Below are 56,867 nucleotides of genomic sequence, written 5' to 3' on the forward strand. Positions count from 1 at the left end.
TACTGGACCGTGGTCTACAGCCGCTGGCTGATTCCAGAGAACTTCGCCAAGGGCCCGGCCCAGTTCTTCAACCGCGTGCCGGAAGCCGTGCGGGAAACCCTGCGTCAGCAGGTGCTGGAGCGGGTGACCAACAATGTGCGCGCCGCCGGTCCCGGGCGTCATTCGGATGCGGAGATCGCGGATCTCTGCGACCGCTCCCTATCCGCCCTGTCCCTGCTGCTGGGCGACCAGCCTTATTTCATGGGGGAGCGGGCCACAGCGGTGGACGCCATGGCGCTGGGCGTGCTGGCCAGCCTGTTGACGCCCTACTTCGATACGGAGGTGCGCCGCCGTGTGCTGAAATATCCCAACCTGCTGGCCTACACCGACCGCCTGATGGCGGAATTCTATCCTGATTTCGCCTGGGAACCGGCGGTCGCGGCGGCGGCGTAAGGGAACCGCCGCCAGCTTCGCCTGTTGGGGCCCTGCCTCCATAACCCCAAGGAAGCAGGGCACCCATGCTGGTTCAGCCGGTGGATTATTTCCTGGCCGCCTGGTTCGTCCTGGCGCTGGCGTCGGCCGTGTATGTCGGTATCGACCAATATCGCCGCAACCCGGAACCGCCGGTGATGAAGTGGGGCTTCATCCTCATCACCCTGTATCTCGGACCCCTCGGCCTTTTGCTGTACGTGCTGGTCGACAAGGAACCCCGGCCTGGCGCGCATGAGGACTTTATTCGGCCCCTGTGGAAACAGGGGGCCGGTTCCACCATCCACTGCGTGGCGGGGGACGCCACCGGCATCGTACTGGCGGCCGTGGTGACGGCGGCGTTCGGCCTGCCCATGTGGCTGGACCTGATCGTGGAATATCTGTCCGGCTTCGCCATGGGGCTGTTCATCTTCCAGTCGCTGTTCATGCGGTCGGCCATGGGCGGCGGCTATTGGCAGAACGTGCGTGGCAGCTTCCTGCCTGAATTCATCAGCATGAACTTCATGATGGCCGGCATGGCACCGGTCATGTGCTTCCTGATGATGGGGCGCGACATGCGCGCCATGGAACCGGCGGAACTGCTCTTCTGGGGCACCATGGCGTTGGGCGTCGGCGCGGGGTTCGTCACGGCCTATCCCGCCAATGTCTGGATGGTGGCCCGGGGGATGAAGCATGGGCTGATGACCCAGCGGGAAGGAAGCCACCATCATCATGAGATGAAATCAGATGCCACCGCTTCCCAGGTGGCGGCGCTGGGTGGTGTGTCGCTGCTGGCGCTGGTCATCGGCATGGTGGCGCCGGCCAACTGGCTGAACCTCGACGTGTCGGCGCGCGATGTGGGTGGGACCATAATGCCGCCCGGCATGGTCATGGACCGCGACACGCCGGCCGAAGCGATGCGCGACATGGCCGCCGTGGATCCGCGCCGGGTGACGGTGGCTTTTGGTATCGACACCATGGGCGACCGTGAGTTGCCCTACCGGCTGGAGGACGGGGTGAAGGTCTTCGACCTGCGCGCGTCCGTCATCCGCTGGACCATCCTTCCCGGCGTCACCGTTGACGCCTATGCCTATAACGGCCAGGTCCCCGGGCCGCGCATCCATATCCGGCAGGGTGACCGGGTGCGCATCAACGTCACCAACGCCCTGCCGGAACCCACCACCGTCCATTGGCACGGCCTGACGGTTCCCAACGCCATGGATGGGCCAGCCTGGGTGACGCAGCCGCCCATCCCGCCCGGCGGGCGGTTCAGCTACGAATTCACGGCTGGCCAGCACGGCACCTACTTCTACCACCCGCACGCCAACCCCGACCGCACGCAGGCCCTGGGGCTGTACGGCGCGCTGATCATCGACCCCGCCGACCCCAAGGACGAGGTGCCGGCCGACCATGACTATGTGATCCAGCTGCAGGAATGGTTGCGACGCGACGGGCTGACCTTCCCCGCCATGCCCATGGACGGGGGCCACCCCAACTATTTCACCATCAACGGCCGATCCTACCCCGCCACGGAAACGGTGCATATGAAGGTGGGCGAAACGCTGAAGGTGCGTTTCATCGGCACCAACACCGGCTTCATCCACCCCATGCACATCCACGGCGGGCCCTTCCTTGTGGTGGGCCGCGACGGCCAGACCCTGCCCCCGGCAGCCCGGTATGAGGCGGACACCGTGAATGTGGGGCCCGGTCAGCGCTACGACGTCATCTGGACGGCGCGCCTGCCGGGGAAATGGCTGATCCACTGCCATATTCCCCACCACACCACCAACAACAACACCGAATCGCGGGGTGGTGGCGGGTTGATGGTGGTGATCGACGTTCAGCCTTGAGGGCTGGCTTTCTGAGCCCGCGCGGCGGAAACGGGCGCCCCTTGGGGGGAATGGGGCGCCCGCCGTTCGCCTATCCCTCGCGGAACACCAGTTCCAGAAGGATGGCGCCGCCGCCCGCGCTGGGGGGCGTGCGGATGAACAGGCGCCGTTCCCCCAGGTCGGGAAGGTCCATGGTGGAATAGGGGATGGCCAGGCCCTCCAGCTTGGCCCGCATGGCCCAGTAGGCCTCCCCATTTTGGTTATCTCCGGTGTCGTCCATGCGGAAGGCGACGTGGTCCAGCATCTCCCCCGCCCGGCCTACCGCGGCGCCCGATCCCGGGATCAGGTGCACGATGGGGGCGTCCCCGGCGTATAGCCAGTACCCAGGGAAGTCGAAGGGCGGGCGATAGCCAGGCCTCAGATCCAGCACCCTCTCCAGGAAGGACCGGGTGCCTTCCAGGTCGGCGGTGCGCAGGGTGGCGTGATCGAGATGCATGACCGCCCCCGCCTCAGATCGTTTCGGTTTCGCGCACGGTCAACGGGCTGCCGGCGGCGAAGCGCGCGATCTCATCCTTGCGCAGGAAGGCCACGCCGGGGTGGCTGTTGGCATAGGTCAGGAACTTGTCCCACACCCGCACCATCTGCGGCGTGCCGCTGATGCGGTCGTGCGCGCTGATGGACATCATGCGGCGGCGCTGGCCCGCCTCTTCATACAGCTGGTCGAAGTCCAGGGTGACCTGTTCCAGGAACTGGGCGGGGGTGTAGTTGCGGCCCTCGATCAGGACGATGTCGTTGTTGCGCAGGGTGTAAGGCACGACCACGAAGTCATGGCCGTTCACCTGCTCGATGAAGGGCTCATCCCGGCTGACGTCATCGATGTGATAGAGATAGCCCAGCTCCTGCAACAGCGGCAGGGTATGGGGCCCACGGCGCAGCCAGTTGGCGTTGTAGCCCACGGGCGTCTGGCCGGTGACCTCCGCCACCATGGTGCGGGCGTCGGTCAGGAACTGCCGCTCCTCCTCCCGGCTCATGGCGTATTCGGAACTCCAGCGCGGGCCGTGGCCGGCGGCCTCATGGCCGCGCTTCACGATCTCGCGTGCCAGGTCCGGGTTCTTGCGCACCGCCTCGCCGATCATGTGCGAGGTGACCTTGACGCCGTGCTTGTCCCACAGGTCCAGCATGCGGGGCACGCCCTCGCGATAGCCGTAGGCGAACCAGGTATTGGCGACGGGGTCGCTGGGCACGCTGTCGGGGAAGTCCACCTTGGGGAAGGGGCTGTCGGTGCCCTTCAGTGGCTGGCCGCCGGCTTCGAACTGCATGGAGACGCTGATGACCAGGCGGGTGTCGCCGGGCCAGAAGCCGGCCCCCGGGAATTTAGGGGGCGCCGGCTTGGTGGCCGGGGCCTTGGTCTCGGCGGCGCCGGCGGTGGTGCCGCCCATCGCGATACCGGCGGCCAGCAGGCCGGCACCGGCGCCGGCATGGGTCAGGAAGCCGCGGCGGCTGGCGAAGATGTCTGTGGTCATGGCCGATTGCTCCTCTTACTGGGCCACCGCGCCCAACTGGCGCAGCAGGGTCAGGTTGTCTTCGATGTGCCAGTTCTCGGCGATACGGCCGTCCTGGACGCGGTAGAGGTCGGTGGCGATGAAATCCACCGTCTGGCCCTTGCCCTGCACCTCACCGAAATGGCCGGTGAAATGGCCTTGGAAACGGAAGTGCACGGTCACCCGGTCACCGGCCACCACCAGCTGTTCGGCGCTGGCGGTCAGGTCGGGGATGGCGGCCCGCACGAAGGCGGAGGCGGCCAGCGGCCCCGGCACGCCCTGGGCGCGGCCCGGCGGCAGGGTACGGTCGGTGAAGTCCGGCGCCAAGGCGGCGCGGGCCATGGCCTCGTCGCCGGTGGACCAGAAGGTGGCGTAGCGGCGGGCCGCCAGGATCTCCGCGTCGGCCTGCGCCTTGGGCAGGCTGGCGTCGACGGTCAGGTGCTTGGGCTGGACCAGGGTGTCGGCGGCGAAGGCCACCGGGGCGGTTGCGGACAGCGCCAGGGCCAGGACGGTGCCGCGGACCAGGGAGGGGGACATTTGCGTGCTCCATCAGGGGGTGAATTCGATGACCTGACGGTACGCGCTTTGAATGTTCGCAAGAATTGACCTTACTCTCCAAGGTCTGTTGTGTTATATGCAAGAATATGGCCGACACCTTTTCCGATATGGCGACCTTCGTCCGTGTGGTTGAGGCGGGCAGCCTGTCCGCCGCGGCCCGCGACCTGGGGCAGTCGCTGGCCGTCATCAGCCGCCGCCTCAGCGGGCTGGAGGAACGGCTGGGCGTGCGCCTGCTGAACCGCACCACCCGCACCCTGGCCCTGACGGAGGAGGGGGCGGCCTACCACGCCCGTTGCGTCCGCATCCTGGCGGAGGTGGAGGAGGCGGAGATGGAGGCGACCAAGGGCCGCCACACCGCCAGCGGCCTGCTGCGCCTGACCTCCACCGTGGCCTTTAGCCGCCACCTGGCCCCGCTGCTGCAGGAATTCCAGGCGCTGCACCCCCGCCTGCAGGTCCACCTGCATGCCGCCGACACGCTGTTCAACATCATCGACACCGGTTTCGACCTCGCCATCCGTTTCGGCGCGCTGGCGGACAGCAGCCTGATCGCCCGGCAGCTGGCGCCCAACCGACGGGTCATCTGTGGCGCCCCGTCCTATCTCGACCGCCGGGGCCGGCCGCAGGGGGTGGAGGATCTGCTGGGCCATGACTGCCTGCTGTTCGGCGACCCGCCACCCGACCAATGGACCTTCGCCGACGGGCGCAGCGTCCGCGTGCGCGGCCCTCTCAGCAGCAATGACGGCGAACGGGCCCATGCCTGGGCACGGGGCGGGGCCGGCCTGGTGCTGAAATCCATCTGGGACGTGCATGAGGATATCGCCGCCGGCCGGCTGGAGGTGGTGCTGCCCCATCTGCCGCTGCCGGCCGCCCCACTGCACGCCGTCTATCCCCATAGCCGCCACGCCGCGGCCAAGGTGCGGTTGTGCGTGGATTTCCTGGCCGACCGGCTGCGGCGGATGACTCCGACGGCGGCATGAGTACGCTGTAAGGCCGAAGGACGGGGCCGGGCGGCCTTGATAAGGTCGCCCGGCCCCGTCCCATTTCACGGCTTGCGAGAAGACCCGTATGACCCCGTCCGCGCCCAGCCGTCCTCCCCGTCTCATCGGCTCGTTCGGCTTGCAGGGCAGCGGTTCCACCTGGGTCTACAACGTGATCCACGCGGCGCTGGAGACGACGGGCGTCCGCATCGCCCGCTTCTTCGCCAACGACCTGACACACGAGAACATCCTTCAGATTCGGGACGCCGACGTCGTCCTCGTGAAGGCGCACGAGCCGTCGGCGGCCCTGCTGGCCACCTGCCTGTTCGCGGGCGCGCCGGTCATCGTCACCGTCCGCGATCCGCGCGATGCCGTCGTCTCCCTCATGGAACGGTTCGGCCATTCCTTTCAGGAGGCGGCGGACGAGGTGCGCAACAGCGCCCGCTATCTGATGCGCCTGGTGGCCGACTGCCCGGCGTGGGTGCTGCGCTATGAAGACGACTTCATGGAGACGCCGGCCACCGTGTCCAAGATCGCCACCCATGTCGGCGTGGAAATCAGCGGCCAGGATGCCGATGCGATCTTCCAGGCTCACGCCAAGGACGAGGTGGCGCGGCGGATCGGCCGCTTCATCCAGGAAGGCCGCATGGGCGACGACAACCCGCGCCTGCAGTTCGACGCGGCGTCCCACTGGCATCCCAACCATGTCGGCGACGGTCAGGTGGGCAAATACGCCAGGAAGCTGACCGCCGACCAGGTCATGGCCGTCGAGATCGCCGGCCGGGACTTCATGGAACGGTTCGGCTACGCCCCCCTGACCAGCGGCTTGCCCTCCGGCTATGCCATCGACTTCGGCCCGTCGGGGTGCGTGAACCGCAGTGTGGCGCATGGCTTCTTTCGTCCGGAAATCTCAGGCGGTGCAGGGGTCATGTGGGCGCGCACGGCGACGGCTACCGTCGATTATCCCCTGGCCGGCGCCGCCACCTGGGCGCTGGGCACGGTCGACCTGGCCCTGGCCCCCGCCTTCCGGCATGGGACCGATGAGGCCGAGGTGGCCGTCGAGATCCGCGGGCGGACGATCGCGATGTTGCGGTCGGATTCGGCGGGCGAGGACGGGGTGCGGTTGAGCTTCGCGCTGGAGCGGAATGAGATACCGGCCGACGGGAATCTGGAGCTGGTGTTCCGCACCAGGGGTGCCGTGAGCGCCGCCGCGCTGGGCCTGTCCCATGATGACCGCAGGCTGGCTGTCGGCGTCCGCCGCTTGGCCATGGAATACGGCGCCTAGCTGTACTCAACCAGGCTGGCGGACAGCGTGGTGGACGCAAGTAGGATTTCGGCGGCGGCGACCACCTCGGCGGGGCTGACCCCGTTTATGCAATGCGCGGTGTGCCGTGACACGCAGCCCTGGGCGCAGGCCGGGTCGGCGGGGGTGGCGGGGCGCACGATGCGGTGCGGCACGCCCACAGGCCCGAAGCGGCGGGGCGCGTTCTCATGATTGTCCGGCGCCGTCAGCGGATGGCAGGAGATTTCGACCACCGGCACGGCCACGGCCGCTGCCATGTGCATCAGGCCGGAATCGTTGCCGATGTACAGGGCCGCGCGCTCCAGCACAGCGGCTGATTCGCGCAGGTCCAGCCGGCCCGCCAGGTTGTGCGCACGGCTGCCCAGGGCCTGCGCAATGGCGGCGGCGTCGCTGGCCACGTCCGTGCCACCCAGCAGCGCGAACATCAGGTCGTGGCGCCCCGCCAGCGTCCGCGCTGCCGTGACCACCTGATCCACCGGCCAGCGCCGGCGGCCGGTGGAGGCGCCCAGGCCCAGCGCCACCAGGATCCGGCCGGCCACGGGCGGCACCGTCGTCCAGGCCGTGGCGCGGTCAACTTCGTCCAGGTGGATGTCGCAGCGCGGCTCCGATGATGTCGGGATCGCCCCGCCGCCGCTGACCGCCCGCATCAGCGCGCCCATCACCTCGACCTCATGGCAGGGGGCGGGAATGGTCACCACATCCGTCATCATGGCGGTGAAGGCGGCGTTGAAACGGGTGAGGTCGGGCATGCGGGGGCTGGTCAGGCCATAGCGGCGCGGTACCCCGGCCAGCACCGCGATATGGTTGGCCAGGTAATAGTCGGGCATCAGGCGGGGGATGATGGTGGCGTCCACCCCCTGCAGGAAGGCGACGGCCTGGTCGATGGTGGCCTCCAGCCAGGCCGTGGCTTCGTCGGGGGCGAGCCAGGGCAGCCGCACCGGCACCAGCAGCGTGCGGTCGATGCGCGGGTCGCGGGTCACCAGGTCGCGCACGCGGGCCCCCGCCATCAACCCGATCTCGCCGCCGAACCAGGGCCGCAGGGTGCGCAGGAAGGATGTCAGCAGGACGCTGTCGCCGATCGAGTCCAGCTTCAGGATGGCCAGCCTGCCTTGCGGCGGCAGGGGACGGGCCCGCTGGTCGGGAGGGATGAAGGGGGCGAGGGCGGCAGCCAGGCGGTTGGTGAGGCGTGACAGGGCGGCGTCGATGGCGCGCTTGGCCGCACGCATCCGATCTTCACCGTCGTCGGGTGCCTCATCCAGGACAGCGAAGGCGTCCGTCTGGGCGTCGCCGGCCAGCGCCAGCAGATCACGCGCGGCCGTCCGGCCCCGGTGCTGGTCGGCGCCGCTGGCCTGGGCCAGCGAGGGCAGGACCAAGCCGCCCGCTGTCAGATTGGCGACAGGCAGACCGGCCGTGACGGCGCGTAGCACGGCATGGTGGCCAATCCAGCGGTCCAGCGGAACGGGGGCGCTGCCGATGCAGGCGGACAGGGCGCCCACGGGCAGCAGCACGGGGCCGAAATAATGCTCCGGCCGGTCCAGCCGGTCGGCCCGGTCCAGCCGGTACAGCGGGCCGATCACGGGCAACAGGCGGACGATCCCGACCACGGCCGACACCGGCGGCAGGGCGGCGGGCAGGGCGATCAGGCCATCGTCACCGCACAGCAGCAGGGCCGGTACCGCCATGTCCTGGGCCAGGGCCGCCAGACCGGCGGCGTCGACGGTGTCCCCCTCCAGGACGCGGCACCGCTCGTCCGGAATAACCAGCGCGTGGCCGGGCGCCCGCAGGACGGTGATCGGCACGCCGGCTGGAAGGCGGCGCAGCAGGTGATGCACGACGCGCGAGCCCAGGCGGCCAACGCGCAACACGACGCCGTAAGAATGCGTCAACCCCCATTCCCCCATGGACCAACTGCCCGTCAGTCCGGAGGCGGCTAGCCCCCGGCCGGATCCGTTCGCGGACCGCTGAATTGATACGAGGGGGAGCGTATTTACCCGGTGGTAGAGTCGCAATAATTAGTGCGACAAAATGCGCGCTTTACGTTTACTAAATTGGTAATAGGCATACAACTCTGCAATAAATATAGCAGATATTATATAATCTTTGAGCATATCAAATTAGTAATAATATTAGCAATTTTACAACTGTTTTTGACTTTGTAGGGCCATTAATCGGTGATCCTGGCACGGTTTCCCAAAGGTGGTGAGATGGTGAAACAAAACGACGGCTTTCTTGGGGAATCCACGGCGGGCCAAAAGATCATGGCCAGCCCTGAGCCCATCAAGCCGATGCGGTGGGCCCTTCACCGGGACCGGCGTGGGCAGGGGCTGGAAAGGATTTTAGGAAATGGTAAGGGCCAGGCGGCGGCCTCGCGCTATTCGCGAAGACTTTAACCGAGACAACAGCCAATTCGTTTGGGATAAGTGGCCGGAAAACTCAACGGCCTGATCCGGCTATTCGTCCGTTACTTGAGACGAATGGCGCGCCCGGAAGGACTCGAACCTCCAACCCCCAGATTCGTAGTCTGGTGCTCTATCCAATTGAGCTACGGGCGCTTTTTCGTCTCACCGGTGTCGGCCGGTGAGGTGGGTGCTTGTAGAGGATGATCGGGGGGGACGCAACAGCTTTTTTGGGTCCCATTGCATTTTCTTTTCGATGAGCTTCCCCACCCCGCGAGCGGAGCGGGACGCCGGTGCGTCGCGATGCATTGTCCAGACGGCGGGGATGGGCTATCTACCCAATCCTCCACCTTTGTGAACATTTTTGACCGTTTCGCGGAGCGCCGCCCCCATGTCGTCCCATCACGCCGATACCGCCAAGAACTTCCCCGTCACCTGGGAAGAACTGCACCGTCATGCCAAGGCGCTGGCCTGGCGCATCAGCGACAAGGGGCCGTGGAAGGGCATCGTCGCCATCACCCGCGGCGGCCTGGTGCCGGCCGCCATCCTGGCGCGCGAGCTGAACATCCGCCTGATCGACACCATCTGCATCAGCAGCTACGACCACCAGAACCAACGCACCGCCCAGAACCTGAAGGCGCCGGTGGCGGTGGAGGGTGAGGGCGAGGGCTGGCTGATCGTCGACGATCTGGTCGACACCGGCAAGACCGCCGCCATCGTGCGCAACATGATGCCCAAGGCGCATTTCGCCACCATCTACGCCAAGCCCGCCGGCCGCCCGCTGGTCGACACCTTCATCACCGAGGTGTCGCAGGACACCTGGATCCATTTCCCCTGGGACCTGAACCCCATCGCCTACATGCAGATCCGCAACGACTGATCGCGTGTGGTCTCCGGCCAGACGAACGGCCCCGCCGGGTACGCCCAGCGGGGCCGTTCGCGTTTCGAGGGAAGCGTGCACCACCCAGTTTGCCTTTTTCTAGGACGCGACCGCGCCCGCCGGAGGGAGCAGCGCAGGGCGCAGCGAGGACAGCCGAGTGCCGGATGGCCCGCTGGCGCCTGAAGCGAACCAAAAACCCCGCGCCCGCAAGGGAAGCTACTTACTCTCCGGCGCCACCACGTCGCTCAGGTGCGGCGTGTCCGGGTCGGCGATGATGGCGCGCAGGGCCGAGCGGTCCTGCGGCAGCTTGCCCAGCGGCACGTCCATCAGGGTGTCGGCGCGGGTGCTGATGGGCACGGGCTTGCCGTAGATAGCATTCAGCCGCTCATACTCCGCGCGGTGGAAGGCGTCGTCCTCCTCATAGCTGGGGTAGGCGCGCGGGGTGATGATGATGTCTTCCTGCCGCGTCGCCGTCTCGGCCGCGCGGCGCGGGCCCGGCGCCGGCACGGTCACCGTCTGGGTGGTGGCGGTGGGCTGGGCGGTGGTGGTCTGCTGCGCCCCGGCGGGGGCGGCAAGCAAGGCGCCGGACAGCAGCGCAGCGGTCACGGTTGGGAGGTGGACAAGGCGGGTCGGCATGGCATCGGTCTCCTCTGATGCCGGCCTCGCGTAAGGCCGGACGGTGAAGGAATCCGCGACCGCGAAGGAAGGGCCGCCCGGGACCCGGGGCGGGTCGCGGGAGGGCGGCGGCGGGTAAGCCACTTGAGACCGATAATATAGGGAAGCCCGGGACTTATTCCCAGACGGCCAGGGCGCTTATTCCCAACCGCCTAGCAGGGGGCGCATGCGCTTGCTGTCCACGTTGCGGATCTTCTGCCGGCCGTGAACATGGGTGGGTGCGGGCTCGACCGGGCCGCCGGCGCGCACCGGCCGCTCGGCGAAACGGCCCAGCGAGATCATGCGGTCGTACATGACGATGGCGGCGGCCACGGCCACGTTGACGCAGAACTTGATGGGGATCTTGATGACATGGTCGCAGCGCGCCTGCATGGCCGGCGACAAACTGCCGCGCTCCGGCCCCAGGACATAGGCCGCCCGCAGGGGATGGCGGAAGCTGGGCAGGTCCACGGCGTCGTCCGTCAGTTCCACACCCACCAGGGTGCAGCCTTCCGGCAGGGTCATGGCCGAGACGCTGGGGTAGGTGTAGAGCGGGACATGGTCCTGGCCGCCCGAGGTGTCGACCCGGTTCATCTCGTCCAGGTCCAGGGCGGCGTTCACGGTGAACACAAAGCTCGCCCCGAACGCATGGCCGGAGCGCATGATGGTCCCGATGTTGCCCGACTTGCTGATCCCCTCGGCGCCCAGGGCGAAATATCCACGCATGCCGCGCACCTTGCACAAGGCAAGCCGCTTGGGCAAGGTTCCAGCCCCCCGGGAAACAGGATTGCAGTCATGCCCCGGCCGGGGGAGAACGCGGGCATCAACGAACCCCAAGGGCGGAGCGCCTGGTCATGCACGACCACGACGACCATGATCATCACCACGGCGACGGCTGCTGCGGCGGCCACGGCCATCAGCCCGCCGCCCAAGGCGCCCAAGGCCAGGCCACCGTGCGCCAGGTGGACATCCCCGACCGCTCCGATGCGCCCATCCTGGTGGAGGTGACGCGCGGGTCCATGGTGGAATCGCGCCATCGTGGCCGGGTGGTGGTGGTCGATGCCGGCGCCCGCGTGGTGGCCCACTGGGGCGACGTGGATGGGTTGGTTTATCCCCGCTCCTCCAACAAGGCCTTGCAGGCCATCCCCTTGATCGAAAGCGGGGCGGCCGACGCCTATGCCGTAACGGATGAGGAACTGGCGCTCGCCTGCGCCTCCCATCAGGGGGAGGCCATGCACACCGAACGCGTAGCCGTCTGGCTGGACCGGCTGGGCCTGTCGGTGGACGACCTGGAATGCGGCGCCCACTTGCCGACGCATGAGCCGACGGCGGCCGCCCTGCTGGCGGCGGGACAGAAGCCGACTGCCCTGCACAACAACTGCTCCGGCAAACACACCGGCTTCCTGGCCGTGGCCAAGCATAAAGGAGAGAAGCTGGCGGGCTATGTCCGGTACCAGCACCCGGTGCAGCAGCGCATTTTGGGCGTCATCGAGCAGGTGACCGGCCATGATCTCAGCCGCGCGCCCTGGGGCGTCGACGGCTGCTCCATCCCCACCATCGGCCTGCCCCTGGGCGCCCTGGCTCTGGGCATGGCCCGGCTGGCCGACCCCGACAGCCTGCCCGATCGGCGGGCGGAGGCGGTGATGCGCCTGCGCCGCGCCTGGGGCAAGCATCCCGAGCTGGTGGGCGGCACCGGCAACTTCGACACCGAGGTCATGCGCGCCGCCAACTCGGCCGTGCTGCTGAAGTCGGGGGCGGAGGGCGTGTGCTGCGCCGTGCTGCCGGAACACGGGCTGGGCATCGCCCTGAAGATCGAGGACGGGGCGCCCCGCGCCGCCGGGCCCGCAATGGCGGCGGTGCTGAAGCGCCTGGGCGTGCTGCCCGATACGGTGTGGGACGGCGTCGCCACCTTGGCCGTCGCCCCGGTCACCAGCCGTAAGGGCGAGACCGTCGGCGAAATCCGCCCCACCGCCGTGGCGGCGGGCTGACCCCTTCCTGATGGATGCACAAATGAAAACCGCCGCCGAGGTAGCCCCCGGCGGCGGTTCCCGTTTCGGGCTGACCCGCCCTTGTATTAGTGGATCGACTCGCCGTGGAGCGCGATGTCCAGGCCGTCGCGCTCGATGTCCTCATCGACGCGCAGGCCGATCACCAGGTCGATGATCTTCAGCAGGATGAAGGTGATGACGGCGCACCAGACGACGGTGAAGGCCACACCTTCCAGCTGGGTCAGCACCTGGCCGACATTGCCCTCGATCAGGCCCAGCTTGGTGTCCGGCGCGTCCTTCAGCGTGGCGGCGAAGGCGCCCTCGCTGTTGGCGATGGACATCTTGGCGAACACGCCGGTCAGGATGGCGCCCACGATGCCGCCGATGCCGTGCACGCCGAAGGCGTCCAGGCTGTCGTCATAGCCCAGGGCGCGCTTCATGGACGTGGCGGTGAAGAAGCAGATGACGCCGGCGGCGATGCCGATGGCGAAGGCACCGACGGTGTCGACGAAGCCGGCGGCCGGGGTGATGGCCACCAGACCGGCGACGGCGCCCGAGATGATGCCCAGGACCGAGGGCTTGCCCTTCAGGGCCCATTCCACGAACACCCAGGCCAGCGCCGCGGCGCCCGTGGCCACCTGGGTCACGGTCATGGCCATGCCGGCGCGCGGGCCGGCGGTAAGGGCCGAACCGGCGTTGAAGCCGAACCAGCCCACCCACAGCAGTGAGGCGCCGATGAGGCTCAGCACCAGGTTGTGCGGGCTGAAGTCGGCGTTGGGATAACCCTTGCGCTTGCCGATGACCAGGCAGGCCACCAGGCCGGCGATGCCGGCGTTGATGTGCACGACGGTGCCGCCGGCGAAGTCCAGCACGCCCAGCTTGGCCATGAAACCGTTGGGATGCCAGACGGTATGGGCCACGGGGGCGTAGACCAGCAGCGACCACAGCGTGATGAAGATCAGCATCGCCGAGAACTTCATGCGGTCGGCGAAGGCGCCGGTGATCAGCGCCGGCGTGATGATCGCGAAGGTCATCTGGTACATCATGAACACCGGCTCCGGGATCGTCGGGGCCAGGCTGTGGGTGCCGGTCGGGTCCATGCCCGCCAGCAGCACGCGGCTGAAGCCGCCGATGAATTCCTTGGCGTCGGCGGCGTCACTGGCGGCGGTGAAGGACAGGCTGTAGCCCACCAGCGCCCAGATGACCGTGACCAGGCAGGTGATGGTGAAGCTCTGCATCACCATGGCCAGCACGTTGAACTTGCGCACCATGCCGCCGTAGAACAGCGCCAGGCCGGGAATGGTCATCATCAGCACCAGGGCCGTGGACATCAGCATCCACGCCGTGTCGCCGCCGCTGATGGTGGGGGCCGCCGTGGCCGCGGCGGGCGCCGCGGCATCCTGCGCCATGGCCAGCGCGGGCAGGCCCGCCGCCAGCACACCTACGCCCAGTCCCAGGAAACGCTTACCCAAACTGCTCATGCCATACCCCATCCCAATCACCGCGTTATCAGTCACCGCTGGCGGTCCAAAGCCGTCACCGGCCCGGTCCGCTGGCCATCCGCGAACCCGCACCCTGAAAAGCGCGCGGCCCCCTCTTTCAAACTTCGTGCCGCGATACATTCGAAAGCTGTCTGGGCTTTGGGGCGGGGGCGGATGATCAAATTATGGGCGGGATCGGCGGAGGAAGTCGCATGCTGGCGCCCAGCTGCTTAAAGGATAGGCGAAATCCCATCAAAATTCACACTGCACTGATAGTGGGATCAAGACATTAGGGTAGGACACCATCAAATATCGGCGCCTCTGGCGCCAAACTATGCGGGAATTGCCTATTTTTCGGGCTTCATTCCGGATGTCACCGAATGGGGTGCCCCAAAAGCAACGACGCCGGCGCCACCCCATCGCCACCCCGGGACAGGGGGGAAGGGGCAGGCGCCGGCGCCGCAGCAAACTCTCAATCAGCCGTGAGGAAGGCGATGATTATTCCTCTTCCTCGTCGGCGTCCTGCTCGATCTGGTTGGCCAGGTCGTGCAGCATGTCCACCACGTCCTGGTGGGTGGTCTCTTCCACCGCCTGGTTGACGGCCACTTCGATCATGGCGACCGCCACATAGGCGGCCAGGGGGCCCGCCTCCTTGAGCGCCGCCTCAAGATGCTTTTCCGCGACGCTCAGCGCCTTTTCGAACAGGGCTTCCGCGGTGGAGTTGTTGGTGTCGCTCATGGCAGACCTTCACTGTGATAATAGGGGTGTATGGATCAGATGATGGGCAGCTATAGCACCCTTGCCGGGTGTCGTCACGCCGCCCCGCTTGCCAAATCCGGTTCCATACCCCTAATCCCTGGGCGAACCCCGCCCCGTCACAGGAACTTAACGCCAGTGTCCGCCCCGACCCCGCTTCCGTCTGCCTCCAGCGACGCGGCCGACCCGCCCTTCGACCTGGCCGATGCCGGCAGCTACCGTTTCTGGACGGATGAGCACGTGCGTTTCAATGACCTGGACCCGGTGGGCCACGTCAACAACAACGCCTTCGGGGTCTATTTCGAATCGGGCCGCGTGGCGCTGCACCAGGCCCTGCGCGGCCGGGTGGGTTTCGACCGTCATGCCATCGTGATGCGCAAGATCACCATCGATTACCTGGCGGAGATCACCTACCCCAACGCCGTGCGCATCGGCACCCGCCTGGTGCGCCTGGGCCGCACGTCGTGGACGACGGGCAGCGGCCTGTTCGTTGGCGGCCGGTGCCACGCCACCGCCCTGTCCGTCTCCGTTCTGGTGGATGTCGATAGCCATCGCCCCACCCCCATCCCCGATGATCTGCGCCCCGTCATGGAGACCCTGCTGTGAGCCGTCGTTCCTCCCCCGGGCCCACCCCCGCGCGCGGCAAGCCTTCCGCCGGCCGCCACCAGTCCCGCCGTCCTGCCGCCCGTCCGCCGGTGGAGCCGCCCACCAGCGGCCCTATCGAAATCACGGTGGAAAGCGTGGGCGCCCTGGGCGACGGTGTCGCCCACTGGCAGGAGCCGTATGGGCCGAACCACCGCCTGTTCGTGCCCCAGACCCTGGTGGGCGACCGGCTGATGGTGCGCTTCGCCCAGCAGCGCGGCGAGGGCTGGCTGGTGGAACCGGTGTCGCTGCTGGCCGAGGGGCCGGGCCGTGCCGACCCCGCCTGCCGCCACTTCGGCACTTGCGGCGGCTGCACCCTGCAGCATATGGATGCTGAGACCTACGGCGCCTGGAAGGTGGAACAGCTGCGCCACGCCTTGTCGCGCGCCGGCGTCACCAATTTGCCCATGGCTCCGCTGGTGCGCACGCCGCCCCATGCCCGTCGGCGCGCCGTGCTGGCGGCCGCCCGCCGGGGCCGCCGCCTGTGGCTGGGCTTCAATGAGCGCGCCAGCCACCGCTTGGTGGACATCGAGGAGTGCACCGTGCTGGCGCCGCGCCTGATGGCGCTGGTCGCTCCCCTGCGCGCCCTGCTGCTGGATCTGCTCCCGGACGAGCATACGCTGGACGTGGCGCTGACCCTGCTGGACGACGGGCCGGACGTCCTTTTGGTGGGACTGCCGCAGCCCGACCTGAACGCCCTGGAAAAGCTGGGCGCCTTCGCCGAGGCTCATGACCTGGCCCGCCTCACCTGGTCCAAGCGGCCGGGCGCGCCGGCGGAGCCCATCGCGCTCCGCCGCACCGGCGTGGTGCGCTTTGGCCCGGTGGCGGTATCGCCCGCTGCGGGGTCCTTCCTGCAGGCCAGCGCTGAGGGCGAGGCCGCGCTGGTGGCGGAGGCTTTGGCCGGGGCGAAGGGTGCTGCCAGGGTAGCCGACCTGTTCGCCGGCAGCGGCACCCTGACCTTCCCCCTGTCCACCTTGGCGCCCGTGCACGCGGTTGAGGGCGATGGTGTCGCCATCACGGCGCTGGAGGCGGCGGCCCGCATGGCGGGCGGCGGCCATCCCGTGACGGTGGAACGCCGCGACCTGTTCAAGGAACCCTTGTCCCCGGCGGAATTGTCGGCCTACCAGGCGGTGGTGTTCGATCCGCCGCGCGCCGGCGCCGCGTCCCAGGCGGCGGCCCTGGCCGCATCCACCGTGCCGGTGGTGGTCGCCATCTCCTGCAACCCGGTCAGCTTCGCCCGCGACGCCGCCCTGCTGCTGGAGGGCGGCTACGTCCTGGAGCGCCTGGTGCCGGTGGACCAGTTCCTATGGTCCCCCCATCTGGAGGTCGCGGCCCGTTTCCGCCGGCCGTGATGGATGCCGTGAGGAATGGGGGCAGCGTTACCAGTCTGCCGCAGTGGCGCTAAAGGTGACGTGGCTAGGCCGGTGCGGCTGTGCGGGGGGCGCGATGACGTGCTATAACCGCACCCCCGTTGGCGCAATCCAGAAGCGAGTCCGTCAGTCCCATGAGCAAGGCGCTTGAGATCCTGAAGTCCTACGCCCCGGCCACGGTGGCGGAGGAAAACGTGCTGAACGACATCCTGGACCGGCTGGGCCGCCGGACGCTGGACGCCGACACCGCCGTCGAACAGATCATCGACCGTCTGGACTGGCCGCTGGACCGCGCCGCCGCCGAGGTGGATGCGTATCTGGAATAGTTCCTCAAACGCCGGTTCTTGAGTGTTCCTCAAGCGCCGGCGTCCTCATCCGGGGACTTGGCTTCCTCGCTGCGCCCTGCGGTGCTCGCTGCGGCGGCCACGGTCGTGGCCTTGTCGCTACGCTCCGTGCCATATTGCTTGTGACGGAACCGGGCTAGGCCGCGACTGCGGCCGCCGGAGCTTTGCGGGGAGCGGCAGCGGACTGCAAAGCGAGGTTTAGCCAAGGGCCTGATGGCCCGCTGGCGTCTGAGGCGGACCAATAAATATTACTCGGTAATGCGTATCGTGGGCAGACCAACCCCGGCGGCGGCGCGTTCCCGCAGGATTTCGCGGCGGAAGCGGTAGAGTTCCGCCGGGCGGCCGCCGGTGCGCACTTCCAGGGCGCCCGTGGGCTCCACCAGGCCGCCGGCGATCAGCAGGCGGCGGAAGTTCTGCTTGTGCAGGCGTACGCCGGACAGCGCCTCCACCAGGCGCTGCAGCTGGAACAGGGTGAACTGCGGCGGCAGCAGGTCGAACACCACCGGCCGGTATTTCAGCTTGCCCCGCACCCGCCCCAGCGCCGCCGCCAGGATGCGGCGGTTGTCCTGGGCCATGGGGATGCCGGTGGCGGCCAGCGCCTCGGGCTGCACCGGGCCGGACCACAGGCCGGCCACGTCGGCTGGCAGCTTGCCGTTCTGCGCCAGGCGGGCCAGCACGGCGCGGTCGCGCGGCGCCTCCGCCACCAAGCCTGCCTCGTACAGCAGCTCATACCGCTCCAGCACCCGTTCATAGTCCCAGGCGTCGTCGTCACGGCTGAAGGTGGTGTGCACCCGGTCGCGGCGTGCGGCCGCCAATTCCGGATCATGCTCGGCCCAGCGCTCCAGCGCCGGCAGCAGGGTGCGGGCGATCATGGCCGGCCGGCCGTCGCGCCAATCCTCCCACGGGAAATAGCTGTACCAGTCGTGCCATTCGGCGGCCCCGGATCCCGACAGCGGCGCCTCGCGCGTCAGGGCGATATAGCCGATGGAGACGACACGGGCGTCGCCGTCCACCTCGCGCAGATCGCGATAGCGGTCGCCAAAGGTGTAGAGCTGCTCAACATAGCCCAGGGGCAGGCCCGTCAGCTCCGTCACCCAGCGGCGCAGCCCCTGTTCCAGGGTGCGGTGGCGCTCCGGCGCGAAGGGGCCGAAGGGCAGGGCGTCCCAGTCGCCGCTGGCCTGCTGCTGTGGCGTCGCCAAGTCATGGGTGAGGCGGCGCACCACCAGCACGCGCGGCACCTCCCGCGTCACCGCCACGATCACGGCGGTCAGACCGATGGAGGCGCGCTCGCCCATGGGCTGTGGGATGGGCTGGCCGGGCTGGGGCTGGGGGGCCTGGGCGCTGGTCACGAGTCTCCCGCCAAATCTGTTTTCGGGGCACCTTTTCCGGACCCGGGGCGGAGGCCCGTCCCGGGGCGCGACAGAATGTGTTGTCCGAGACGCTTTTGACAGCAAGAGAAAGTTCACGGGCTCCTGTTAAAAGACGACAATCTGCTTATTGTCCTAAGCCGCAGGATGCCGCTTCGTTTCCCCACCATGATTTGCCTATGGTAGGCCCCGCGAATTAACGGGCCGGCCGCCGTGTGGCGACCACATGTCGTGAGAGAAGGTCCGACTTCGGGAGAGAGACCCATGGCGCTCAAAGCAGAACAGCGCAAATCCGAACTGACCGAGCAGATCGCCGCCAAGGTGCGGGATCGCCTGTCTCGGGAAAAGGCCGCCCCGGCGGAACGTTTCGTCCGGCAGTTCTACGCCAACGTGCCCCCTGACGACATCCTGCGCAGCAGCAGTGATGAGCTGTACGGCGCCGCCATCGCCATGTGGCAGTTTGGCGCCGTGCGCAAGGCCGGCACCGCCCAGGTGCGCGTCTGCAATCCCAAGGTGGAGCAGGACGGCTGGCATGCCCCCCACACGGTGGTGGAGATCGTCAACGACGACATGCCCTTCCTGGTGGACAGCGTTTCGGCGGAACTGAACCGCCACGGCCTGACGGTGCACCTGGTGATCCACCCGGTGGTGAAGGTGAGGCGCGACGCCGACGGCCGCCTGGTCGAGCTGTATGAGCCGCACGCCGCCCCCGCCGACGCCAAGGCCGAAAGCTTCATGCATGTGGAGGTCGATCAGCAGACCTCTCCTGAACTGCTGGAAAAGGTCCGCGCGGGCTTGGTCCATGTCCTGGCGGACGTGCGCGCCGCCGTGGAGGACTTCGAGGCCATGCGCAGCCGCGTGGCCGAAACCATCGACGAGTCGCGGAAGAGCAGCCAGTCCCTGGACGCCGCCGAGGTGGCGGAGGGCGTGGACTTCCTGCGCTGGATCGATGACGACCACTTCATCTTCCTCGGCGTCCGCGAATACCGCTTCGGCAAGGAGGATGGCCAGGACACGCTGGACATCCTGGCCGGCGCCGGCCTGGGCATCCTGCGCGATGACGAGGTCTCGGTCTTCGACGGCCTGCGCTACTTCTCCCAGCTGCCGCCGGACGTGCGCGCCTTCGTGCGCCAGCCGCGCGCCATCATGGTGACCAAGGCCAACAAGGATTCGACCGTCCACCGCCCGGCGCCGCTGGACGCCGTGATGGTGAAGCTGTTCGACGACCAGGGTGTCGAGATCGGCGAGCGGCTGTTCGTCGGCCTCTTCACCTCGGTCGCCTACAACCGCACGGCGCGCGAGATCCCCTACCTGCGTCAGAAGGTGAACCGGGCGCTGGAGCGGGCGGGCTTCGACAAATCCAGCCACGACGGCAAGGCCCTGCTGCACATCCTGGAGACCTATCCCCGGGATGAGCTGTTCCAGACCAGCGATGACGAGCTGTTCGACATCGCCATGGGCGTGCTGCACCTGCAGGACCGTCAGCGCGTGGCCCTGTTCGTGCGCAAAGACCCGTTCGAACGCTTCGTCAGCGCCTTGATCTACGTCCCGCGCGACCGCTACGACACCGACCTGCGGCTGAAGCTGCAGGGCATCCTGGAGACGGCGTTCGAGGGCAAGACGACGCAATACCATGTGATGCTGTCGGAAAGCGCGCTGGCCCGCGCCCACATTATCATCCAGACCACCCCCGGCAAGGTGCCGGACTACGACGTCCGCGACGTCGAGGAGACCCTGATCGAGGCGGCGCGCGGCTGGGGCGAACGCCTGCAGCAGGCCCTGATCGACGCCAAGGGCGAGGAGGTCGGGTTGCGGCTGGCCCGCCGTTACCGCCGCGGCACCCTGGCCGAGGGTTATCGCGAGACCTACAGCCCCGAAGCCGCCGTGATGGACATCGAGCGGCTGGAGACGGTGGCGGCCACCGGCCAGATCGCGCTGAACCTGCACCGTCCTGTGGAGGCCGAGCCGCACGAGCTGTTCTTCAAGGTCTACCACGACGACACGCCGGTGCAGCTGTCCCAGGCCCTGCCCATGCTGGAGGATCTGGGCCTGAAAATCCTCGCGGAAGGCGGCCCGCACGAGGTGCGTCTGCCCGGCCGCGAGAAGTCCATCTGGATCCAGGACTTCGAGATGAAGATGGCCAACGGCCAGGCCGTCGAGCTGGATGCGGTGAAGGAGGCGTTCGAGGACGCCTTCATGCGCGTCTGGACCGGTGAGGCCCAGACCGACGGCTTCAACAAGCTGGTGCTGGGGGCCGGTTTGGCCTGGCGCGACGTTACCATGGTGCGCGCTTACGCCAAGTACCTGCGCCAGGCGCGCTTCGACTTCTCCCAGTCCTACATCGAGGACACGCTGGCGGCCCACGTGGGCATCACCAAGCTGCTGGTGCGCCTGTTCCACTTGGCCCATGACCCGGCCATCCTGGCCAAGCTGGGCCGGGAAGAGGTGGACAGCCGGCGCATGGGCCTGGTGGTGGAGATCGACCACGCCCTGGACCAGGTCACCAACCTGGATGAGGACCGCATCCTGCGGCGAATGCTGAACCTCATCCGCGCCACGCTGCGCACCAACTTCTTCCAGAAGGGCGCCGACGGCCAGCCCAAGGCCTACCTGTCGTTCAAGCTGGACAGCCGGTCCATCGACGATCTGCCGCTGCCCCGGCCCATGGTGGAAATCTGGGTCTACAGCCCCCGGGTCGAGGCCGTGCACCTACGCGGCGGCAAGGTGGCGCGCGGCGGCATCCGCTGGTCCGACCGCAAGGAGGATTTCCGCACCGAGATCCTGGGCCTGATCAAGGCGCAGATGGTGAAGAACGCCGTCATCGTGCCCATGGGCTCCAAGGGCGGCTTCGTGGTGAAGAACCCGCCGCCGGCGTCCGCCGGCCGCGAGGCGGCGCTGGCCGAAGGCATCGAGTGCTACAAGACCATGATGCGCGGCCTGCTGGACATCACCGACAATCTGGTGAAGGGCCAGGTGGTGCCGCCCCAGGACGTGGTGCGCCTGGACGGTGACGATCCCTACTTGGTGGTGGCGGCCGACAAGGGCACGGCCACCTTCTCCGATATCGCCAACGGGGTCAGCCGCGACTACGGCTTCTGGCTGGACGACGCCTTCGCTTCCGGCGGCTCTGCCGGGTACGACCACAAGAAGATGGGCATCACCGCGCGCGGCGCGTGGGAGGCGGTGAAGCGCCACTTCCGTGAGCTGGGCCGGGATTGCCAGACCCAGGACTTCACCGTCGTGGGCGTGGGCGACATGTCGGGCGACGTGTTCGGCAACGGCATGCTGCTGTCCAAGCACATCCGCTTGGTGGCCGCCTTCGACCACCGCCACATCTTCCTGGACCCCAACCCGGATGCGGCCAGCAGCTGGGAAGAGCGCAAGCGCATGTTCGACCTGCCGCGCTCCTCCTGGGCGGACTATGACAAGTCCAAGCTGTCCCAGGGGGGCGGCATCTTCGAGCGTGGGGCCAAGTCGGTCCCGCTGTCGCCGGAGGTCCGGGCGGCCCTGGGGATTACGGCGGAACGCCTGACCCCGGCCGAGCTGATGCAGGCCATCCTGAAGGCGGATGTGGATCTGCTGTGGCTGGGCGGCATCGGCACCTATGTGAAGGCCGGGGGCGAGAGCAACGCCGAGGTGGGCGACAAGGCCAACGACGCCCTGCGCATCGACGGCCGCCAGGTCCGCGCCAAGGTGGTGGGCGAGGGCGCCAACCTGGGCTTCACCCAGCGCGGCCGCATCGAGGCGGCGCAGGCCGGCGTGCGGCTCAACACCGACGCCATCGACAACTCCGCCGGCGTCGACACCTCGGACCATGAGGTCAACATCAAGATCCTGCTGCGCGACGTGATGGACAAGGGCAGCATGACCCTGCCCCAGCGCGACGCGCTGCTGGCCACCATGACCGACGACGTGGCGGAGCTGGTGCTGGCCGATAATTACCAGCAGACCCAGGCCCTTTCCATTGACGAGGCGGTGGCGCCGGACACGCTGGACGACCTGGCCCGCTTCATGCGGCTCATGGAAAAGGCGGGCAAGCTGAACCGCGCCATCGAGTTCCTGCCGACGGATGAGGAGGTATCGCTGCGCGCCCAGGCCCGCCGCGGTCTGACGCGGCCGGAAACGGCGGTGCTGCTGGCCTATGCCAAGATCGACCTGTACGACAAGCTGCTGAATTCCGACCTGCCGGACGATGCCAAGATGGCCGCCGATCTGGTGGAGTATTTCCCGGAGAGCCTGCAGCGGCAGTATCCGCAGGCTGTGGCCGGCCACCAGCTGCGCCGTGAGATCATCGCCACCGTGGCCACCAACAGCATGGTGAACCGCGTCGGTCCCAGCTTCGTGGCCGAGATGGTGGAGCAGACCGGCCTGGGCGAGGCGGATGTCGCCCGCGCCTATCACATCGCCCGCGACGCCTATGGCCTGCCGGCGGTGTGGAAGGCCATCGACGCCCTGGACAACCAGGTCCCGGCGGCCACCCAGGCGGCCATGGGCCTGGCCACGCGCCGCCTGCTGCGCCGCGCCGTGCCCTGGACTCTGCTCAACAACGCCCACCCCCTGGACATGGCGGCCGGCATCGCCCGTCTGGCCCCGGCGGTGAAGGTGCTGTCCAAGGCGCTGGCCGACATCCTGTCGCCCGACGCCGCCGCCGACTTGGCCGCCAAGAAGGAGGAGCTGGAGCAGGCCGGCGTGCCGGCTGAGCTGGCCCACCACGTGGCGGCCCTGTCCGCCCTGGGGGCCGCCACCGACATCAGCCAGATCGCGGTCGAAACCAACCGGGGGGTGGAGACGGTCGCAGCCGTCCACTTCGCGCTGGGCGAACGGCTGGGCTTCGACTGGCTGCGTGGCCGGGCGGAGGCGGTGAAGACCACCACCCACTGGCAGCGCCAGGCCCTGGGCGCCATCATCGACGACCTCTACGGCCTGCAGGGTCGTCTTGCGGCCCGCGTGCTGGCCGGCGAGGGCGACGATGCCACCGCCCTGATCGACGGCTGGCTCGCCGCCAAGTCCGGTCCGCTGGACCGTATCCAGTCCCTGCTGGCCGAACTGCGCGGCGTGGCGCACCTGGACGTGGCCATGCTGGCCGTGGCCACCCGCCAGCTGCGCGGCCTGACGGCCGGCTGATCGGCCTGTACGGCAGAACCAGCGGCATGGGGCGCGTCCCCATGCCGCTGGCGCCGTCCCCGGCGGCCGAGGGAATAAGACCTCAAACCCGGGGAAGTTTTTGCGTGAATTTCAACCCCGATTCTCCGCCATCTGCGCTGTGGGCGATGGCGTCGAACTGTCGCTTGCGCAAAGCCCGGCGACTTCATATTTATTGATTTCACATCACATGCCCGTGCATTGCGAAGATTGTCCGGTGGGTGATGTCGTTTCCCTGATATCCCTTGGGGAAACCGGTTCCGAAGGTGCCCCTTGTCCGCGACCCCGGATTACAGCGTTCTGAATGGCAAGCGCTTGCTGCTGGTCATTTCCGGCGGCATCGCGGCGTATAAATGCCTGGAACTGATCCGCCGGCTGAAGGAACGCGGCGTTCGCGTCCGCGCCGTTCTGACCGAGGGCGCGCAGCAATTCGTAACACCCCTGTCCGTGGCTGCCCTGTCGGAGGAAAAGGTCTACACCGACCTGTTCTCCCTGACCGATGAGTCGGAGATGGGGCACATCCGCCTGTCGCGCGAGGCCGACCTGGTGGTGGTGGCCCCGGCCAGCGCCGATATCCTGGCGCGCATGGCCGCCGGCATGGCCAATGACTTGGCGACCACGGCGCTGCTGGCCACGGACAAGCCGGTGATGGTGGTACCGGCCATGAACGTCATGATGTGGACCAACCCCGCCACCCAGGCCAATGTCCGCACGCTGGAGCAGCGCGGCGTCCGGCGCCTGGGGCCCGCCGCCGGCGACATGGCCTGCGGCGAGGTCGGCTCCGGCCGCATGGTGGAACCGATGGAGATCGTGGCCGGCATCGCCGCCTTCTTCGCGGAACGGCAGGGGCCGAAACCCTTGACCGGCCGTCGCGCGGTGGTGACCAGCGGGCCCACCCACGAGCCTATCGACCCCGTGCGCTATATCGCCAACCGCTCGTCGGGCAAGCAGGGCCATGCCGTGGCGGCGGCCCTGGCGGCGCTGGGCGCCGACGTGACCCTGGTCAGCGGCCCCGTCACCCTGGCCGATCCGCCGGGCGTGCGCGTGGTGCGGGTGGAGACGGCGGCCGAGATGCTGGCCGCCAGCCAAGCGGCCCTTCAAACACCCGACGGACCTGCCGACATCGCCGTCTGCGCTGCCGCCGTGGCCGATTGGCGCGTGGCCGCCGCTGCGGGCGACAAGGTGAAGAAGGGCCCGGACGGCCCACCCACCCTGACCCTGGCGGAGAACCCCGACATCCTGGCCACCTTGTCCCAGGCCGGCCCGGCGCGACCCCGCCTGGTGGTGGGCTTCGCCGCCGAGACGCGCGACGTGCTGACCTACGCTGCCGCCAAGCTGGCCAAGAAGGGCTGCGACTGGATCGTCGCCAATGACGTGGCGACCGGAACCGGCACCTTCGGTGGTGACGACAACCAGGTGCATCTGCTGCGCCGGGGCGCGGAACCCGAGGCCCCTCTGATCGAAACCTGGCCGCGTCTGTCCAAGACCGAGGTGGCGGTGCGCCTGGCCCAGGCCATCGCCGACACCCTGCCGACCCCCATCGCCCTTTCAACAAGCAACAACAGTCCGGAACCCGTTTGATGACCGAAGCCGTTACCGTCGCCGTCACCCGTCTGCCCCATGGCCGGGACCTGGACCTGCCGGCCTATGCCACCGCCCAGGCCGCCGGCCTGGACCTGATGGCGGCCGTGTCGGCCCCGGTGGTGATCCCGCCCCTGGGCCGCGCGCTGGTGCCCACGGGCCTGGCCATTTCCCTGCCGGTGGGCTTCGAGGCGCAGGTGCGCCCGCGGTCGGGCCTGGCGCTGAAGAACGGCGTCACGGTGCTGAACGCCCCGGGCACGGTGGATGCCGATTACCGGGGCGAGGTGGGCGTCATCCTGGTGAACCTGGGGGACCAGCCCTTCACTGTCGAGCGCGGCATGCGCATCGCACAGATGGTGATCGCCCGCCACGAGCGCGCTCAGTGGAAAGAGGTGGACAGCCTGGATGAGACCGCCCGGGGCGCCGGGGGCTTCGGCTCCACCGGCGTCACCGCGACCGCCACCGGCCGGGCGGGCTGATAAAAATGGGGGAAGGGATGCTGCGGATTTCCAAGAAGCTGATGTTCGCCATCGAGGTGGTGCTGGACATCGCCTACAACGCCGGCTCCGAACCCGTGCAGTCGGGTGAGATCACGGCGCGGCAGGGCATCCCCAAGCGTTACCTGGAACAGGTGCTGCAGGCCCTGGTGCGGGCGGGCATACTGGCCGGCGTGCGCGGCCCCCGGGGCGGCTACCGTCTGGCGCGTGAACGCCGCCGCATCACGGTGGGTGAGATCGTACGCATCGTCCGCGCCCTGGAACAGGCCACCGATCCCATGGAAGAGGCGGTGGGGGCCGAGCTGGGCCGGCAGGTGGTGCGCCCGCTGTGGGCCGAACTGCAGGACGACTGCATGCGCCGCCTGGACCAGACCACCATTGAGGATCTGTGCCTGCGCGCCCACCGTGCCGGCATCGAAAGCGAAGCGACCCACAAGCTGGACTTCAGCATCTAAGGAAGGGATCGAACCATGGCTGACACCGCCCCCAGCGCCGCCTTCCGCGGCCGCGTTTACGACAGCATCCTGGAAACCGTGGGCGCCACCCCCCTGGTGCGCCTTAAGCGCCTGGCCGCCGCCCACGGCGTGAAGGCCGACATCATCGGCAAGTGCGAGTTCTTCAATCCGCTGTCCAGCGTGAAGGACCGCATCGGCCTGGCCATGATCGAGGCCGCCGAGGCCGACGGCCGCATCTCTCCCGACCGCACCCTGCTGATCGAGCCCACCTCGGGCAACACCGGCATCGCGCTGGCCTTTGTGGCCGCGGCCAAGGGCTACCGCCTGATCCTGACCATGCCGGAAAGCATGTCGGTGGAACGCCGCCGCATGCTGAAGCTGCTGGGCGCCGAGATCGTGCTGACCCCGCCGGCCCAGGGCATGAAGGGCGCCATCGCCAAGGCGGAGGAGCTGGCGGCCGAGGCCGGCGACGCCTACATCCTGCAGCAGTTCAAGAACCCGGCGAACCCGGAGATCCACCGCCGCACTACGGCCGAGGAGATCTGGACCGACACCGCCGGCGGGGTGGACTTCCTGATTTCCGGCGTGGGCACCGGCGGCACGCTGACCGGTGTGGCCAGCGTGATCAAGGAGCGCAAGCCCAGCTTCAAGGCCGTGGCCGTGGAACCGGAGGACAGCCCCGTGCTGTCTGGCGGCCTGCCGGGCCCGCACAAGATCCAGGGCATCGGCGCCGGCTTCGTGCCCGACATCCTGGACACCCACCTGATCGATGAGGTGCTGCGCATTTCCAACCAGCGCGCCTTCGAGACGGCGCGCGAGGTGGCCAAGCTGGAAGGTGTCGCCGTCGGGATCAGCTCCGGCGCCGCCCTGGCCGCCGCCCTGGAACTGGGCGCCCGCCCGGGGAACGAGGGCAAGCAGATCGTCGTGATCCTGCCCAGCTTCGCCGAGCGTTACCTGTCCACCGGCCTGTTCGACGGCCTGGATTGATCGGCCTGGATCGGCGCTAAGGGGGGACCGGTCACAGCGCCGGTCCCCCTTTTTTCCGCTAGGTTCATTCCTTACTTAATCTAGGCCGCGACTGCGGTCGCCGGAGCGAGCACCGCAGGGCGCTGCGAGGATAGCCAAGCGGCCGGATGGCCGCGCCCGGCGCTTGAGGGCGCGATGGACTTTAATGACTCACAGATCGAGCGCTATTCCCGCCACATCATCCTGAAGGAGGTCGGTGGGGAGGGGCAGGCCAGGCTGCTGGCCAGTTCCGTCCTGGTGGTGGGCGCTGGCGGTCTGGGCGCGCCGCTGTTGCTGTACCTGGCGGCGGCCGGGGTGGGACGCATCGGCATCGTCGACGACGACACGGTCGATCTGTCCAACCTGCAGCGACAGGTGGTGCACGACATGGCCTCGCTGGGCCAGGCCAAGGTGGACAGCGCCGCCGCCCGCTTGCGCGCCATCAACCCCGACGTGGTGGTGGAGGTGCACCGGACGCGCCTGGCCCCCGGCAACGTCCGGCAGTTGATACGGGGTTACGACATCGTGGCCGACGGGTCGGACAATTTCGCCACCCGCTTCCTGCTGAACGACGCCTGCTATTTCGAGCACCGCACGTTGGTGTCGGCCGCCATGCTGCGCTTCGATGGGCAGATTTCCACGTTTAAGGCCCACGAAGGCCACCCCCATCCCTGCTACCGTTGCGTCTTTCCCGAACCGCCGCCGCCGGGCCTGGTGCCCTCCTGTTCCGAGGCGGGGGTGCTGGGTGCGCTGGCCGGTACGGTGGGATCCCTGCAGGCGTTGGAGGTCTTGAAGGAGCTTCTGGGCATCGGCGACAGCCTGTCCGGCCGCCTCATGCTCTATGACAGCCTGGGGGCCTCCTTCCGCACCGTTCGGGTGAAGCCGGACCCCGACTGCCCGCTGTGCGGCAGCCACCCGAGCATCACCGCCCTGCCCGGTGAAACGGGGCCGGGGGAAGAGACAGCATGACGACCACTCAACCGGGGCTTTCCATCGTGCTGCACTCGGGCGGCTTCGACCGGGTGCATTACGCCCTGGTCATGGCCACGGCGGCGGCGGCCATCGGCCGCCCCGCCCTGCTGTTCGTCACCGGTCGCGCCCTGCGCCTGTTGCTGGCGGACGACGGCTGGATGGGCCTGGACCCGGCGGATGACGGCAGCACCGCCATCGAGCGCGAGCGGCGATTCGCGGAGACCAACGTCGCCACCCTGGCGGAGCTGACCGAGTCGCTGGACCCCCTGGGGGTGCGCGTCATGGCCTGTGAGATGGGCTGGCGCGTGCTGGGGCTGGACAAGCCGGCGCTGCGTCCCGATGTGACGGTGGAAACGGCGGGGGTGGTGACGCTGTTGCAGGCGACCCCGCCAGGCGCCCATCTTATCCACCTGTGATCCGCCCAGCCTGAGAGCGCTCCGCCATGCCTGAATTGCCCGAGGTCGAAACCGTGGCCCGGGGCCTGGCCCTGAAGATGGAGGGCCGCACGCTGGTGCGCGTGGCCCAGCACCGCCCCAACCTGCGCACGCCCTTCCCACCCGGCTTCGTCCAGCGCCTGACGGGCCGCCGCGTGGCCGGCATCGGCCGCCGGGCAAAGTATGTGCTGGTGCGCCTTGAGCCTGGTTCCGGTTCGGGGAATGACACGCTGCTGATCCACCTGGGCATGTCGGGCAGCATGGTGGTCAGCCGGGGGCCTGCCGGCGCGCCCGGGGCGCACGACCATGTGGTCATGGAAACGGACGACGGCGCCGTCGTCACCTTCAACGACCCTCGCCGCTTCGGCCTCATGGACCTGATCGCGGACGGGGAGGTGGACAGCCATCCTCTGCTGGCCAAGCTGGGGCCGGAGCCGCTGGGCAACGCGTTTGACCCGGATACGCTGTCTGCGCGCCTGGCCGGCAAGATGACGCCCATCAAGGCAGCGCTGCTGGACCAGCGCGTGGTGGCCGGGCTGGGCAACATCTATGTCTGCGAGGCGCTGTTCCGCTCCGGCATCAGCCCCGAACGATCGGCGGCCAGCGTGGCGGGCAAGGACGCCCAGCGGCTGGTGCCGGCCATCCGCGACGTGCTGACCGAGGCCATCGCCGCCGGCGGCAGCTCCTTGCGCGATTACGTCCAGTCGGATGGCGAGCTGGGCTACTTCCAGCACTCCTTCGCCGTTTACGGACGGGAGGGCCAGGCCTGCCCGGGTTGCGACTGCGACGTGGCCCGCACGGGTGGCGTGCAACGGTTGGTGCAGGCCGGCCGGTCCAGCTTCTTCTGCGCACGGCGGCAGCGCTGACGCATGCGGCCTTGGCCGTTGATGGGCGGCCCGCCATGCTTCACCTTATCGCCCAGCGAACCTCGCCGGCCGAACTTTGCCGGCTTCCCTGGCCCCCCGCGTGAGCCCTGAATGCGCCTTGTCCTCGCCGCCGCCGTTTCCATCCCCCTGCTCTTGGCCGCTGGGCCGGGCGGCGCTGGACCGGTGGAGCCGGGCTTTGTGCCGGGGGTGGAGGATTTGCCCTTGATGCCGGGGCTGATGGCACCGGCCAACGCGGCGGTGGTTTTCGACCAGCCGGAAGGCCGCATTGTCGAGTCGGCGGCCCAGGGCGACGTCAGCGCCGCCGCCATCACCGCCTTCTACGCCCAGACCCTGCCGCAGCTGGGCTGGCACCCCTCCGGCGACGGCCGCTGGGCGCGCGAGGGGGAGAAGCTGGAGATCACGGCGACCCGCGACGGCATGGGCAGCCGGGCGGAAACCGTGGTGCATTTCATTCTGCGCCCGCAGTAGCCCGCTTTCGAAGTGCGCCCCAAGGGAAAGGGTATGTTTAAAGTAAAAGACGCATGATCTTGGGGTGCGGCGACAGAATCGCCCATATCTGGTTTTAGACTCGTTGAATCCGGGGGGCCGGGATGTCCAAAGCAAGGGCATGTCCGCCGGATTTTGGTCTAGTCTGGCGCGGTTTTTAGGGCTGTGCCGCTTGACGGTTTCGTGGGGAGGGGGTATAAGCCCGGCCTTCCACGGCAAGGGTCGTGTTCGAAAAGGGTTTGTCATGGCTAATCATAAGTCCGCTGAAAAGCGTATCCGTCAGACGGAAGTCCGTACCGAAGTGAACCGGGCCCGCGTGTCCCGTATCCGCACCTTCGTGAAGAAGGTTGAGCTGGCCCTGGAAGCCGGCGACAAGGCCGCCGCCGCGGAGGCGTTCAAGCTGGCCCAGCCGGAAATGATGCGTGGCGTCTCCAAGGGCGTGCTGCACCGCAACACGGTGTCGCGCAAGATTTCCCGTCTGTCTCTCCGCATCAACGCTCTGGGCTGATAAGCCGGCCGCGCCGATCGCGCGGGCCCTCGGGGCCCGGCGCATGAGGCGGGGTCCCAGCTCTTGACCGTGGATTGGATGAGGCCGCGTCCTGCCGGACACAGGCGGGGGCGCGGCCTTTTCCTTGTCCGCTCGTCGTTACTGCGTTCATCCTTACCTATTCTTCCAGAATAGTCCGAAGGGCCGGTGACGGGCGGCGGGTGCGAGCATCATTCGGTCTTTTTTGCTTGTTCCCTTTTCGAGCCTATTGCGAGTCCCGGACGGCCCGACTAGCATCTCCGGATGTGCGGGGTCGTTCTCCTCGATGAAGTAATCAAGCGGCGGAAACGCCCGCGCAGACCGATGGCAGATGTACATTGATGCTGACGCTTGGCGCTCTACATCACTCTGGCGTTGGTAGATTTCTGAATCTTTGAAGAAGATCATGCGTCTACGGGAGATTCTTTAAAACGAATCCCGTGAGGTGCGCGGTTTTGTTTGCGTGTGTGGGTTTTGGTCTGCCTGGTGTTTCAGCGGAATGATGCCGGACGGGGCGGGGCGATGCCTCAAACCCAGTGCCGGTAAACGTTCCGGTGGGAGGAAAGGTGGTCACGGAACCAGCCGGGACAGGGCCGACGATAGGGGCTGACGAAGCGGGGTTAGGGCGGTGTTGGAAAGGGTGGAACCTTGCGTGGTCCACCGCCTTTTTCCATCATCATCCATCGTGCCGGCTGTCCAGCCGGCTCCCATGCCTTCGTTCGGCTCCGGGCTCGTCGCCCGGACCTCCGGCCTTCATGAGGCACCTGCCGGGGTGATGCATCCCGGGATGACCTGTCTCATGGGGGAACCGGGCTTTCCCGGCATAAGGTTCCGGTCCGATTTGATCCGGTTGTCAGGCCGGCTATCGATGGCCGGTGTCGTCTTATTTGATTGTCCGGGTCCGGAAGGCGTTGGGGCAGGAGCGAAGCGGGAATGTCGGTTCAGGCATCTCTGGATCAGCAATGGGCGCGCATCAGCGGGCGCCTGAAGGACGAGGTGGGTGAAACCGCGTATCGCAGCTGGCTGAAGCCGCTGACCGTTGAGGATTTCATTGGCGGCCAGGTGCGCATTGTCGTGCCCACGCGCTTCATGCGCGACTGGATCCGCACCCATTACGCCGATCGCATCCGCGCCCTATGGTCGGGCGAGAATCCCGGCGTCCAGTCCGTGGAAATCGTCGTGGCCCCCCCGCGCAACGACGCCTCGCTCGGCGGCGCCCTGACCACAGCCCCGCGCGCCGCCGCCAACGCCACCACCGATGCTGGGCCGCTGGCGGAAACCGGCATCGGTCACCTGCCCACATATGACGAGGTCGAGGCGTCCGCGTCCCTCAACGGCGGCTTGCATGGCGGCCTGAACGGGGTTGCCGAGGCGCCGGCCCTGCCCGCCTTCATCGCCGGAAACGGCCTGGGGGAGGAGCGCGACGATGTCTCGGCCCTGCTGGACCCGCGCTTCACCTTCGAGAATTTCGTGGTGGGCAAACCCAACGAGCTGGCGTTCGCCGCCGCCCGCCGCGTGGCCGACGCCAACGCCGTGACCTTCAACCCGCTGTTCCTGTACGGCGGCGTGGGCCTGGGCAAGACCCACCTGATGCACGCCATCGCCTGGCACATCCGCAAGAAGGACCCCGCTCGCCGGGTGATCTACCTGTCGGCGGAAAAGTTCATGTACCAGTTCATCCGGGCGCTTCGGTACAAGGACACGATGGCGTTCAAGGAGCAGTTCCGCTCCGTCGACGTGCTGATGATCGACGACGTGCAGTTCATCAGCGGCAAGGACAGCACCCAGGAAGAGTTCTTCCACACCTTCAACGCCCTGGTGGACCAGAACCGCCAGGTCATCATCTCCGCCGACAAGAGCCCGTCCGACCTGGAAGGCATGGAGGAGCGCCTGCGCTCCCGCCTCGGCTGGGGACTTGTGGCCGACATCCACCCGACGACGTACGAGCTGCGCCTGGGCATCCTGCAGTCCAAGGGCGAGCAGATGCGGGTGCAGATTCCGCAGAAGGTGCTGGAGTTCCTGGCCCACAAGATCACGTCCAACGTGCGTGAGCTGGAAGGCGCCCTCAACCGCATCGTGGCGCATGCTGAGCTGGTGGGCCGCGCCATCACCCTGGAAAGCAGCCAGGAAGTGCTGCACGACCTGCTGCGCGCCAGCAACCGCCGGGTGACCATCGAGGAAATCCAGAAGAAGGTGGCGGAGCATTACAACATCCGCCTGGCGGACATGAGCTCCGCCCGCCGCGCCCGCGCCGTGGCCCGCCCGCGCCAGGTGGCGATGTACCTGTCCAAGCAGCTGACCGCCCGCTCCCTGCCCGAGATCGGCCGCAAGTTCGGCGACCGCGACCACACCACCGTGATGCACGCCGTGCGCAAGGTGGAAGAGTTGTGCGCCACCGACCCGACCTTTTCCGAGGACGTGGAACTGCTGCGGCGCATGCTGGAAGGCTGAGGGGCGGCTTGGCGGAACAGTCAAGGCCCGCCCTAATGTACCCGGTCCGCTCCCTTCCTTGATCGGGGTGCCATCCTGACCTCCCCCCTGGCGATCTCACTGCCCCAGGCGCTGGCCTTCCGCCTGGACCGCCAGCATCTGCTGGCCCCGGCGCCCGACATGCTGACGGCGGCCGGCACGCTGCTGGGCGCCCAGGCCCAGGTGCAGTCCGCCGCCATCCTGCAATTGCGGGCGCGCACGGCCGCCCTGGCCGATGCTGATGTGGCCAGGGCCCTCCATGACAGCCGCAGCTTGGTCAAGCTGTGGGCCCAGCGCTCCACCTTGCATCTGGTGCCTACGGCCGACCTGGGCGACCTTTTGGCCCTGCGCCGCCTGAAGCAGCCGGAGTACCACGCGTGGTACAGCCGCGAGGGCCTGCCCCCCGACCGGGTGGCGACGCTGATCGACGCCGTGGTCCGGGCCCTGGCCGATGGGCCGCACAGCCGCATGGACCTGTCCCGCCGGCTGGTGCCGCAGCTGGGTGACTGGGCCCGGCCCTGGTTGGAGCACAGCTGGGGTGGGGTGCTGAAGCTGGCCTGCGCCCTGGGCCATCTGTGCCATGGTCCCCCGCGTCCCGACGATAACGAGGCCGCCTTCGTGGGCCTGCCCGCCTGGCTGGGCCAGGCGGTGGCGCCGGCGGACAGCGCGCGGGGCGTGGCAAATTTCCTGCGCCGCTATCTGGCAGCCTATGGTCCGGCGACGCCGGCCGACTTCCGCAAGTTCGCCGGCATTCCCGCCGGCCCCTGCCGCCAGGCTTTCCAGGACCTGGCGGGCGAACTGCTGGCGGTGGAGATGGACGGCCGTCCCGCTTACATCCTGGCGCAGGACGAGGCGGCGGCGCGCGCCGCCGAGATGCCGGCCGGCCACCTTGCGGTGCTGCCCCTGTTCGATCCCTGGCTGCTGGCCCACGCCGACACCGCCCAGGTGGTGGATGCCAGGCACCGTACCGCCATCTACCGCCAGGCCGGCTGGATCTCGGCCGTGGTGCTGCGCCAGGGGCGGGTGGCGGCGACCTGGACCCATCGCCGCCTGGCCGTCCAAGGCCAGCCGGCGTGGGAGGTGGAATTGGCGCCGCTGGGCCGGCTCACCAAGGCGGAACGGCGGGTCGTCCTGGGCCGCCTGCGCCACCTTTCGGGCGGCCTGGACGCGCGATACGCGGGCGGATGATCCCCCTTTCGGACAGGCGGCGACTCGGCCTTCCGAATGGCTCTGGAATCGGTCGAAAACGCTGTCGCCGCGCGGGGCTTGTGCTATGGTGACCACCCCTTTTTCCAGGCCCTGTGGGGGGGCCTTGGGGGATTCAAGGCAAACAATCGCCGCGCCTCACAGGGGCGACGGGTCAGCACAAGCGGAACGGCATGAAGATCACCATCGAACGCGCGGCTTTGCTCCGGTCTCTCGGTCATGTTCAGAGCGTGGTGGAGCGTCGGAACACCATTCCGATCCTGTCCAACGTCCTGCTGAAGGCGGAAAACGGTGAGCTGGCGCTGACCGCCACCGACATGGATCTGGAGATTGTGGAATCCGTGCCGGCCGACATCGCGCGTCCCGGTTCCGCCACGGCCCCCGCCCACACCCTGTACGACATCGCCCGCAAGCTGCCGGATGGCAGCCAGGTGGAACTGGACTTCACCGCCGACACGCTGACCCTGCGGTCCGGCCGGTCGCAGTTCCGCCTGGGCGCCCTGCCGGTGGAGGATTTCCCCGTCATGGCCGGCGGCGACACCGGCCACCGCTTCAGCCTGTCGGCCAGCGACCTGAAGATGCTGGTGGATCGCACCAAGTTCGCCATCTCCACCGAGGAGACGCGCTACTACCTCAACGGCATCTACCTGCACGCCTCCAAGGCCAAGACCGGTGCCGCTGAAATCCCCGTGCTGCGCGCCGTGGCCACCGACGGCCATCGCCTGGCCCGGGTGGAGATGGCCCTGCCGGACGGCGCCGGCGGCATCCCCGGCGTCATCGTCCCGCGCAAGACCGTGATCGAGGTCCGCAAGCTGCTGGACGAGGCGGCGGACCGCATCGAGGTGCAACTGTCCGACACCAAGGTGCGCTTCGCGTTCGACAGCATCGTGCTGACCAGCAAGCTGATCGACGGCACCTTCCCGGACTATGAGCGTGTCATCCCCACGGGCAACGACAAGGTGATGGAGGTCAACGCCGGCCAGTTCGCCGCCGCCGTCGACCGCGTCGCCACCATCTCCACGGAAAAGAGCCGGGCGGTGAAGCTCAGCCTGGACCGCGGCATCCTGACCCTGTCGGCTTCCAGCCCCGAGGCGGGTTCCGCGACGGAAGAGATCGAGGTCAGCTACGACAACACCGCGCTCGAGATCGGCTTCAACAGCCGCTACCTGCTGGACATCACCCAGCAGATCGAGGGCGAGGGGGTTCGCTTCACCCTGGCCGACGCTGGCTCGCCCACCGTGGTGCGCGACGTGGCCGATGGTTCGGCCCTCTATGTCCTCATGCCAATGCGCGTTTGAGGTCCTGGGGTCCCCGGGGCGGCAGTAGCGGTTGCTGGCCAATATGGGCGCCATGTCCACAGAAGAGCCGCCCCTGACGGGGAAGCCGGAGGGCGCCCCTCATGAGCATGGGGGGGCGGCGCCCGCGCCATTCGCGGCGCTGGCCGTCACGCGGCTGACCGTCACCCGCTTCCGCTCCTACGCCCAGGCCCGCCTGACGCTGGACCGGCGGCCGGTGGCGCTGACCGGTCCCAACGGCGCCGGCAAGACCAACCTGCTGGAGGCCGTCAGCTTTCTGGCCCCCGGGCGCGGCCTGCGCCGCGCCAAGTTGGGCGACGTGGAACGCCTGCAGGCCCCGGGCGAAACCTGGGAGACGCCGGGCTGGGCCGTGGCCGCCGAGGTGCAGACGCCGTTGGGCGCGGTGGAGATCGGCACCGGCCGCGACCCCAACGGCGCCCCGGGCAGCGAGCGCCGCGTGGTGCACATCGATGGCCGCCCGGCCAAAAGCCAGATGGCGCTGGCGCAATATGTTTCCTGCGTCTGGCTGACGCCGCAGATGGACCGCCTGTTCGTGGAGGGGGCGGCCGGCCGCCGCCGCTTCCTGGACCGGCTGGTGTTCGGCTTCCATCCCGAGCATGCCGGCCACCTCAGCCGCTTCGAACAGGCCATGCGCGACCGCATCCGCCTGCTGCGCGAGGGGGGCGACCCCTCCTGGCTGACGGTGCTGGAGGATCAGATGGCGACCAACGGCATCGCTGTGGCCGCCGCCCGCCGCGACGTGACCGCCCGCCTGGCCGCCGCCTGCCGCCGGGGCGTGGGGCCCTTCCCGGCGCCGGGCCTGGCCCTGACCGGCACTCTGGACGGCTGGCTGGCCGACCGGCCGGCGGTGGAGGCGGAGGACACGCTGCGCCGGGCCCTGGCGGAGGCGCGGCGGATCGACGCGCACGCCGGCACCACCACCGTGGGCCCGCACCGCAGCGACCTGGCCGTGACCTACCTGGCCAAGGGCATGCCGGCGGACCTGGGCTCCACCGGGGAGCAGAAGGCCCTGCTGATCGCCATCGTGCTGGCCAACGCCCGGCTGATGGCGGCCGAGGGCGGGGCGCCGCCCCTGCTGCTGCTGGACGAGGTGGCCGCCCACCTGGATGCCGAGCGCCGCACCGCCCTGTTCCAGGAGGTGCTGGCCACGGGGTCCCAGGCGTGGATGACGGGCACCGACGCCGCCACCTTCGCCGAGCTGGGGACCGCCGCCAGCCACGTCCGGGTGGTTCCGGACGAAACCGGCGGCGGCGTGGTGGTGGGCGCCGGATAGGCCCCTGGCGCTTTCGAGAGTCCGCGGAATGGGGGGCTGCGATCCCCCTTGGTTATGACGGTTTTGCCCCTGGGCGACGCGATATCTGGTAGAGTGTATCCATGGCACAAGAAGCTCTGACGACCCCCGACTCCGCCGCCGAGGATTACGGCGCCAGCTCCATCAAAGTGCTGAAAGGCCTTGATGCGGTGCGCAAGCGTCCCGGCATGTACATCGGCGACACCGACGATGGTTCCGGCCTACACCACATGGTGTACGAGGTCGTGGACAACGCCATCGACGAGGCGCTGGCCGGCTATTGCACGCGGGTGGACGTCATCCTGAATCCCGATGGCTCCTGCACCGTGCGCGACGACGGCCGCGGCATCCCCGTGGACATCCATGCGGAGGAAGGCGTGTCGGCGGCCGAGGTCATCATGACCCAGCTGCACGCCGGCGGTAAGTTCGACCAGAACAGCTATAAGGTCTCCGGCGGCCTGCACGGCGTGGGCGTGTCCGTCGTGAACGCCCTGTCAGAAATCCTGGACCTGCGCATCTGGCGCCAGGGCCGGGTGTGGGAGATGCGCTTCGCCCATGGCGAGGCACAGGCGCCGCTGGCCAACACCGGCCCCGCCCCGCTGAAGGCCGACGGCCGCCCCCTGTCCGGGACAGAGGTGACCTTCCTGCCGTCCAAGGCCACCTTCACCAAGACCGAATTCGACTACCAGACGCTGGAACACCGCCTGCGCGAACTGGCGTTCCTGAACTCCGGCGTCACCCTGTTCCTGACCGACGCGCGGGGGGTGGAGCCCAAGTCGTGCGAGCTGCATTACGAGGGCGGGCTGGAGGCCTTCGTGCAGTGGCTGGACCGGTCCAAGACCCCGCTGCACAAGCCGGGCATCGCGCTGCGCGCCGAACGGCAGAGCGACCTGGGCGGCACCATCGGCGTGGAAGTGGCGCTGCAGTGGAACGACAGCTATCACGAGAGCACGCTGTGCTTCACCAACAACATCCCCCAGCGTGACGGCGGCACCCACCTGGCCGGCTTCCGCGCGGCGCTGACCCGCACGCTGAACAACTACGCCAACGAGAGCGGCATCGCGAAGAAGGAGAAGGTGAACCTCTCCGGCGACGACATGCGCGAGGGCTTGACCTGCGTGCTGTCGGTGAAGGTGCCCGACCCCAAGTTCTCCAGCCAGACCAAGGACAAGCTGGTCTCCTCCGAGGTCCGCCCGGTGGTGGAGGCGGTGGTGGCCGAAGCCCTGGCGACCTGGCTGGAAGAGCATCCGGGCGACGCCAAGCGCATCATCGGCAAGGTGGTCGAGGCCGCCGCCGCCCGCGAGGCCGCGCGCAAGGCGCGTGAACTGACGCGGCGCAAGGGCGCCTTGGACATGGCCTCGCTGCCCGGCAAGCTGGCGGATTGCCAGGAACGCGACCCGGCGCTCAGCGAACTGTTCCTGGTCGAGGGTGACTCGGCCGGCGGCTCCGCCAAGCAGGGCCGCTCGCGCCAATTCCAGGCCATCCTGCCCCTGCGCGGCAAGATCCTGAACGTGGAGCGCGCGCGCTTCGACAAGATGCTGTCCTCGGCCGAGATCGGCACCCTGATCGCCGCGCTGGGCACCGGTATCGGGCGTGAGGAGTTCAACGCGGAAAAGGCGCGCTATCACAAGGTCATCATCATGACCGACGCCGACGTGGACGGCGCGCACATCCGCACCCTGTTGCTGACCTTCTTCTATCGCCAGATGCCCGAGCTGATCGAGCGCGGCTACCTCTACATCGCCCAGCCGCCGCTGTACCGCGTGAAGCGCGGCACGGCCAAGGAACGCTACCTGAAGGACGACCGGGCGCTGGACGATTACCTGATCGGCCAGGGGCTGGAGGATGTGACCCTCAGGGCCGCGGACGGCAGCGAGCGCCTGGGTGGGGAGCTGCGCGACGTGGTGGAGCAGGCCCGCTCCGCCCGCCACCAGCTGCAGGCTCTGACCCGCAAGGTGGGCAACGCCTCCGTGGTGGAACAGGCGGCCGTGGCCGGCGCCCTGTCCATGACCCTGCTGACCGACGACGCGCGGGCCGATGAACTGGCCCGCGTGGTGGCGGACCGCCTGAACCGCATCGAGGCCCAGGCCGCCCAGGCGGCCGGCAATGCCGGCGAGGGCGCCACCGTGGGCGTGGGCGCCTGGCAGGGTGAGCGCGCGCGCGAGGGCGGCCTGATGCTGTTCCGCACCAGCCGCGGCGTCACCCACCGCCACATCCTGGACGCCGACGTGCTGAAGAGTGTGGAGGCCCGCCGCCTGGACGCCATGGCCGACTTCCTGAAGACGGTCTTCACCGACGCCGCCACCCTGACTTACCGCGGCCGCACCACCCGCACCATCGTCGGCCCCACCGGCCTGATGGACGCGGTGCTGGAACAGGGCCGCCAGGGCCTGGCCATCCAGCGCTACAAGGGCCTGGGCGAGATGAACCCGGACCAGCTGTGGGAAACCACGCTGGACCCCAAGATCCGCTCGCTGTTGCAGGTCAAGGTCACCCACGTGGATGAGGCGGAAGAGGTGTTCTCCACCCTCATGGGCGACATCGTCGAACCCCGCCGCGACTTCATCCAAGAAAACGCGCTGAAGGTGGCGAACCTGGACGTTTGATCCGCCTTTTACTGTGCAATGAAAGAAAAGCGCCCCGGGATGCGAATCCCGGGGCGCTTTTCTTTGACGCTGTCAGGCGTCATGCCAACTGCAATTCCACGTCGATGTTGCCACGGGTGGCCTTGGAGTAGGGGCAGAGCTGGTGGGCCTGCTCGATCACTTGGCTCGCCACGGCGCGGTCCAGGCCGGGCAGGCTGATGGTCAGGCGGGCCTGCAGGAAGAAGGCGTCGCCGCCCTTGCCCAGGTCGACCTCCGCATCCACGGCGGTCTCGGCCGGCAGGCTGACCTTCAGCACCTGGGCGGCGCGGTTCATGGCGCCGATGAAGCAGGCGGACCAGCCGGCGGCGAACAGCTGTTCCGGGTTGGTGCCGGGGCGGCCGGAACCCGGGGGCGACAGGGTGACGTCCAGCTGGCCGTCGCTGCTGCGGGCATGGCCGTTGCGGCCGCCCTGGGTGTGGGTCTTGCCGGTGTACAGGACGGTGTCGATCTGGCTCATGGTCTGGATTCCTCAGTGTGGGGTGAAGGGCGGTGAGGGTATTTTAATCGTGTCCGATATAATCGGATGAACGGAAGGTGGCCCGGATGGCGCTTATTGTCAATATATCCGATTAGATCGCGTACGACTTTTCATTGGAAAAGAATGCCCCCTCAGATGCGAGCCTTGGCCCGGTCTCAGGGGGCGTTGATCGGAGACGTGAGAGCGGCGGGACGGGGCCTTAGCCGTGGCGGCGGGCGTAGGCCAGTTCCGCCGCCAGTTCGGCGACGATCTGGGCCGCCGGCAGGAAGCGGGCCAATGGGGCGCCCTGGCCGGCCCATTGCGCGCCATAGCCGGTGTCGCCGGCGGCCTTGGCGGCCGCGTTCAGGGCCTTGCCGGCGTCGTAGGCCACCGGGTAGGCGGGCACCGCGTCCGGCGGCAGGCTCTCGCCAAGGCGCGTGAAGGCGTTGGCCAGGCTGCGCGCCGGCCGGCCGGAAATGGCGCGGGTCATGATGGTGTGGTGAGCCGCCGGGCCCTTCAACGCGGCGCGATAGCCGGCGTCGGCCGCCGATTCGTCGGCGCTGACGAAGGCGGTGCCCAACTGCGCCGCGCCGGCACCCAAGGCCAGGACTGCGGCGATGCCGGCGCCGTCCATGATGCCGCCGGCGGCGATGACCGGCACGGCCAGGTCGCGGGCCAGCAGGCGGGTGAGGGCCAGGGTGCCCAGCCGGTCGTCCGGGACGTCCGGATCGAACACACCGCGATGGCCGCCGGCCTCATAGCCCTGGGCCACCACCGCGTCCATGCCCGCCGCCACCGCCTGGCGCGCCTCATCCAGGCTGGTGGCGCTGGCGACCAGGGCGATGCCGGCGGCGCGCAGGGCGCGGACGCGGCCGGCGTCCGGCAGGCCGAAATGGAAGCTGACCACGGCCGGCCGTTCCTCCAGCAGCATGGCCAGCATGGCGTCATCGGTGCGGAAGGTGGGATAGATCTCCCGCAGTTCGGCCGGCGGGGTGGCGCCGAAGCGGTCGAACAGCGGCCGCAGACGGTCGATCCAGGCGGCCTCGCGCGCGGCGTCGCGCTGGGCCGGCTGGTGGACGAACAGGTTGACGCCGAAGGGACGGCTGGTCCGCTCCCGCACCGCGCGGATCATGGCGCGGGCCTGGTCGGGCGTGCTGGCGCCCAGGCCCAGGGAGCCCAGGGCGCCGGCACCCGACACCGCCGCCGCCATGGGCGGAGTGGAAACGCCGGCCATGGGGGCCTGGATGAGGGGGATGTCGATCTTCAGCAGGTCCAGCAGGCGGCCTGCGGCGGCGGGGGTGGACATGGGATGTCTCCTATCCGGAACAGCTGATGAAAGATATACCGGGGATGCATTAATTGGCATCCCCGGCTTCCCGCGATCAGGGCGCGGTCAGGGGACGGCCGCCTTGCGCCGGCGGTACTCCGTCACGGGCAGTCCGCCCCAGCCCCAGTTTTCCAGCGGCACCTCCTCGATGACGACGAAGGTGCTGTCCAGCGGCTTGCCCAGGACCTCAAGCATCAGCGCGCTGGCACCCTTGATCAGGGCTGCCTTCTGTTCCGCTGTGGTGGCGTCGGCGCCCGGCGCCGTGCCTTCGCGGGTGATCTGGATGGTGACGACAGGCATGATGGCTCTCCCGCCTTCCTAGAGTTAGTGACCAGCGCTCTGGCCGCCGTCGACGTGCAGGATCTCACCCGTCACGAAGGGGGCATTATCCAGGTAGAGGATGGCGCTCACGATGTCGGCCATCTCCCCCATGCGGCCCACCGGGTGCTGCTTGCCCAGCCACTCGTGGGTAGACGGGTCGTGCATCGGGGTCTTGATGATGCCGGGGGAGACGGCGTTGACGCGAATGCCCCGGCCGGCGAACTCGATGGCCAGCGACTTGGTGGCGGCGTTCAGCCCGCCCTTGGTCAGCGAGGCCAGGACCGAGGGCACGCCGGAATTGGCGTGGTCCACCAGGCTGGTGGTGACCTGCACCACATGGCCGCCGTTGCCCTGCTTCAGCAGCTGGGCGATGACCAGCTGGGTGATGTGGTGGAAGCCGTTCAGGTTGGTGGACAGGACGCGGGCGTAGTCTTCGTCCGTGTAGTCGGTGTAGGGCTTGGCGATGAAGACGCCGGCGTTGTTGACCAGGCTGTCGATGCGGCCGAAGCGCTCCAGCGCCGTGGCGACCACGCGCTCCGCCGTTTCGCGGCTGCCGATGTCGCCGGCCACGGTAGCTACGTTCGGATCCTGCGAGGGCTGGATGGTGCGCGAGGTGGCGACGACACGATAGCCCTGGGCGATCAGGCCGGCGACGGTGGCGGCGCCGATGCCCTGCGAGGCGCCGGTGACGATGGCGACTTTTCCAGTGGTGCTCATGATGGAAACTCCTTCGGGATCGGTTGCGGGCGATCGTCCTTGTCGACGACGTTGCCCTGTGGATGACCCGAAAGATGCGCTCCGGCTGGTTGCGGGTGAACGCCCGGCCGGCGGCAGACATTCTTGCGCCGCGAGGAAGAGTGCGGTGTTTAAAGGGACTTGAGGGGAGGCGGGCACAGTTGGGCGAAATGGGCCCTTAGGCGCGGCACGGCATAATCGGCGAAGGCGCGCACCTTGGGCACGGACAGGCGCCCCGGCGGCGCGATCAGGTGCACCGGCACCGGTTCATGCTCATCCCGATCCAGGATGACTTTCAGGCTGCCGGCCGCCAGCTCCGCCGCGATGTGGTAGGAAAACAGGCGGGTCACGCCCCGCCCCTCCACCGCCGCGGCGGCGGCCGCGCGAATGGTGTTGACCACCAGGCGGGGGGTGAAGCTGACGGTGCGGGGCACCGCCGACCCGGGCACCGGCGGGAAGCTCCATGTCTCCAGCCCGAAATGGGTCATGGCTACGATGGCATGGCGGGCCAGGTCCGACGGCTGTTCGATGGCCGGATGGCTTTCCAGGTAGCGGGGCGAGGCCGCCACCACCCGCCGCACCTCTCCCACCCGGGTGGCGACCAGGGCCGAGTCCGCCAGGTGGGAGATGCGCAGTGCCAGGTCCATGCCCTCATCGATCAGGCTGACCGGGTGGTCGATCATGTTCAGGCGGACGGACACCTCGGGATAGGCGTCCATGAAGCCCGCCACGATGGGGCCCAGCACGTTCTCCCCCGCCGCCACCGGGGCGGTCACGGTCAACAGGCCGCGGGGCGCCGAGCGTTCGCCGGCGGCCAGCATGTCCGCCTCATCCAGTTCCGTCAGCACGCGGCGGCAGGCGATGGCATAGCGCTCCCCGGCCTCGCTCAAATGCAGGGAGCGCGTGGTCCGGTGCAGCAGCGCCGCGCCCACATGCCCCTCCAGGAAGGCGATGGCCCGGCTGACGGCGGCGGCCGAGCGGCGCATGCGGCGGGCGGCGCCGGCCAGGCTCCCCTCATCCACGGCGGCCACGAACACCCTCATCGCGTCGATACGGTCCATTGGGAGAGGCTCTCGCAGGCGGGTGGGGTTGGCTCCCACGATAGGGCCGGAACGCAACGGTTGGAATGGGGCATCGTCCGGGGCGCTTATGCTATGGATGCGCCCGACGCTTTCGTCCCTTGGAGCACCGTGCCGCCGTGACCACCCTGATCCTGTTCATCGTCCTGGCCTTCGCCTACCGCTTCGCCATGCTCGCCGTCTCCATCCGGCATGAAAAGGCGCTGCGCGCCGCCGGTGCTGTGGAGCACGGCGCGCGCAACACCCTGGCGCTGACCATCGCCCACATCGCCTTCTACCTGTCGGCGACGGTGGAGGGGCTGGTGCGCGCCGCGCCCGTCGACGCCGTCAGCGGTTTCGGCTTCGCCATCTACCTGTTCGGCGCCATCATGCTGCTGGTGGTGGTGCGGCTGCTGGGCCGGCTGTGGACGGTGAAGTTGCTGATCGCGCGCGATCACCAGCTGGTGACCCATCCGCTGTTCCGCTTGGTGCGGCACCCCAATTATTTCCTGAACATCCTGCCGGAACTGGTGGGCTTCGCCCTGACGCTGCACGCCTACTGCACCCTGGTCGCCGGTCTGGTCGTCTATCTGGTGCCCCTGACCATCCGCATCCGGCAGGAGGAACGGGCCATGCGCGAGACCTTCGCCGCCTATTGATCCGCCGCGACGGGAAAAATCGCTGGACCCAGGAGGTTGCCGACCCCACCTCAATGGGCGCAAGGCCATAGGGATGGGATCAGAGGGACAGCATGACCGCGGGTGAGGCCACTGACAGTCACGCTGCCGCCGCGATCCCCCGGCCTCACAAGGTTTCCGACATCCTGTCAGCCCTGGCGGCCGACGAACGGCGGGACCGTATCGCCATCGGCGACCTGCTGACGGCGCTGAGCGACCGCGCGGTGGGGGCGCTGATCTTCGTCTTCGCCGTGCCCAACGCCCTGCCCATGCCGCCCGGCACCTCCGCCGTGCTGGGCCTGCCGCTGGTGTTCCTGACGGCGCAGCTGGCCCTGGGGCGCAAGCCCTGGCTGCCCCGCTTCATTTCCAGCCGGTCGCTGGCTCGCAAGGATTTCGCCGCCATGATGGCCAAGGTGGCGCCCTGGCTGGCCAAGGCGGAACGCATGCTGAAGCCCCGCCTGGGCGTGCTGGCCCGCCCGCCGGTGGAACATGCGGTGGGGCTGGTCTGCTTCCTGCTGGCGCTGATCCTGTTCCTGCCCATACCGCTCGGCAACATGCTGCCGGCCGTGGCCATCAGCCTGGTGGCCCTGGGGGTGCTGGAACGGGACGGGGTATGGGTGCTGCTGGGGCTGGGCACGGCGGTGACGTCCGTGGCCGTCGTCTGGGGCGTGCTGGTGGCCCTGCTGAAAAGCGGGCTGTTCCTGCTGGAGCATACGCTGGGCCTGTAGGGCCGACGCCTGCTTCAGTGCGTGCCGGCGGCCGACTTCTCGATACGGTTGATATGGTCCAGGCCGGGCAGGATTTCGGAGCGCACGAATTCCACCCGCTTCATGGGTCCGCCGCCGCCATGGGGAAAGCGGGCCTTCCACAGGGCCATCTTGACCGCCAGGCCGCACAGCACGCCGCCGATGGTGACATGGTGGGCGGACAACTGGGCGCGGACGGAGCGGAAGCTGTCGGCGTTGATGTCGTGCCAGAAATCCTTGCTGCGCCGGTCAAACGCCTCGAACCGCCCGGTGATGGAGGTGGTGATGCCCGTCAGCATGCGCATGACGTCGCCGATCATCTTCATCAGCAGGCGGTCGCGGGTGATCATCTCGCTCTTGGTGGCCTCGTTCACCCAACCCATGAAACGCTGTACCTCCGGCACCAGGCCGTCCAGGCAGCTGCGGAAATAGGCCAGCGACAGGAAGACGTCGCCGTATTCCTCCAGGAAGTTGGGGATGTCCTGCAGCTGCACGTTCAGCTTCTGCGACAACAGGGTCAGGTTGCGCAGCGCCTCTTCCCGGTCGGGGTTGGCCAGCAGCTGGAACAGGTCGGCGATGTCGTTGATGGGGCGCTGTTCCGACCCGTAGACCTGCTGGATCAGCGGCAGGGTGAAGTCGCGCATATAGGTGGTCAGTTCCAGCCGCTTGCCGGCGGACAGGCGCAGGTAGTTGACGTCCTCCACCGGGATACCCAGGCGGCGAAGCTCAATGCGCAGGCTATAGACGTCGTAGCTGTTCAGCTGGGTCAGCCGGTGGATCTGCGCCATGTCGGTGCGCATTTCCTTGGCGTGCGAGGGGTACATGGTGGCCAGGTGTTCCGGGTTCACCTGGCCGCTGCCGGCCGACCGGTCCTGGAACACCTCCACCACCGTCTCCAGCCGCGCGTTCTTGATCAGCCGCGCCCGCTTCAGGCCCGGCGTCTGCACCGGGATCATGCCCAGCGGCAGGATGTGCAGCGCGTCGCGGTCGTCATCGGCGAACAGGCCATCATCGCCCGACGACGAAATCGTGGGCGGGAATTCCTCGGCGGTGGCCTCGCTGTCGGAAGGGGCGGGAGAAGACGTCAACGGGGCGGGATCCGGGAGGCAGCAGGATAGCGGTAACGGCGCCCTATGTCGGCCGCCTCGACCTTGCGTCAGGTATAGACGACGGGGGGTGAGGTCAAGGGTGCCCACGCAAGGATTTAGGTGCCGCCGGACATGCCCGCCTTGTGTCGCATCCACCCTTACTTGGGCGGTACCCCACCCCCCTGGATATTTGCGCGGGGGCCTCGGCCTCGCATACAGTGGGCCACAGGTACAAGGTGTGGGCCTTGGGATAATTTCTCCAATGAGCTGCTTTGTGAACAGATGGGCCGGGTCGGTGCCATGCGCCAGTCGGTGATGGGCGCCCTTGCCGGCTTGGCGGCCCTGCAACTGGGGCTGGCGGTCGTGGACATGCGGACGGCTTGGATCCAGGCGCGTGACGCGCAGGACAGCCATGCCCTGGTGCTGGCCGCTCGGGGGCTGGCGGGCGCGCTGGATATCCAGTCGGCGCAGTGGACGGCCTCATACCTGGCCTTGCAGGCGGCGGGGACGTTGCCTGCGTCCCCAGCCGTCACCACCCCCGCGGCCAGCCCCCCTGCGGTTGCCCCTTCCGCGGATGATCTGGCGGAAAAACGGCGGCAGGCGGACCAGGCGTTGGACGCGGCGCTGGAGGCGCTGCCCGCCAATGCCGCGCTGGACACCGCACGCCAGCGGCTGGCCGGGATACGTCAGGAGCTGGCGGGGCCGCGCCGTGCGGTGGACCAGATGCTGCATCGGGCCGGCGGCGACCGCGATCCGCCTCTGCTACGCAATTGGCTGGCGGGGGAAAGGGCGCTGGCCACGGCCGAGGGCCGCTTGGCGCGCGAGGTCGTGGCCACCGCCGCCCACAGCCTGCCCAGCGCCGACGCCGTCCTGGCCGGCGACGCGCTGGCGGCCCGCCGGGACGCCGACCTGGCGTGGGCGGACGCGTTGATGCAGCCATCCGCCGCCACGACCGCCCCCCTGTTGGACTGGCCCGCGTCCTCGCGGCCCGACGATGGCTTGGCCGTGGCCCTGGCTCGTTTCACCGCCGCCTTGAATGGCCGGCGCGCGCCGGAGGAGGTGATGACGGCGCTCACCGGTATCGGCGCCGTGGCGGACGGGGCGTTGGACCGCTGGGCGGCGATGCCCGTCCCCGCCGCCGGCTGGGCGGCGATCAAGGCCGGGGCGCCGCTGACCTTGGCGGCCCTGTTGACGCTGGCCATCCTGGTGACCTTGCGCCAGGGCGTGTTCCTTGCCGTGTCGCGCACCGCCCGGCTGATGCGCGACTTGGCGGAGGGGCAGGTGGCCCAGGCGCCGGCGCTGCTGCCGCGCCTGGGGCGCGATCCCCTGGTGGCGGAGCTGCATTCGGCGCTGGCCCTCTACTGGTCCCACGCCCGCCGCATCGAACGAGAGACCCAGCGCCGGGAACGGGCGGAGCGGCTGCTGACAGTTGAACGCAAGGTGCTGGGCATGACCGCCGGGCGCGCGCCCCTGTCGGCCGTGCTGTCGGCCCTCTGCTCCGGCATGGAGGCGGAGCTGGAGGGCGGGCTTTGCTCCATCGTGCTGGTGGATGCTGAGCGGCGCCACATCCAGACCGGCGCCGCCCCCAGCCTGCCGCCGGCCTTCGTGCGCGCCGTCGACGGGACGGAGGTGGGGGCGTCCGTCGGGTCCTGCGGCACGGCCATCTACCGGGGCGAGCCGGTAATCGTCACCGACATCGCCAGCGACCCGCTGTGGCGGGAGTTCCGGCAGGCAGCAGCAGAGGCCGGCGTTGCCGCCTGCTGGTCCCTGCCCATCCTGGCTGGTGACGGTCATCCCCTGGGCGCCTTCGCCGTCTATTTCCGCACCCCACGGTCGCCCGAGGGCTGGATGCTGGACCTGGCGCGCCGGGCCAGCCGGCTGGCCGCCGTCGCCATATCGGCGGAGCGGGCGGCGGAAGAGGTGGAGCGGGCCAAGGCCGCCGCCGAGCTGGGCAACCGCACCAAGACCGAGTTCCTGGCCAACATGAGCCATGAGCTGCGCACGCCGCTGAACGCCATCATCGGATTCGCCGAGGTGCTGGAGAATGACCTGCGCCGCGTTCCCGACCAGGCGACCAACACCGGTTATGCCGGTGACATCGTGGCCAGCGGTCGCCACCTGTTGGCCATCATCAACGACATCCTGGATGTTTCGAAGATGGAGGCGGGCAAGGTCGAGCTGCGCGAGCGGGTATGCGACGTGGGCGCGCTGGTGGCGGGGTGCGAGCGCATCGCCCGCGCCCGCGCCATGGAAAAGCGCATCGACCTGGTGGTGGCCATGGCGCCCGGGCTGCCCCCGCTGTTGGCTGACGACGTGAAGATCAAGCAGATCCTGCTGAACCTTCTGTCCAACGCCGTGAAGTTCACGGACCCGGGCGGCACCGTGTCGCTGACCGCCACCATCAATCCCGAGGCCCAGCTGGTCATCGCCGTCACCGACACCGGCATCGGCATCGCGGCGGAGGACCTGTCCAAGGTCTTCGTGCCCTTCCAGCAGATCGACAACGTCTACGCCCGCACGACGCAAGGCACCGGCCTAGGCCTGTCCCTGTCCAAGGGCTTGGCCGAACTCCATGGCGGCCGGCTGGACATCGCTTCGCAACTGGGCCAAGGCACCACCGTCTCCCTCATCCTGCCCAGCCAGCGTCTGCTGACAGGCGGCGCCGGCGAAGACGGCCGTCCCAGCTTGTCGCCCGGCGTGATGGCGGCGGCGTTGGGGGACAAGGGCGCCTGACAAGGGCTTGCTCGGCGGCAGACGCCCTCGACAGAGGGAAGGTCAAATGAAAAGGCCCGAAAGCGCAGTGCTTCCGGGCCTTTCCCCCACCGCTTCCGCGACGGACAAGGTCTCGAAGAAACTTAGATGTAGTAGGACGCCAGCGGCGAGAAGCCGTTGAAGTTCACCGCCGAGTAGGTGGTGGTGTAGGCGCCGGTCGCCAGGATGTCGACCTTGTCGCCGATGCGCAGGTCCACCGGCAGGCGATACTCCGTCTTCTCGTACAGCACGTCGGCGCTGTCGCAGGTGGGGCCGGCCAGGATGACGGGCTCGGCGGCGCCGCCGTCATGGGGCGTCTGGATCTTGTACTTGATGGCCTCGTCCATGGTTTCGGCCAGGCCGCCGAACTTGCCGATGTCCAGGTAGACCCAACGGCGCTCGTCCCGGTGCGACTTGCGCGAGATCAGCACCACTTCCGACCGGATCACGCCGGCGTTGCCCACCATGCTGCGGCCCGGCTCGATGATGGTCTCGGGCAGGCGATTGCCGAAGTGCTTGCGCAGCGAGGCCTCGATGGCGTTGCCATACTCGCCCTCGCTGGGGATGTCCTTCAGGTAGCGGGTGGCGAAGCCGCCGCCCAGGTTCACCATGCGCAGCATCACGCCCTTGTCTTCCAACGCATGGAAGATCTCGGCGGTCTGGGCCAGGGCCTTGTCCCACTGGGTCAGGTCGCGCTGCTGCGAACCGACGTGGAAGGACACGCCGTAAGGCACGACGTTCATGGTGGAGGCGGCCAGCAGCAGCTCCGTCGCCATCTCCGGCTCGCAGCCGAACTTGCGCGACAGGGGCCAGTCGGCACCCTCGCCCGAGGTCAGGATGCGGCAGAAGACGCGGGCGCCGGGGGCATGCTCCGCGATCTTCTCCAGCTCTTCCATGCTGTCGAAGGCGAACAGGCTGATGCCCAGGGCATGGGCGCAGGCGATGTCCGACGCCTTCTTGATGGTGTTGCCGAAGCTGATGCGGTCGGCGGTGGCGCCGGCGGTCAGGCAGTACTGGATTTCCGGGATGCTGGCGGTGTCGAAGCAGGACCCCCGCTCGACCAGCAGCTTCAGGATTTCCGGCGCCGGGTTGGCCTTCACGGCATAGAAGATCCGGGCCTCGGGCAGGGCGTCGTGCAGGTTGGCGTAATTGTTGGCGACGACGTCCAGATCGACCACCAGGCAGGGCGTGGCGGGCGTGTTCTCAGCGAAAAAACGAGCGATCTTCTCGGTCATCGATGACTCCGAGGCCAAAAGGCATATCAGGGGATGGATCGGGAATGGGGGCTTAACCGGGCAATGGCCCGGGTCCGTTCAGGCGTGCCAATAAAGCGGCCGGCCCGAACGGGTCAGATACTGGAGATATGCCCAGGCGGCGCCAGAAGCGCGCAAACCACCGGCCCGGTCTGACTGCAGACCGCCTGATCATGGCCCATCCGACTCTGCATCAGAGTGGGGGCGGGGGATCGAGGAAAGGCGGGCGCGTGCCCACCGACAACAACATCAACCATCGTAGCCTCCAATTCGCCGCCTTGCTTAAGGGACGGACGAGGATACGCGTTACGTCGTTGCATAACCCTGAGGTGGAACCATTCCGCCCGGGGCCATAGGCACGTGCGCTGCGACTGAGCGCTATATAAGATGGAAAGCCGGGGTTGCACAGCGATTTTTTTTGGTGAACGTCGCCCCTGCGACTTCATGGCCGAATCTCCCGCACCGCATGGCTTTGACCTCTAATTCCGCTTGGCACCTTGCGGGTTCCAGCCCGGACGCCGGCTCCGCCACAAATCTCATTTTCGCCACTTTTGCGGCCCAAATTGGCCATGTCGCGCTGGCCTTATGCGCATAGAGGACGACGCGACATGATCCCCTGCCGGGGTCGGAAGCACTCCCGCCCGGTCTCCCCCGACCGGCCTACCGGAGGTGTCCTCTCCAGCCTGCCCCGGCTGGTCTACCAAACGGCCACCGCACCTGCCCCCCGCGGTGGCCGTTTTCTTTTTATCGATTCCCTCAGATGTCGGGCGCGGGCATCCGCCCGCTGGGCTTGCCCTGCAATGGTGTGGACGTCTCACGCGATTGATTCCGGGCACGTTGAATTGGGCAATTGATCCAGCGCTTTGTGCCGCCGCCGCCTGCGGCCTATAGTCGGGACCCCTTCGACTCCGGCGCCCAGGGCCCATGACGTCACCTCAGCTTTTCACCGGCCGCGACCTGCTGTGCCTGCGCGGCGGGCGCCTGGTGTTCCAGGACCTGGACTTCCAGCTGGCGGCCGGCGGCTGCCTGACCCTGGTGGGACCCAACGGCAGCGGCAAGTCGACGCTGCTGCGCCTGATGGCCGGCTTGCTGAAGCCCTTGCGCGGCACCATCGCCTGGAACGGTGTGGCCTTGGGCCAGGATCCGGAGGCGCACCGGGCCCGCCTGCATTATGTCGGCCACCTGGACGCGGTGAAGGCCAGCTTCACCTGCCGGGAGATGCTGGCCTTCTGGGCCGGCCTGCGCGGCGGCGTCGGGGTGGACGCGGCCTTGGACGCCTTCGCCATCGACACGATTGCCGACGTGCCCGGACGCTTCCTGTCGGCGGGGCAGCGCCGACGCCTGTCGCTGGCCCGCCTGGTGGCCGCACCGGCGCCCCTATGGCTGTTGGATGAGCCCACCGTGGGCCTGGACCGTGCTTCCGTCGCCCTGCTGGAAGAGGCCATTGCCCGTCATCGCGCCGGTGGCGGCCGGGTGGTGCTATCCACCCATATCGACCTGGCGACTCCGGGTGGCGAGCTTCTGGACCTGGCCACCTTCGCGCCCGTCGAGGACGATCAGGACGGGACGGAGGACGCCGCCTGATGCTCCGCCTCATTCTGCGTGACCTGCGCCTGGTGCTGCGCCAGGGCAGCGACGCCACCGCCGCCCTGATGTTCTTCGTGCTGTGCGTGGTGCTGTTCCCCTTCGGCGTGGGGCCGGAGCCCAACGTGCTGACCCGCATCGCCCCCGGCGTGCTGCTGATCGCGGCCCTGCTGGCGGCGCTCTTGTCCATGGAGCGGCTGTTCCAGGGCGATTTCGAGGACGGCAGCCTGGAGCTGCTGCTGCTCTCGCCCTTGCCGGCGGAGGGCGTGGCCATTGCCAAGGTGGCGGCCCACTGGCTGGTGACGGGCGTGCCCCTGATGATCGTGGCGCCCCTGCTGGCGCTGTTGCTGCGCATGCCGGCAGACCAGCTGGGCCTGCTGGTGGGCACGCTGGCCCTGACGACGCCGCTGCTCAGCCTCATCGGTGCGGTGGGGGCGGCCCTGACCCTGGGCGCCCGGCGCAGCGGCGTGCTGCTGCCCCTGCTGGTGCTGCCGCTCTACATCCCCGTGTTGATCTTCGCTGCCGCCGGCCTGGACGCCGGCCTGTCCGGCCTCTCCCCCCGGCCGCACTTGCTGCTGCTGGGCGGCATGCTGTGCGGCGCGCTGGTGCTGGCGCCGCTGGCCATCGCGGCGGCGCTGCGGGCGGCGCATGAGTAGCCGGCCCCAGGTCTAGGGACGAGCGTTAACCAATCCATTGCCCGGGTACACCATTGGGCCTGATCCATATCAATTTACAGTGTATCCCGATGGCAAAGGCCGGAGGGCGTGATACATAACGGGGGCCATGCATCGCTTCGCCAACCCCGCCCGCTTCCTGAGGATCGCCAACGCCGTGCTGCCGTGGGCGGCGGGTCTGTCGGCGGTCTGTTTTGCGGCCGGGCTGTACCTGGGCCTGTTGGTGTCGCCGCCGGATTACCAGCAGGGCGATACCGTGCGCATCATGTACATCCACGTGCCCGCCGCGTGGATGGGCATGTTCACCTACAGCACCATGGCCGTGGCCGCCGCCGCCGCCCTGGTGTGGAAACATCCCCTGGCCGAGGTCTACGCCAAGGCGGCCGCGCCCCTGGGCGCTGGTTTCACCGCTCTGTGCCTGCTGACCGGGTCGCTGTGGGGGGCGCCGATGTGGGGCACCTGGTGGGTGTGGGACGCGCGGCTGACCAGCGTGCTGGTGCTGTTCTTCCTTTATCTTGGCTACATGGCCCTGGTGGACGCCTTCGACGATCCGGCGCGGGGGAACAAGGCCGGCAACATCCTGTTGCTGGTGGGCGCCGTGAACGTGCCCATCATCAAGTTCTCGGTCGAATGGTGGAACACCCTGCATCAGCCGGCCAGCGTCTTCCGCCTGGGCGGCCCCACCATCGCCGCCAGCATGCTGTGGCCCCTGCTGCTGATGGCCGTGGCCTTCCAGAGCTATTTTTTCGCCGTGGTCATCCTGCGCATCCGCGCCGGCTTGGCCGCGCGCCGGGTGCAGACCCTGCGCCTGGGCCAGGCCAACTGAACCGGCGGTTGGGACAAGAAGACCGAAGGCGGTCGTTCCGGGCGCGTGATAATGTAATGGTCGTGCCAACTTCGCGGTCCTTCCGGACCGTCCGGCAGTGGTTGAGAGTGTGATGGACGGGTTCCTGTCGATGGGCGGATACGCCGCCTATGTCTGGTCATCCTACGGGGCCGCGGCCGTGGTCCTGGTGGGCCTGCTGGTGCTGAGCCTGTCCGGCCTGCGCCGGGTGGAACGCACCCTGGCCACGCTGGAGGCGGCCAAACCCCGCCGCAAGCGTGAGCCCAAGGCCGCCCCAGCCCCCACGGCCACCCCTACCGCCGAGACCACACCCGGGGGCGCGATATGACCCGCAAACGCCGCCGGCTGATGATCCTGGCGCTGGCCCTGCTGGGCCTAGGCACCGCCACCGCGCTGACCCTGTCGGCCTTCCGCGACAATATCGTCTTCTTCTACAGCCCGTCGGATCTGGCGGCCAAGCCTCCGGGCGGGCGCACGGTGCGTATCGGCGGGCTGGTCGAGGCCGGCAGCCTGAAGCGCGAGGGCGGCATGACCGTCACCTTCCAGGTGACCGACACCGCCAGATCGCTGCCCGTCACCTACACCGGCATCCTGCCGGATCTGTTCCGCGAGGGGCAGGGCGTGGTGGCGGAGGGCAAGCTGGGCGCCGACGGCGTTTTCACCGCGACCGAGCTGCTGGCCAAGCATGACGAGAAGTACATGCCGCCCGACGTGGCCGATGCCCTGAAGCGTGCCGGCCATCCCGGCAAACCCGGCGATGCGCCCGTTGCGGCCGGGGAGGAGCACCAGACCTCCACCCTGCGCACCAATCCCTGACGACAAGACTGCGGACGACGGCCCATGATCCCCGAGCTTGGACACTACGCGCTGGTTCTGGCGCTGGTCGTCGCCCTGGTGCAGTCGGTCATTCCCCTATGGGGCGCGGCGCGGCGCGACGCCGCGATGATGGAGGTGGGACGCACGGCGGCCTACTGCCAGTTCGCGGCGCTGGCGCTGGCTTTTGGCGCCCTGACCTACGCCCATGTCGTGTCGGACTTCAGCGTCCTGAACGTGGTGGAGAACAGCCACACCGACAAGCCCATGCTGTACAAGGTGGCCGGCGTCTGGGGCAACCATGAGGGCTCGCTGGTTCTGTGGGTGTTCATCCTGGCCCTGTTCGGCGCCCTCGTGGCCGCCTTCGGCCGCAATTTGCCGGCCAGCCTGCGGGCCCGTGTTCTGGCGGTGCAGGGCATGATCGGGGTGGGCTTCCTGTGGTTCATGGTCGCCACCAGCAACCCCTTCACCCGCGTGGATCCGGCGCCGCTGAACGGCCATGATCTCAACCCCCTGCTGCAGGATCCAGGGCTGGCCTTCCATCCGCCCTTCCTTTACCTGGGTTATGTCGGTTTCAGCCTCTGCTTCTCCTTCGCCGCCGGCGCGCTGATCGAGGGAAGGGTGGACGCCGCCTGGGCCCGCTGGGTGCGGCCCTGGGCCCTGATCGCCTGGTCGTCGCTGACCCTGGGCATCGCCATGGGCTCATGGTGGTCCTATTACACCCTGGGCTGGGGCGGCTGGTGGTTCTGGGACCCGGTGGAAAACGCCAGCCTGATGCCCTGGCTGGCCGGCACGGCGCTGCTGCATTCCGCCATCGTGGTGGAAAAGCGCGACACGCTGAAAAGCTGGACCATCCTGCTGGCCATCGTCACCTTCACCCTGTCGCTCATGGGCACCTTCCTGGTGCGCTCCGGTGTGTTGACCTCCGTCCACGCCTTCGCCTCCGACCCGGCGCGCGGCGTCTTCATCCTGGCGCTGCTGGTGGTGGCGACGGGCGGCGGCCTGCTGCTCTACGCCCTGCGGGCACCCGTGCTGAAGGCCGGCGGCCTGTTCGCGCCCATCAGCCGCGAGGGCGGGCTGGTGCTGAACAACCTGCTGCTGTCCACCGCCTGCGCTACCGTCTTCCTGGGCACCCTCTATCCCCTGTTCATGGATGCCGTCGGCGGGGGCAAGATTTCCATCGGCCCGCCCTTCTTCAACGCCACCTTCGTGCCGCTGATGGTGCCGGTGGTGGCGGTCATGGCGTTGGGGCCGCTGCTGTCGTGGAAGCGGGCGGACCTGGCCGGTGTGCTCGGCCGGCTGAAGATCGCGGCGCTTGTGGGCGTGGTGGCCGCCTTGGCCGCCCTGTGGCTGGCGGGCACCAAGCCGGTGCTGGCCGTGCTGGCCCTGGGCTTGGCCGGCTGGGCCGTCATGGGCGCCGTGGTGGACGTGGCCGACCGCATCCGCCTGTTCCGCATGCCCCTGTCCGACAGCATTTCCCGCGCCCGCCATTTGCCGCGGGGCGCCTGGGGCACCGCCATCGCCCATGCCGGGCTGGGCGTGGCCGTGGCTGGCATGGTCGGCACCTCCGCCTGGACGACGGAGGCCATCCAGGTGCTGCACATCGGCCAGTCGGTGGACGTGGCCGGCTACAGCTTCCGCCTGGACAGCGTGGCGGAGGCGCCGGGCCCCAACTACACCGCCCGCCGCGCCGTGCTGACCGTCACCCGTAACGGCGACTTCGTGGCCACCCTGGCGCCGGAGCAGCGCTTTTACCCCGTCACCCGCATGACGACGACGGGCGCCGCCATCCACACCAATTTCTTCAGCGACCTCTATGCCGTGGTGGGCGAGCCGGCGCCCGACGGCACCGGCTACAACACCCGCTTCTACCGCCATCCCCTGGTGCCGTGGATCTGGGTGGGCTCCATCCTGATGATGGCCGGCGGCTTGGTCAGCCTGTCCGACCGCCGCCTGCGCGTGGGCGTGCCGCTGAAGCGCGCCGTACCGCGCGCCGCCGCCGCCGTTCCGCCGGCCCCCGCCGAATAAGGTTCCCCGCATGCGCCGCCTGATGTTCCTGATCCCCCTGGTGCTGTTCCTGGGCCTGGCCGGCTGGTTCGGCGTGCGCCTGAAGCAAATCGACCGGGGCGACACGCCCGACCGCCTGCCCTCCGTCATGATCGACAAGCCGGTGCCGGCGTTCGACCTGCCGCCCCTGGTGGACGGGCAGCCGGGCGTGGCGTCCGCCGGGTTGGCCGACGGGAAAGTCCGTCTCGTGAACTTCTGGGCCAGCTGGTGCGCGCCCTGCCGCTCGGAACACTCAATCCTCATGCGCCTGGCAGGGCAGGGGGTGGACATCCGGGGCATCGACTACAAGGACAAGGCGGCGGACGGCCAGGCCATCCTGGCCCGCGACGGCAACCCCTACGCCGCCGTCGCCCGGGATGAGAGTGGCCGCACCGCCATCGACTTCGGCGTGTACGGCGTGCCCGAGACGTACGTCATCGACCGCCAGGGTCGCATCCGTTACCGCCAGGTGGGGCCCATCACCCCGCAGGATCTGCAGAACCGCATCCTCCCGCTGATCAATGAGTTGTCGAAATGAGGCGGGTGCTTTTTACCCTGGTCCTGGCGGCTACACTGCTGTCCGGCCCCTTGGCGCGCGCCGTGCAGCCGGACGAGATGCTGTCCGACCCGGCCATGGAGGCGCGGGCGCGCGCCATCTCCAAGGACCTGCGCTGCCTGGTCTGCCAGAACCAGTCCATCGACGACAGCGACGCGCCCCTGGCCCGCGACCTGCGCCTGCTGCTGCGGGAGCGGCTGGTGAAGGGCGATACGGACGCCCAGGCGGTGGCCTTCCTGACCGACCGCTACGGCGACTATGTCCTGCTGCGCCCGCCGGTGCGGCCGGCCACATATCTGCTGTGGTTCGGGCCCTTCGCCCTGCTGGTCGTGGGGGGTGGCATCCTGCTGTGGCGGGGCCGGCGCGGTTCGGCGGGGGCGGAGGCGCTGGCGCCGCCCCTGACGGCGGAGGAAAAGGCCCATCTGGCCATGCTGATGCGTGATGAGGACGAAGGGAAGGGGCGGCCATGATGGCATTCTGGATCGCCGCCGC

General features: G+C 68.5%; 52 protein-coding genes and 1 tRNA gene (2 of these 53 cut by a window edge). 36 read left to right on the forward strand and 17 right to left on the reverse strand.

Going from position 1 to position 56,867, the window contains the following annotated elements; translation table 11 throughout:
• Nucleotides 1-432 carry the 3' portion of a glutathione S-transferase family protein gene (locus tag FBZ87_RS14170; protein WP_145610921.1) on the forward strand. Its footprint begins 330 nt before the window's first position, so the window shows 432 of its 762 coding nt (coding positions 331-762); the start codon falls outside the window, past its left edge; the stop codon is at nt 430-432.
• Nucleotides 433-497: 65 nt separating this feature from the next.
• The gene (locus FBZ87_RS14175; protein ID WP_145610922.1) at nt 498-2,297 is read left to right on the forward strand and encodes a multicopper oxidase domain-containing protein; all 1,800 of its coding nucleotides are present in this window, start codon (nt 498-500) and stop codon (nt 2,295-2,297) included.
• Between the two features lie 70 nt (nt 2,298-2,367).
• On the opposite strand, the gene FBZ87_RS14180 is transcribed toward FBZ87_RS14175, so the two are convergent.
• Genes FBZ87_RS14180 through FBZ87_RS14190 form a run of 3 tightly spaced genes read right to left on the reverse strand, consistent with a single transcriptional unit; the run spans nt 2,368 to nt 4,354 of the window.
• The gene (locus FBZ87_RS14180) at nt 2,368-2,772 is read right to left on the reverse strand and encodes a VOC family protein (RefSeq protein ID WP_145610923.1); all 405 of its coding nucleotides are present in this window, start codon (nt 2,770-2,772) and stop codon (nt 2,368-2,370) included.
• 13 nt (nt 2,773-2,785) lie between these two features.
• Complete coding sequence (locus tag FBZ87_RS14185) at nt 2,786-3,799, reverse strand: polysaccharide deacetylase family protein (RefSeq protein ID WP_145610924.1); 1,014 nt, start codon at nt 3,797-3,799, stop codon at nt 2,786-2,788.
• A gap of 15 nt (nt 3,800-3,814) precedes the next feature.
• Entirely contained in the window at nt 3,815-4,354 is a 540-nt protein-coding gene (locus FBZ87_RS14190; protein ID WP_145610925.1) for an ester cyclase, read from the reverse strand.
• Nucleotides 4,355-4,461: 107 nt separating this feature from the next.
• Between FBZ87_RS14190 and FBZ87_RS14195 the strand changes: the two genes are divergently transcribed.
• Together FBZ87_RS14195 and FBZ87_RS14200 are read left to right on the forward strand one after the other, a co-directional pair.
• Nucleotides 4,462-5,352 (forward strand): LysR family transcriptional regulator, encoded by an 891-nt coding sequence (locus tag FBZ87_RS14195; protein ID WP_186454752.1) that lies wholly within the window; start codon nt 4,462-4,464, stop codon nt 5,350-5,352.
• A gap of 88 nt (nt 5,353-5,440) precedes the next feature.
• Nucleotides 5,441-6,637: a sulfotransferase family protein gene (locus FBZ87_RS14200; RefSeq protein WP_145610926.1), complete on the forward strand. Its 1,197-nt coding sequence runs from the start codon at nt 5,441-5,443 to the stop codon at nt 6,635-6,637.
• Here FBZ87_RS14200 and FBZ87_RS14205 read toward each other — a convergent pair.
• Nucleotides 6,634-8,541 (reverse strand): glycosyltransferase family 9 protein, encoded by a 1,908-nt coding sequence (locus tag FBZ87_RS14205; protein ID WP_145610927.1) that lies wholly within the window; start codon nt 8,539-8,541, stop codon nt 6,634-6,636. The genes FBZ87_RS14200 and FBZ87_RS14205 overlap by 4 nt on opposite strands.
• Nucleotides 8,542-9,130: 589 nt before the next feature.
• Nucleotides 9,131-9,207 (reverse strand) — tRNA-Arg (locus tag FBZ87_RS14210).
• A 235-nt stretch (nt 9,208-9,442) separates the two neighbouring features.
• Here FBZ87_RS14210 and gpt point away from each other — a divergent pair.
• The gene (gene gpt / locus FBZ87_RS14215) at nt 9,443-9,931 is read left to right on the forward strand and encodes a xanthine phosphoribosyltransferase (protein WP_040845989.1); all 489 of its coding nucleotides are present in this window, start codon (nt 9,443-9,445) and stop codon (nt 9,929-9,931) included.
• Between the two features lie 216 nt (nt 9,932-10,147).
• Here gpt and FBZ87_RS29200 read toward each other — a convergent pair whose 3' ends face one another.
• Together FBZ87_RS29200 and FBZ87_RS14225 are read right to left on the reverse strand one after the other, a co-directional pair.
• Nucleotides 10,148-10,567 (reverse strand): hypothetical protein, encoded by a 420-nt coding sequence (locus FBZ87_RS29200; RefSeq protein ID WP_186454753.1) that lies wholly within the window; start codon nt 10,565-10,567, stop codon nt 10,148-10,150.
• 177 nt (nt 10,568-10,744) lie between these two features.
• Nucleotides 10,745-11,347, reverse strand: coding sequence for a TrmH family RNA methyltransferase (locus tag FBZ87_RS14225; protein WP_342780916.1), 603 nt, complete (start codon nt 11,345-11,347; stop codon nt 10,745-10,747).
• A gap of 92 nt (nt 11,348-11,439) precedes the next feature.
• On the opposite strand from FBZ87_RS14225, the gene FBZ87_RS14230 reads away from it, so the two are divergent.
• Nucleotides 11,440-12,573, forward strand: coding sequence for an asparaginase (locus FBZ87_RS14230; RefSeq protein WP_145610929.1), 1,134 nt, complete (start codon nt 11,440-11,442; stop codon nt 12,571-12,573).
• An 86-nt stretch (nt 12,574-12,659) separates the two neighbouring features.
• Here FBZ87_RS14230 and FBZ87_RS14235 read toward each other — a convergent pair whose 3' ends face one another.
• A complete protein-coding gene (locus FBZ87_RS14235) occupies nt 12,660-14,054 on the reverse strand; it encodes an ammonium transporter (protein ID WP_425465729.1) in 1,395 nt (464 codons plus the stop codon).
• Nucleotides 14,055-14,552: 498 nt separating this feature from the next.
• Nucleotides 14,553-14,792 carry a hypothetical protein gene (locus FBZ87_RS14240; protein WP_040843696.1) on the reverse strand — a complete coding sequence of 80 codons (240 nt, stop codon included), beginning with the start codon at nt 14,790-14,792 and terminating at the stop codon, nt 14,553-14,555.
• A gap of 156 nt (nt 14,793-14,948) precedes the next feature.
• Here FBZ87_RS14240 and FBZ87_RS14245 point away from each other — a divergent pair, with 156 nt between their 5' ends.
• From FBZ87_RS14245 to FBZ87_RS14255, 3 genes are all read left to right on the forward strand, one after another.
• Entirely contained in the window at nt 14,949-15,416 is a 468-nt protein-coding gene (locus FBZ87_RS14245; protein ID WP_246134400.1) for an acyl-CoA thioesterase, read from the forward strand.
• Nucleotides 15,413-16,804: a class I SAM-dependent RNA methyltransferase gene (locus FBZ87_RS14250; protein ID WP_145610930.1), complete on the forward strand. Its 1,392-nt coding sequence runs from the start codon at nt 15,413-15,415 to the stop codon at nt 16,802-16,804. The genes FBZ87_RS14245 and FBZ87_RS14250 overlap by 4 nt, the downstream gene beginning before the upstream one ends.
• Before the next feature lie 152 nt (nt 16,805-16,956).
• Complete coding sequence (locus tag FBZ87_RS14255; RefSeq protein WP_040848183.1) at nt 16,957-17,148, forward strand: hypothetical protein; 192 nt, start codon at nt 16,957-16,959, stop codon at nt 17,146-17,148.
• 266 nt (nt 17,149-17,414) lie between these two features.
• Here FBZ87_RS14255 and FBZ87_RS14260 read toward each other — a convergent pair whose 3' ends face one another.
• The gene (locus FBZ87_RS14260; RefSeq protein ID WP_338424066.1) at nt 17,415-18,515 is read right to left on the reverse strand and encodes an NUDIX hydrolase; all 1,101 of its coding nucleotides are present in this window, start codon (nt 18,513-18,515) and stop codon (nt 17,415-17,417) included.
• 282 nt (nt 18,516-18,797) lie between these two features.
• Here FBZ87_RS14260 and FBZ87_RS14265 point away from each other — a divergent pair, with 282 nt between their 5' ends.
• The 15 genes from FBZ87_RS14265 to gyrB all read left to right on the forward strand — a co-directional run bounded on the left by FBZ87_RS14265 (nt 18,798) and on the right by gyrB (nt 39,406).
• Nucleotides 18,798-23,657 carry an NAD-glutamate dehydrogenase gene (locus FBZ87_RS14265; RefSeq protein WP_145610931.1) on the forward strand — a complete coding sequence of 1,620 codons (4,860 nt, stop codon included), beginning with the start codon at nt 18,798-18,800 and terminating at the stop codon, nt 23,655-23,657.
• Between the two features lie 291 nt (nt 23,658-23,948).
• Nucleotides 23,949-25,256: a bifunctional phosphopantothenoylcysteine decarboxylase/phosphopantothenate--cysteine ligase CoaBC gene (gene coaBC, locus FBZ87_RS14270; RefSeq protein ID WP_145610932.1), complete on the forward strand. Its 1,308-nt coding sequence runs from the start codon at nt 23,949-23,951 to the stop codon at nt 25,254-25,256.
• On the forward strand, nt 25,256-25,735 hold the full coding sequence (gene dut, locus FBZ87_RS14275) for a dUTP diphosphatase (protein ID WP_186454754.1): 480 nt from the start codon (nt 25,256-25,258) through the stop codon (nt 25,733-25,735). The genes coaBC and dut overlap by 1 nt, the downstream gene beginning before the upstream one ends.
• Before the next feature lie 17 nt (nt 25,736-25,752).
• A complete protein-coding gene (locus tag FBZ87_RS14280) occupies nt 25,753-26,208 on the forward strand; it encodes an RrF2 family transcriptional regulator (protein ID WP_004273531.1) in 456 nt (151 codons plus the stop codon).
• A 15-nt stretch (nt 26,209-26,223) separates the two neighbouring features.
• Entirely contained in the window at nt 26,224-27,195 is a 972-nt protein-coding gene (cysK, locus tag FBZ87_RS14285) for a cysteine synthase A (protein WP_145610934.1), read from the forward strand.
• A gap of 174 nt (nt 27,196-27,369) precedes the next feature.
• Nucleotides 27,370-28,182 carry a HesA/MoeB/ThiF family protein gene (locus tag FBZ87_RS14290; protein WP_145610935.1) on the forward strand — a complete coding sequence of 271 codons (813 nt, stop codon included), beginning with the start codon at nt 27,370-27,372 and terminating at the stop codon, nt 28,180-28,182.
• Nucleotides 28,179-28,601, forward strand: coding sequence for a DsrE family protein (locus tag FBZ87_RS14295; protein ID WP_145610936.1), 423 nt, complete (start codon nt 28,179-28,181; stop codon nt 28,599-28,601). Before FBZ87_RS14290 ends, FBZ87_RS14295 begins: the two co-directional genes overlap by 4 nt.
• A gap of 26 nt (nt 28,602-28,627) precedes the next feature.
• Nucleotides 28,628-29,485 carry a bifunctional DNA-formamidopyrimidine glycosylase/DNA-(apurinic or apyrimidinic site) lyase gene (gene mutM, locus FBZ87_RS14300; RefSeq protein WP_145610937.1) on the forward strand — a complete coding sequence of 286 codons (858 nt, stop codon included), beginning with the start codon at nt 28,628-28,630 and terminating at the stop codon, nt 29,483-29,485.
• A 111-nt stretch (nt 29,486-29,596) separates the two neighbouring features.
• Nucleotides 29,597-29,974, forward strand: coding sequence for a hypothetical protein (locus FBZ87_RS14305; protein WP_211106942.1), 378 nt, complete (start codon nt 29,597-29,599; stop codon nt 29,972-29,974).
• 262 nt (nt 29,975-30,236) lie between these two features.
• Nucleotides 30,237-30,500, forward strand: coding sequence for a 30S ribosomal protein S20 (rpsT, locus tag FBZ87_RS14310; RefSeq protein ID WP_088872298.1), 264 nt, complete (start codon nt 30,237-30,239; stop codon nt 30,498-30,500).
• A gap of 951 nt (nt 30,501-31,451) precedes the next feature.
• Entirely contained in the window at nt 31,452-32,969 is a 1,518-nt protein-coding gene (gene dnaA, locus FBZ87_RS14315) for a chromosomal replication initiator protein DnaA (protein WP_145610938.1), read from the forward strand.
• A gap of 159 nt (nt 32,970-33,128) precedes the next feature.
• On the forward strand, nt 33,129-34,175 hold the full coding sequence (locus FBZ87_RS14320; RefSeq protein ID WP_145610939.1) for a winged helix DNA-binding domain-containing protein: 1,047 nt from the start codon (nt 33,129-33,131) through the stop codon (nt 34,173-34,175).
• A gap of 191 nt (nt 34,176-34,366) precedes the next feature.
• Nucleotides 34,367-35,491, forward strand: coding sequence for a DNA polymerase III subunit beta (dnaN, locus tag FBZ87_RS14325; RefSeq protein ID WP_145610940.1), 1,125 nt, complete (start codon nt 34,367-34,369; stop codon nt 35,489-35,491).
• 52 nt (nt 35,492-35,543) lie between these two features.
• Nucleotides 35,544-36,782 carry a DNA replication/repair protein RecF gene (recF, locus tag FBZ87_RS14330; RefSeq protein WP_145610941.1) on the forward strand — a complete coding sequence of 413 codons (1,239 nt, stop codon included), beginning with the start codon at nt 35,544-35,546 and terminating at the stop codon, nt 36,780-36,782.
• 101 nt (nt 36,783-36,883) lie between these two features.
• Nucleotides 36,884-39,406: a DNA topoisomerase (ATP-hydrolyzing) subunit B gene (gyrB, locus tag FBZ87_RS14335; RefSeq protein WP_145610943.1), complete on the forward strand. Its 2,523-nt coding sequence runs from the start codon at nt 36,884-36,886 to the stop codon at nt 39,404-39,406.
• Between the two features lie 79 nt (nt 39,407-39,485).
• On the opposite strand, the gene FBZ87_RS14340 is transcribed toward gyrB, so the two are convergent.
• From FBZ87_RS14340 to FBZ87_RS14360, 5 genes are all read right to left on the reverse strand, one after another.
• Nucleotides 39,486-39,902, reverse strand: a complete 417-nt coding sequence (locus tag FBZ87_RS14340) for an organic hydroperoxide resistance protein (RefSeq protein ID WP_145610944.1) — start codon at nt 39,900-39,902, stop codon at nt 39,486-39,488.
• A gap of 220 nt (nt 39,903-40,122) precedes the next feature.
• A complete protein-coding gene (locus tag FBZ87_RS14345) occupies nt 40,123-41,208 on the reverse strand; it encodes an NAD(P)H-dependent flavin oxidoreductase (protein WP_145610945.1) in 1,086 nt (361 codons plus the stop codon).
• A gap of 87 nt (nt 41,209-41,295) precedes the next feature.
• Nucleotides 41,296-41,529: a tautomerase family protein gene (locus tag FBZ87_RS14350; RefSeq protein WP_145610946.1), complete on the reverse strand. Its 234-nt coding sequence runs from the start codon at nt 41,527-41,529 to the stop codon at nt 41,296-41,298.
• Between the two features lie 24 nt (nt 41,530-41,553).
• The gene (locus FBZ87_RS14355; protein ID WP_145610947.1) at nt 41,554-42,267 is read right to left on the reverse strand and encodes an SDR family NAD(P)-dependent oxidoreductase; all 714 of its coding nucleotides are present in this window, start codon (nt 42,265-42,267) and stop codon (nt 41,554-41,556) included.
• A gap of 149 nt (nt 42,268-42,416) precedes the next feature.
• A complete protein-coding gene (locus FBZ87_RS14360) occupies nt 42,417-43,346 on the reverse strand; it encodes a LysR family transcriptional regulator (RefSeq protein ID WP_145610948.1) in 930 nt (309 codons plus the stop codon).
• Nucleotides 43,347-43,483: 137 nt separating this feature from the next.
• On the opposite strand from FBZ87_RS14360, the gene FBZ87_RS14365 reads away from it, so the two are divergent.
• Nucleotides 43,484-44,002 (forward strand): isoprenylcysteine carboxyl methyltransferase family protein, encoded by a 519-nt coding sequence (locus FBZ87_RS14365; protein WP_211106943.1) that lies wholly within the window; start codon nt 43,484-43,486, stop codon nt 44,000-44,002.
• A 92-nt stretch (nt 44,003-44,094) separates the two neighbouring features.
• A complete protein-coding gene (locus tag FBZ87_RS14370; RefSeq protein WP_145610950.1) occupies nt 44,095-44,748 on the forward strand; it encodes an exopolysaccharide biosynthesis protein in 654 nt (217 codons plus the stop codon).
• Nucleotides 44,749-44,762: 14 nt separating this feature from the next.
• Here FBZ87_RS14370 and FBZ87_RS14375 read toward each other — a convergent pair whose 3' ends face one another.
• A complete protein-coding gene (locus tag FBZ87_RS14375; RefSeq protein WP_145610951.1) occupies nt 44,763-45,854 on the reverse strand; it encodes a hypothetical protein in 1,092 nt (363 codons plus the stop codon).
• Between the two features lie 282 nt (nt 45,855-46,136).
• Here FBZ87_RS14375 and FBZ87_RS14380 point away from each other — a divergent pair, with 282 nt between their 5' ends.
• A complete protein-coding gene (locus FBZ87_RS14380; protein ID WP_145610952.1) occupies nt 46,137-48,587 on the forward strand; it encodes an ATP-binding protein in 2,451 nt (816 codons plus the stop codon).
• A gap of 122 nt (nt 48,588-48,709) precedes the next feature.
• Here FBZ87_RS14380 and FBZ87_RS14385 read toward each other — a convergent pair whose 3' ends face one another.
• Complete coding sequence (locus FBZ87_RS14385) at nt 48,710-49,840, reverse strand: type III PLP-dependent enzyme (RefSeq protein ID WP_145610953.1); 1,131 nt, start codon at nt 49,838-49,840, stop codon at nt 48,710-48,712.
• Nucleotides 49,841-50,782: 942 nt separating this feature from the next.
• Between FBZ87_RS14385 and ccmA the strand changes: the two genes are divergently transcribed.
• The 9 genes from ccmA to ccmI all read left to right on the forward strand — a co-directional run.
• Nucleotides 50,783-51,442: a heme ABC exporter ATP-binding protein CcmA gene (ccmA, locus tag FBZ87_RS14390; protein ID WP_145610954.1), complete on the forward strand. Its 660-nt coding sequence runs from the start codon at nt 50,783-50,785 to the stop codon at nt 51,440-51,442.
• Nucleotides 51,442-52,098, forward strand: coding sequence for a heme exporter protein CcmB (ccmB, locus tag FBZ87_RS14395; protein ID WP_145610955.1), 657 nt, complete (start codon nt 51,442-51,444; stop codon nt 52,096-52,098). The genes ccmA and ccmB overlap by 1 nt, the downstream gene beginning before the upstream one ends.
• A gap of 127 nt (nt 52,099-52,225) precedes the next feature.
• Entirely contained in the window at nt 52,226-52,942 is a 717-nt protein-coding gene (locus FBZ87_RS14400; RefSeq protein ID WP_145610956.1) for a heme ABC transporter permease, read from the forward strand.
• Nucleotides 52,943-53,054: 112 nt separating this feature from the next.
• Nucleotides 53,055-53,288: a heme exporter protein CcmD gene (ccmD, locus tag FBZ87_RS14405; protein WP_145610957.1), complete on the forward strand. Its 234-nt coding sequence runs from the start codon at nt 53,055-53,057 to the stop codon at nt 53,286-53,288.
• Nucleotides 53,285-53,776 carry a cytochrome c maturation protein CcmE gene (gene ccmE / locus FBZ87_RS14410; protein ID WP_145610958.1) on the forward strand — a complete coding sequence of 164 codons (492 nt, stop codon included), beginning with the start codon at nt 53,285-53,287 and terminating at the stop codon, nt 53,774-53,776. The genes ccmD and ccmE overlap by 4 nt, the downstream gene beginning before the upstream one ends.
• A 24-nt stretch (nt 53,777-53,800) precedes the next feature.
• Nucleotides 53,801-55,801: a heme lyase CcmF/NrfE family subunit gene (locus FBZ87_RS14415; RefSeq protein WP_145610959.1), complete on the forward strand. Its 2,001-nt coding sequence runs from the start codon at nt 53,801-53,803 to the stop codon at nt 55,799-55,801.
• A gap of 10 nt (nt 55,802-55,811) precedes the next feature.
• Nucleotides 55,812-56,357: a DsbE family thiol:disulfide interchange protein gene (locus FBZ87_RS14420; protein ID WP_145610960.1), complete on the forward strand. Its 546-nt coding sequence runs from the start codon at nt 55,812-55,814 to the stop codon at nt 56,355-56,357.
• Nucleotides 56,354-56,845 carry a cytochrome c-type biogenesis protein gene (locus tag FBZ87_RS14425; protein ID WP_145610961.1) on the forward strand — a complete coding sequence of 164 codons (492 nt, stop codon included), beginning with the start codon at nt 56,354-56,356 and terminating at the stop codon, nt 56,843-56,845. Before FBZ87_RS14420 ends, FBZ87_RS14425 begins: the two co-directional genes overlap by 4 nt.
• Nucleotides 56,842-56,867, forward strand: partial view of a c-type cytochrome biogenesis protein CcmI gene (gene ccmI / locus FBZ87_RS14430; protein WP_145610962.1) — the 5' end (the start) only. Its footprint extends 1,600 nt past the window's final position; the window shows 26 of its 1,626 coding nt (coding positions 1-26); its start codon is at nt 56,842-56,844; the stop codon falls past the right edge of the window. The genes FBZ87_RS14425 and ccmI overlap by 4 nt, the downstream gene beginning before the upstream one ends.

This window comes from Nitrospirillum amazonense (genome assembly GCF_007828035.1).
GTDB lineage: Bacteria > Pseudomonadota > Alphaproteobacteria > Azospirillales > Azospirillaceae > Nitrospirillum > Nitrospirillum amazonense.

Coding starts and splice junctions, on each gene's coding strand:
- gyrB (WP_145610943.1), top strand. CDS start 36,884: ATGGCACAAGAAGCTCTGACGACCCCCGACTCCGCCGCCGAGGATTAC.
- FBZ87_RS14380 (WP_145610952.1), top strand. CDS start 46,137: ATGGGCCGGGTCGGTGCCATGCGCCAGTCGGTGATGGGCGCCCTTGCC.
- FBZ87_RS14305 (WP_211106942.1), top strand. CDS start 29,597: ATGCGCCTTGTCCTCGCCGCCGCCGTTTCCATCCCCCTGCTCTTGGCC.
- ccmE (WP_145610958.1), top strand. CDS start 53,285: ATGACCCGCAAACGCCGCCGGCTGATGATCCTGGCGCTGGCCCTGCTG.
- FBZ87_RS14415 (WP_145610959.1), top strand. CDS start 53,801: ATGATCCCCGAGCTTGGACACTACGCGCTGGTTCTGGCGCTGGTCGTC.
- FBZ87_RS14185 (WP_145610924.1), bottom strand. CDS start 3,799: ATGACCACAGACATCTTCGCCAGCCGCCGCGGCTTCCTGACCCATGCC.
- FBZ87_RS14240 (WP_040843696.1), bottom strand. CDS start 14,792: ATGAGCGACACCAACAACTCCACCGCGGAAGCCCTGTTCGAAAAGGCG.
- FBZ87_RS14290 (WP_145610935.1), top strand. CDS start 27,370: ATGGACTTTAATGACTCACAGATCGAGCGCTATTCCCGCCACATCATC.
- FBZ87_RS14190 (WP_145610925.1), bottom strand. CDS start 4,354: ATGTCCCCCTCCCTGGTCCGCGGCACCGTCCTGGCCCTGGCGCTGTCC.
- FBZ87_RS14265 (WP_145610931.1), top strand. CDS start 18,798: ATGGCGCTCAAAGCAGAACAGCGCAAATCCGAACTGACCGAGCAGATC.
- ccmD (WP_145610957.1), top strand. CDS start 53,055: ATGGACGGGTTCCTGTCGATGGGCGGATACGCCGCCTATGTCTGGTCA.
- FBZ87_RS14360 (WP_145610948.1), bottom strand. CDS start 43,346: ATGGACCGTATCGACGCGATGAGGGTGTTCGTGGCCGCCGTGGATGAG.
- dut (WP_186454754.1), top strand. CDS start 25,256: ATGACCGAAGCCGTTACCGTCGCCGTCACCCGTCTGCCCCATGGCCGG.
- FBZ87_RS14255 (WP_040848183.1), top strand. CDS start 16,957: ATGAGCAAGGCGCTTGAGATCCTGAAGTCCTACGCCCCGGCCACGGTG.
- cysK (WP_145610934.1), top strand. CDS start 26,224: ATGGCTGACACCGCCCCCAGCGCCGCCTTCCGCGGCCGCGTTTACGAC.
- FBZ87_RS14200 (WP_145610926.1), top strand. CDS start 5,441: ATGACCCCGTCCGCGCCCAGCCGTCCTCCCCGTCTCATCGGCTCGTTC.
- FBZ87_RS14350 (WP_145610946.1), bottom strand. CDS start 41,529: ATGCCTGTCGTCACCATCCAGATCACCCGCGAAGGCACGGCGCCGGGC.
- FBZ87_RS14280 (WP_004273531.1), top strand. CDS start 25,753: ATGCTGCGGATTTCCAAGAAGCTGATGTTCGCCATCGAGGTGGTGCTG.
- ccmB (WP_145610955.1), top strand. CDS start 51,442: ATGCTCCGCCTCATTCTGCGTGACCTGCGCCTGGTGCTGCGCCAGGGC.
- FBZ87_RS14420 (WP_145610960.1), top strand. CDS start 55,812: ATGCGCCGCCTGATGTTCCTGATCCCCCTGGTGCTGTTCCTGGGCCTG.
- recF (WP_145610941.1), top strand. CDS start 35,544: ATGTCCACAGAAGAGCCGCCCCTGACGGGGAAGCCGGAGGGCGCCCCT.
- gpt (WP_040845989.1), top strand. CDS start 9,443: ATGTCGTCCCATCACGCCGATACCGCCAAGAACTTCCCCGTCACCTGG.
- dnaN (WP_145610940.1), top strand. CDS start 34,367: ATGAAGATCACCATCGAACGCGCGGCTTTGCTCCGGTCTCTCGGTCAT.
- FBZ87_RS14175 (WP_145610922.1), top strand. CDS start 498: ATGCTGGTTCAGCCGGTGGATTATTTCCTGGCCGCCTGGTTCGTCCTG.
- rpsT (WP_088872298.1), top strand. CDS start 30,237: ATGGCTAATCATAAGTCCGCTGAAAAGCGTATCCGTCAGACGGAAGTC.
- mutM (WP_145610937.1), top strand. CDS start 28,628: ATGCCTGAATTGCCCGAGGTCGAAACCGTGGCCCGGGGCCTGGCCCTG.
- FBZ87_RS14355 (WP_145610947.1), bottom strand. CDS start 42,267: ATGAGCACCACTGGAAAAGTCGCCATCGTCACCGGCGCCTCGCAGGGC.
- ccmA (WP_145610954.1), top strand. CDS start 50,783: ATGACGTCACCTCAGCTTTTCACCGGCCGCGACCTGCTGTGCCTGCGC.
- FBZ87_RS14370 (WP_145610950.1), top strand. CDS start 44,095: ATGACCGCGGGTGAGGCCACTGACAGTCACGCTGCCGCCGCGATCCCC.
- FBZ87_RS14340 (WP_145610944.1), bottom strand. CDS start 39,902: ATGAGCCAGATCGACACCGTCCTGTACACCGGCAAGACCCACACCCAG.
- FBZ87_RS14320 (WP_145610939.1), top strand. CDS start 33,129: ATGCTGACGGCGGCCGGCACGCTGCTGGGCGCCCAGGCCCAGGTGCAG.
- FBZ87_RS14235 (WP_425465729.1), bottom strand. CDS start 14,054: ATGAGCAGTTTGGGTAAGCGTTTCCTGGGACTGGGCGTAGGTGTGCTG.
- FBZ87_RS14295 (WP_145610936.1), top strand. CDS start 28,179: ATGACGACCACTCAACCGGGGCTTTCCATCGTGCTGCACTCGGGCGGC.
- FBZ87_RS29200 (WP_186454753.1), bottom strand. CDS start 10,567: ATGCCGACCCGCCTTGTCCACCTCCCAACCGTGACCGCTGCGCTGCTG.
- FBZ87_RS14180 (WP_145610923.1), bottom strand. CDS start 2,772: ATGCATCTCGATCACGCCACCCTGCGCACCGCCGACCTGGAAGGCACC.
- FBZ87_RS14195 (WP_186454752.1), top strand. CDS start 4,462: ATGGCCGACACCTTTTCCGATATGGCGACCTTCGTCCGTGTGGTTGAG.
- FBZ87_RS14400 (WP_145610956.1), top strand. CDS start 52,226: ATGCATCGCTTCGCCAACCCCGCCCGCTTCCTGAGGATCGCCAACGCC.
- FBZ87_RS14385 (WP_145610953.1), bottom strand. CDS start 49,840: ATGACCGAGAAGATCGCTCGTTTTTTCGCTGAGAACACGCCCGCCACG.
- dnaA (WP_145610938.1), top strand. CDS start 31,452: ATGTCGGTTCAGGCATCTCTGGATCAGCAATGGGCGCGCATCAGCGGG.
- FBZ87_RS14230 (WP_145610929.1), top strand. CDS start 11,440: ATGCACGACCACGACGACCATGATCATCACCACGGCGACGGCTGCTGC.
- FBZ87_RS14345 (WP_145610945.1), bottom strand. CDS start 41,208: ATGTCCACCCCCGCCGCCGCAGGCCGCCTGCTGGACCTGCTGAAGATC.
- FBZ87_RS14425 (WP_145610961.1), top strand. CDS start 56,354: ATGAGGCGGGTGCTTTTTACCCTGGTCCTGGCGGCTACACTGCTGTCC.